This window comes from Propionivibrio soli (assembly GCF_025770765.1).
Lineage (GTDB): Bacteria > Pseudomonadota > Gammaproteobacteria > Burkholderiales > Rhodocyclaceae > Propionivibrio > Propionivibrio soli.
In genome coordinates this window covers 56,324-113,994 of record NZ_JANZKY010000008.1, presented here as the reverse complement: position 1 = coordinate 113,994, position 57,671 = coordinate 56,324, and the positions used below count along the sequence as shown (strand labels likewise).

Sequence of the window (57,671 nt, the reverse complement as noted above, 5' to 3'; positions counted from 1 at the left end):
CGGGCCCGCCGATTTGACGAGTTGCCAAGCCAAGGCGTGTTCTCGGCCGCCGGAACCGATGACGAGTAGTTTCATAAGGGCTGTAACGCGGTAGTGAAAAACGGTTTGGGGGCGGTTGGGCGTATCGTGTTCATCGCTTGGCCGCCTCCCCGTCGCGGATCAATGGCGGAAATGGCGGGCACCGGTAAATACCATGGCGATCCCATGTTCGTCGGCGGCGGCGATAACTTCCTCGTCGCGCATCGAGCCGCCCGGTTGGATCACCGCCTTGGCGCCGGCCTCGGCGAGTACATCGAGACCGTCGCGGAACGGGAAGAAGGCGTCGGAGGCAACGACCGAACCGTTCAGGTCAAGCCCGGCCGCCTTGGCCTTGATGGTAGCGATCTTGGTCGAATCGACGCGGCTCATCTGGCCCGCACCGACACCGAGCGTCATCCCGCCGCCACAGAAAACGATGGCGTTGGATTTGACGAATTTGCCGACGCGCTCGGCAAAGAGCAGATCTTCGATCTGTGGCGCCGTCGGCTGGACCTTGGTGACCACCTTCAGATGACTGGCTTGTACGTTGAAGTTGTCGGGCGTCTGCACCAGCAGGCCGCCACCGACGCGTTTGAGCTCAAAGGTATTGAGCTGGCGGGCGAGAGGAACGACGAGCACGCGCAAGTTCTGCTTCGCGGCGAGCGCGGCTTTCGCCTCGCCGGTGTAGGACGGGGCGATCAACACCTCGACGAAGTGCTTGCGCTCATTCATGGCGTTGACCACATCGATACCGACTTCTCCGTTGAAGGCGATGATGCCGCCAAAGGCGGAGGTGGAGTCAGTTTTGAAAGCTTTTTCGTATGCGCCGAGCAACTTGGCGTCGATGGCTACGCCGCAGGGGTTGGCGTGCTTGATGATGACGCAGGCCGGCGTTTCGAAAGTCTTGACGCATTCCCACGCCGCGTCGGCGTCGGCAATGTTGTTGTACGAGAGCTCCTTCCCCTGCAACTGGGTGTAGGCGGCGATGCTTCCGGCGGCCGGATGGACGTCGCGGTAGAAGGCTGCGCTCTGATGTGAGTTTTCGCCGTAGCGAAGGATCTCGACGCGGTCGAAGGCCAGCTGCAACCGATCCGGGAAGACCGATGGGGCCGGTGCCGCCTCGGCCGGCTTCGCCTCCACGCCGGCGTCAAGGCCTGTCAGCCAGTTGGCGATCATGCTGTCGTAGCGGGCCGTGTGCGTGAACGCCTTCTTGGCCAGATTGAAGCGGCTCGCCAAGGTCAGAGCACCGTCGTTGGCCTTCATTTCGTCGAGCAACGCTGCGTAGTCCTCGGGGTCTGTGACGACGGCAACGCCGGCGTAGTTTTTCGCCGAGGAGCGGACCATTGCCGGGCCGCCGATGTCGATGTTTTCAATTGCATCTTCCAGCGCCACCCCTGGCTTGGCGATCGTCGCGGCAAACGGGTAGAGGTTGACGCAAACGAGATCGATCGTCGGGATACCGTGTTTTTCGATTGTTGCCATGTGTTCGGGCACGTCGCGCCGAGCCAGGATGCCGCCGTGGACCTTCGGATGCAGCGTCTTGACGCGACCGTCGAGCATTTCCGGGAAGCCCGTGTAGTCGCCGATCTCGGTCACGGCGAGACCGGCCTCGCGTAGCAGTTTCGCTGTACCGCCGGTGGACAGCAACTTGACGCCAAGGGCAGCGAGGCCTTGGGCGAAGTCAAGCGCACCGCGTTTGTCGGAAAGGCTGATCAGGGCTTGGCGGATTTTCATGGATGCTCTTTTGTAGGAGGAGTTCGGAAATCAGACGAGCTTGTAGTCGACAAGTTTCTTGCGCAACGTGTTGCGGTTGATGCCGAGGATCTCGGCCGCTTGCGTCTGGTTGCCGCCGGTCCGGTTGAGTACCACCTCAAGCATTGGGCGCTCGACACTCTTCAACACCATGTCATAGACGCCTCCCGGGACTTCGCCATCCAGATCTTCGAAATAAGTCTCCAGGGCACCCGCGATGCAGGCGGAAATGTCGTTCGCGCGTTTCATGCGGCGAGTTCCTCGCTTTCGTTATCGTCGCCCGGCGCTATATAGCACAGCCTTTCGCCGTGCCCGGCGAGACCGTGAAAAAACTGGTTTACGGCACGGCGCTGTTGTTCCACGTCGGGGAGCTGATTCATGCTGTGGCGGAACGCGGCAGATCCGGCCAAGCCGCGCGTGTACCAGGAGATATGTTTGCGCGCGACCCGGACCCCCGCGTCGACGCCATAGAATTCATACAGGTCTTCGAGGTGGGCGAGCAGCACTTCGTGGATCTCGCTCACTCGCGGCGGCATCAGGTGCGTGCCGGTTTTCAGGTAATGCTCGATCTCACGGAACAACCACGGCCGCCCTTGCGCGGCGCGACCGATCATCAGCGCATCGGCACCGGTAACGTCGAGTACGTGCTTGGCCTTCTCCGGAGAGTCGATGTCGCCGTTGGCGATTAGCGGAATGCGGGCGGCGGCTTTTACCGCAGCAATCGTGTCGTATTCCGCCTCGCCGGTGTACCCGCAAGCCCGCGTGCGGCCGTGCATGGCCAGCGCGCGGATTCCCGACTGCTCGGCGATCCTGAGAATCGAGAGCGCATTACGCGAGTTCTTGTCCCAGCCCGTACGGATCTTGAGCGTCACCGGCGTGTCCGGAACGGCACGTACGACGGCTTCGAGAATGCGTCCGACCAAGGGCTCGTCGCGTAATAACGCCGACCCGGCCATCACGTTGCAGATCTTCTTGGCCGGGCAGCCCATGTTGATGTCGATGATCTGCGCTCCGCGCTCTACATTGTGCCGAGCGGCATCAGCCATCATCTGCGGTTGGGCGCCGGCAATCTGCACTGAAATGGGCTCGACCTCACCGTCGTGATTGGCGCGCCGCTGCGTCTTGGCGCTGCCGTAAAGCAACGAGTTCGATGTGACCATTTCGGACACGGCCAAGCCCGCGCCCATCTTTTTGCAGAGCTGGCGGAAAGGCCGATCCGTCACCCCGGCCATCGGCGCGACAAACAGATTGTTCCTGAGCGTAAAGCCGACGAATTCCATGCGGTGACAACAACGAAGTGTTTACGGCGGAAGGGCGAATTTTACCGCGATTTGCCGCCTACAAAATAGTCAATCCCGCATGGGGAGAGTATCGGCAGAACGGACGCGACGGCCGGTTGGCCGCCGCTCTACGACAGATTCAGCGGGCGTTTCCCGGTTCAGGCAGGACGATATTGACTTCGAGGACTTCGTAGTTGCCTTGCTTTTCCAGAGAGACCTTGATGTCGTCGGGAGCCACGGCCACGTACTTCGAGATGACCGCGATCAGTTCCTTCTGCAGCGCCGGCAGAAAGTCCGCCTTGCCACCGCCGTTGCGTTCGTGCGCGATGATGAGCTGCAAGCGCTCCTTGGCCACCGACGCGGTCTTGGGTTTGTTGCCGAAAATCAGAGAGAGCAGGGACATTATTTACCCCCGAACAGTCGCTTGAGCAATCCCGGCTTTTCGTAATCGACGAAGCGCAGCGGTTTTTCGGTACCGAGGAAACGCTCGACCACGTCCATGTACGCTTCGGCAACGTCGCTGCCTTCGATATGGATGGCCGGCGTGCCCTGGTTCGATGACTGCAGGACTGACTCGGATTCCGGGATCACGCCGATGATCGGTACGCGCAGAATTTCGTGGATGTCCTTGTAGGACAGCATTTCGCCTTCGTCGACGCGCTTCGGCGAGTAACGGGTGATGAGCAGGTGCTCTTTCACCGGCACACCGCCGGCGATCGCGCGCCGCGACTTCGCCTGGATGATGCCCAGGATGCGGTCCGAGTCGCGTACGGACGACACCTCCGGATTGGTGACGATCAGCGCTTCGTCGGCGAAGGTCAGTGCCATGACGGCACCGCGTTCGATACCGGCCGGCGAATCGCAGACGATGTAGTCGAAGCCCATGTGTTCGAGCTCTTTGAGAACCTTTTCGACACCTTCCTCAGTGAGCGCATCCTTGTCCCGTGTTTGGGATGCGGGCAACACATAAAGGTTGTCTTTTTGGCAGTGTTTGTCTTTGATCAGCGCCTGGCTGAGCGTGGCTTCGCCGTGGATGACGTTGACGAAGTCGTAGACCACTCGCCGTTCGCAACCCATGATCAGATCGAGATTGCGCAGACCGATATCGAAATCGATGACCGCGGTCTTGAAGCCGCGCAGGGCGAGACCGGAAGAAAAGCTGGCGCTGGTGGTGGTCTTGCCGACTCCTCCCTTGCCCGATGTAACGACGACGATCCGTGTCAAGGCTCTTTCTCCCTGGAAAAAGATAGCAATTTTACCTGTTGCCGCGTTTTACCGCGGAGTTGGCTGCACGCGCGGGCCGCTTGCCCGGCTCAAGTGGTCGCCAAAGGGTCCAGCGTTAGCCGTGTTGCACCTTCGGCGTCATTTCCGACAAGGCGGACTTGGACCGGATGCCCGGCCAGTTCATTCGGCACGCCGCCCTCGAAGGTGCGATAGACCCCGGCGATCGAAACCAGTTCGGCTTCGAAACGTGTGGTGAAGATTCGTGCGTCGGTCGCGCCCTTCGCGCCGGCCAGGGCGCGACCGCGCAGCGGCGCGTACACGTGGATGCTTCCGTCGGCGATAACCTCGGCTCCAGCGTTAACGGCCGCAAGGACGACCAAATCTCCTCCACGGGCATAAGCTTGCTGGCCGGAACGCAGGGGTCGGTCGATGACGAGCGTCGGCGCGTTGACTGGCGTTGGAGGCGGAGGCGGGGCGACCGGCACCGAACTGATTGTTTCGGTTGCGCGCTCCCGCGCGGCGGTCACCGACTTCGTCTCCTCGGCCGGGGCGGAGGGCGCCTCACCACGCACGGCGCGCTTGAAGGCCGCGAACGTCGGCAGTCCTGCGTGCGCCGCGGAGTCCCTCAGGGCTTCACTGCCGCCGCGCACGCCAATCACGTTAAGCCCGTGTCGTCGGAGTTCGGAACGCAGAGCCGTCCAGTCAACTGGACCCGCCGACTCGGCCTCTTCCGCCCGGTCGAGTTCGATGACGGCAGCGTCACCCTCGAAAAACCCCTCGTCGCCAAACAATTCCTTGGCGGCTCCGGCGAGGGCCACCGTTTGCAAGGTACGTAAGGTGACGCTGACGACGGGAAGCGTCGTTCCCTTGAATTCGATAAGTGGTGTTTTCTTGATCGTACGGGCCATGGCGGTTACGAGCACACGAAAGGCTTCGCTGCGGGGCTCAGAGTCTAGCCCACATCGGGTGAGAACGCCTAGGGGCGGGCGCTGCCAACTTATCGTCTTGTTGCCGCTATCCCTATATCCAGGCGCGGGCACCCCAGATCATGCGACGGGCGACAAAGTGCCGTAACGGTGGCGCAAGGTCGAGGGCCAGCAACCCTATGCCGCGCGCGTAGCGTAACGGCGAGATGTCGTTCGAGAAGAGGCGGACGATACCGTCGGTGAAACCTGCGCCGCCATAACGATCGACCCGGCGTCGCGCCGCATACGCGGCAAGTGTTTCGGGAGCGCCTGAATCGGTACGACGATGCAACTCCTCTGCCAGTTCCCAGGCGTCGCGCAACCCTAGGTTGAAACCCTGGCCGGTAACCGGGTGCAGCGTCTGCGCGGCGTTCCCGATCCATACCTGGCGCGGTCGTACAAGCGGGGTGCGCACCCGGAGGGCCAAGGGATAGCTGGCTCGCGGCCCCGTCGAGACGAAGCGCATACGCGCGCCGAAACGTTCGCGCAGAAGGTCGAGGAAAGCCTCGTCGTTAAGCATCGCCAACTCCTCGGCTTTGGCCTGCGGGGCTGTCAGGACCACGGCATAGTTGCGGCCGTTGGGCAACAGGGCGAGCGGACCGTCCGGCGTGAACCGTTCCCAGGCTCGATGGCCATGGGTGGGCTCGGTGGTTACGTCGGTGATCAGGGCGCGTTGTCCGTAGTCACGAACCTTTACGTCGGGAGACTGTGTGCCGCTTCCTTCCGCGTGCACGACGAGGCGCGCAACAATGCGCAGGCGACGACCGTGACGATCTATGTTTGCGTGGATTTCGTCCCCTTCGATCGCTAGGTCGGCGACCTCACAGTGGTCGATCAACGTGTTCTGCGCAATGCCGACATCCAGGGACGCGGCAAGATCGCTGTAACGCATGACGTAGCCCAGCGCCGGGAGCTCGTAGTCGCTTGCGTTGATGTGCGTGCGCCCGAAGCCGCCTGCCTGTGAGACGTGAATTTCCCGAATCGGCGTGGCGGCAGAGTTGTCCCACGCATGCAGGCGTTCGAGCACTTGTCGGCTGCCGTGCGAGAGGGCGAGGGTGCGCGGGTCCGAAACCCAGGCGCCACGGGGTTTCCGGTCTACGATGAGGACACGCTTGCCGCTTTCCGATAGGGCGTGCAGGAGCGTCATGCCGACGGGGCCGGCGCCGACGATAAGGATGTCGGTATGCAGATCGCCGTACGGGAGTGCGGAATCGGAACCGTTGTCACTCATCGCGCATTACGTCCTCGATTTCGGCGACGGTCTTCGGCGCCGTCGTATAGACCTCTCGTCCGCTTTCGGTCACCAGCACGTCGTCTTCAATGCGCACGCCAATTCCATGCAAGTGTTCGGGAACGTCGGGGCCGGGGCGGATGTATATCCCAGGTTCGACGGTCAGCGTCATGCCGGGAACGAGCGTTACCCATTCGTCTCCCGATTTGTATTCGCCGGCGTCGTGTACGTCGAGACCCAGCCAATGCCCGGTTCGGTGCATATAGAAGCGCTTGTAGCCTTCGTTTTCGATCAATCCGTCGAGGTTGCCCTCGAGCAACTTCAGGTCGAGCATCCCCCGCGCCAAAACGCGCAAGGCGGCCTCGTGGTAAGCAATGAACGACGCACCAGGTTTGATGGCGTCAATCGCCGCTTGCTGGGCGGCAAGCACAATCTCGTAAACGTCGCGCTGCACGGCGCCGAATTTTCCGTTCACCGGAAATGTTCGGGTTATGTCTGAAGCATATCCGCCGACCTCGCAACCAGCGTCGATGAGCACCAGCGAGTTTGCCGCCAGCAGCTTGTCGTTTTCAACGTAGTGCAAGACGCAGGCATTACGCCCCCCGGCCACAATCGGTGCATAGGCATGACCGTCAGCGCCGCGCTTACGGAATTCGTAGGACAGTTCTGCCTCGAGTTCATACTCGGCCATGTCGGGGCGACAGGCGCGCATGGCGCGTGCGTGGCCCGCCGAGGCGATCGCGGCCGCATGGCGCATGATGCCGATTTCGCGGGCATCCTTGACGAGCCGCATGCGATCGAGTTCTTGGTGCAGGTCGCGGATTTCGGTGGGCGCCCGTTTCCCCGCGCGAACCTGTGCGCGAACCTCGTTGAGGCCGTCGACGATCTTCGCGTCCCAGGCGGCGTCGTGGCCCAAGGTATGCCACAGCGAGCCACGGTTCGCGAGAAGATCAGGGAATCTTTTTTCGAATTCCGCGAACGGGTAGGCCTCATCGAAGCCGCAAGCCTCGCGCGCCGCTTCCGGGCCATAGCGAAAACCGTCCCAGACCTCGCGTTCCTCGTTCTTTTCGCGGCAGAAGAGGATCGACTTTGGTTCTTGGCCGCCGATGAACACAGCGACCGCTTCCGGTTCTGGAAAACCCGAGAGGTACCAGAAATAGCTGTCGAAGCGATAGGGATGGTGGGAATCGCGGTTCCGTATATGCTCGGGAGCGGTCGGTACGACCGCGATGCCGTCGCCAATGCGGCGCAGCAACGCCTGGCGACGGCTTGAGTAAGGTTCGTGCTTCATGTGCTTGTTCTCATAGTTTGTCGCAGAGTCCGGTCGAGCTCCGCGAGACGTTCGGGGGTTCCAACGTCGACCCATCGACCGTCATGGCGTTCCCCAGTGATTTCGCGGCGGGCGATAGCGTCATCGAGCAGGGGGCGAAGCTTGAGAACGGCGCCGCTTGGAACACTGGCAAAGAACCGCGGCGAGAAAACGCCCGTGCCCGCGTAGGTGAGCGTGGGTGGGGGGCCATCCTGTGCATAGCGCACTGTCTGTCCATCAAGGCAGAAATCTCCACCGGCGTGTTGCGGCGGGTTGTCCACGAAGACCAAATGGGCGTAGCGCGGACGCAGTGTGTGGGCGCGCCTAAAATCCCAGTCGCACCAGACGTCGCCGTTCACAACGAGAAAAGGCTCGTCGTCGAGCAAGGGCAGCGCTTTGGCGATGCCACCCGCGGTCTCGAGGGCCCCTGGCGGTTCGGCGGAGTAGCGGATCGCGAGGCCGAACTGGCGGCCGTCACCCAGCGCAGCCTCGATCTGCTCGCCTAAGTGCGCGTGGTTCATTACTACGTCGCGAAAACCGGTAGCCGCGAGGCGTTCGAGATGCCAGACAATCAGCGGTTTTCCGCCAGCGGAAAGGAGCGGTTTGGGCGTGTGGTCCGTGAGCGGCCGCATGCGTTCGCCGCGGCCGGCAGCGAGGATCATGGCTTTCATATCGGCGGCGTTCTCGTTGTCTCGATAGCAAAGCTAGAAAGTGTATGTGACCGCGGTGGCGTTGCCTTCGAGTTGATCGAGCAGCCTCGCGAGCGGCCGGAGTTCGAGATAGCGTTCGCAGGTTCGGCGCAGATAAGCCATTACCCGCGGCATGTCTCGCAGGTAGCCGTCCTTTCCGTCACGGTGGAACAGCCGGGCGAAAATGCCGAGCACTTTGATCTGGCGCTGTGCCCCCATCCATTCGTAGTCGCGGTAAAAGTCGTCGAAGTTGTCGCGGACGGGCAGCCCCTGCTGGCGCGCCATTTCCCAGTACCGGATCACGAAATCGAGCTCCTGCTCTTCCTCCCATGTGATGTAGGCATCGCGATAAAGTGAAACGAGATCGTAGGTAATCGGGCCGTAGACGGCATCCTGGAAGTCGATGATCCCAGGATTCCCCGGATAGCCTCCGTCCCGCAGCATCAAGTTGCGCGAATGGTAGTCACGATGCACGTACACCTTGGGTTGAGCGAGATTATTGGCGAGAATCTTTTCGAACGTCTCGCGCAAGTCGTGGCTCTGCTTTTCGTTCAGGGAGGTGTCGAGATGCCTGGCCACGTACCAGTCGGGAAAGAGAGCGAGTTCGCGTTCGAGTAATGCACGGTCGTAGTCCGGGAGGATGCCCGGCTGACTAGCGCGCTGGATTGCAACCAGCGCTGCATTCGCGTCGCGATACAGGGAGGGCGCGGTCGTTTCGTCGAGGACGTTCAGATAGGTGGTATTGCCAAGATCGGAAAGAAGCAGAAAGCCGTGATCGAGGTTCTCGGCATAGACCTCTGGAACGTGTACGCCGGCTTCTCGAAACAGGCCGGCTACCTTGAGGAACGGGCGACAATCCTCGTGTGTCGGCGGTGCGTCCATGACAATGCGGGTTTCGCCGTCCGGCATGCGAATTCGGAAATAGCGGCGGAAACTCGCATCTGCTGACGCGGGCTCGATCGCGAAATCGTGTTGAGGATGTGTGCGCGAGAAAAGGTCATGAAGCCAGTCGCGCAGCAGGACAGTACGCGGCATGCCGCTTCTCCCGGAGCTATGGTGCTAAAATGCAGCGATTTTATCATTGGCCCAGATAGCTGCCGCGCCGCCGAAATACGTCAATTCGCTGCGCCCAATTTGTGATTGTTCTCGGATGAATTCGTCTTTCCGGCGCACACGAGTGGCGCTGCTCCTCTGCTATGGTTTTGCGAGCGCCGTTGGCGGTGCGTTCGCAGGGAAGGCTTTCGCCCAAGCCCCCGAGCCGCTACGCGTGGACCCGGTGCTGCTTGGCTTGCCTCCGCTGCCTGCTCCAGAAGCATCGTCCCCGAGCAAGGACGTACGGAAGGAACCGGCCGGAACAGCGTCGTCGCCCAGTTCCGAGGATAGAGCTAAATCTCGCGTCGACGCCAAACCGGGGATGTCTGCGGAGCCGGTGGCTGAAAAGCCTAAAGCTGACATCAATCCGGTGGAGTCCGCGGAGGTCGAGGCGCGGCCTCTCGAAACGGCCAAGCCGGCGAATACGCCCGCAACCGCGCCCGCCAAAAGCGAGCCCATACCGCAAGTCGCAGGCTCGTCCAATGCTGTACGCGCCGGGGCGGAAAGTGTGCCCCAAGGGGCCGCAGCAGCGCCGATACAATCTCAATCCTCACCTAACGCGACGGCGGCGGCCTCGACAAGTACCGAGCCGCGTTCGGTGCCGCCGGTGCCCGCAACTGCGGCGGCCAAGGCGCCCGCTTCTCAGGCAGCCAGTGCGCGTTCCACCCCCGCAGCCGTGCCTGGGCCGAAAGCGACTTCGGTTACTTCGCTGGAGCCGCTGAAAGTCGACCCGGCGCTCCTCGGTTTGCCTCCGGTGACTACGACTGCCTCCGCGCCGTCGTCTAGTTCGGTGGCTTCGTCCTCCCTGCCCGGGGGCGAACGCGACCGGCAACGGAGACCGTACGGTGCGGCAGGCAGCGAGGCAGCGGATCAGCTGGCTTCGTCCTCGGACACGCGCCCGCCTACTGTCGCGGCCACCGGGCCCCGGGATGAGGAAGAAGTGCCGGACGATCTTCCTGCCCTCGCCTTGCGGCCGTCGGCCAAGATGGAGACGCTCGGCAGGAAGAGCGATGAGTCCCGGCCGGTGTTCCTCAGCGCTCAGCGCATGGGCGGTACGGTGGACCGCGAATTCGTGGCCGAAGGCGACGCCGAGGTACGCAAGATCGGCACCGTCGTCAAAGCGGACCGCATGACCTACTGGCCGATCGACAACGAGGTTGAAGGCGAAGGCAATGTTCGTCTGGAGCAGGGGGAAGACCTTGTCACCGGTCCTAAGATGCGCCTCAAGATCGAGGATCAGGTCGGCTTTTTCGATCAGCCGGTTTATACCTTCAAACGCCAACCGGATGCGGAAAAGCTCGCAGCCGAAAAACGAGGGTTCCGGCCGCGGACAACCGACGATCTCGATGGCGACTGGTTGAACTCGGGTTTCGAAACGCCACAGGCTCAACGGTTCTCGAACTCGATCAAGATGGCCAGGTCGACCACCGAAGCCTTTGGACAGGCGGATCGGATCAACTTCGAAGGTGAAAACCAGGTCCGGCTGACGAACGCGACCTACACTACGTGTTCGCCAGACAACATGGATTGGTACGCCAAAACATCCGATCTGAAACTGGACTACGACCGCGAGGTGGGTGAAGGCAAGGACGGGACGATCTACTTCAAGGATGTCCCGATTTTATACTCCCCGTGGCTCTCGTTCTCACTGAATAACAAGAGAAAGTCCGGATTGCTGTCGCCAAGCATCGGAACGAGTACCGACAACGGAATCGAATACTCTCAGCCGTACTACTGGAATATCGCACCGAACATGGATGCGACGATCGCTCCGCGTCTGATGACCAAGCGCGGCGTGCAATTGAACAATGAGTTTCGATATCTCAATACCGCTTATGGGGGCACCTACCAGGGCGAAGCGCATATCGAGTATCTGCCGAACGACCATAACAAGAACGGGGATAACCGTTACGGGCTTTCGTTGCGGCACACACAATCCACTGCCAGTGGATTTTCGAGCCAGATCAACTACAGCAAGGTCTCGGACGACGACTACTATACGGATCTCTCCAGCGATATCGCGGCGACGTCCTCGACGCAGCTTCTCCAACAGGCGGTTCTCTCGTACGGTGGCGGCGGCTGGTGGTCGACGACGGTTAACCTGCAGCAGTACCAGACGCTGCAGCCGGATGCGAAGAACCCGGTGCGCGAGCAGTACCGTCTCCTGCCGCAGATCACGTTGACGGCTCGCAAGCCCGACTGGAACCTGCTGGACGCGAGCTTCCTCGGCCAATACACCAATTTCACCCGGCGCGACCAAGTCATGAGCGGCGTGACGATCGACGGAGACAGCGGTCGGCGGCTGGTGGCTTATCCGCAACTCGCGGTGCCCTATGTGACGCCCGGGTGGTATGTCACGCCAAAGGTGGGCCTCAATGTCCGCCACTATGCGCTGTCCGGCCAAGCCGCGGGGACCCCCAACTCGATCAGCGTGACGTTGCCGGTGTTCAGCGTCGACTCCGGGATGACTTTCGAGCGAACCAGCAATTGGTTTGGCCGGGACTACACGCAAACATTGGAACCTCGTCTCTACTACCTGAACATCCCGTACAAAAACCAGGACGACATACCGCTCTTCGACACGGGGCTTGCGGATTTCAACTTTGCTCAGATCTTCTCTGAGAATCAATTCTCGAGTTGGGACCGGCTAAACAACGCCAATCAGCTGACGGCTGCGGTGACGAGCCGCTTGCTCGAGCCGGACAGCGGCAACGAGGTCGCCCGTGCTATGGTTGGTCAACGCTATTACTTCACGCGCAACAAGGTTGGGCTGACGACCACCACAACGACAGACGATAACGAGAAGTGGGACCGCTCCGACTTCCTGGCAGCGTTCAGTGGCCAGATACTGCCCAAGGTATATGCCGATGCCGCTTGGCAATACAACCTCGAGAATCGGCAAGCCAAGCGGTATTCGACCGGCATTCGCTATCAGCCCGCTCCCGGCAAGGTGCTGAATGCCGCCTATCGTTACAACCGCGATGCCAGCGCGCCGATCGATCAGGTCGACTTCTCCGGGCAGTGGCCCATCACCGGGCGTTGGCATTTCGTCGGCCGTTTCAACTATTCCTTCGGCGACGACTCATCCGCCTCGACCACGTCGACGGGATCCAAGGACGGACGGCTGATCGAATCGATCGCGGGGCTCGAGTACAACGGTGGTTGTTGGGTCGTGCGTGGCGTCTTCCGGCGACAGGCGCTGACACAAGACAACACGTCGACGTCGTTCTACGTCCAGCTTGAACTGAACGACTTCTCGCGTATCGGATCCGATCCGCTCAAGCTGCTCAAGCGCAATATTCAAGGTTACAGCCTGATCAACCAACCGGGTACGGATTCGGGTTTTGACGAATAGAAGGTTCCCCATGATGTCTCTATTTCGTGCCGCGATTCTTTGTCTCTGCTTCGTGACCACCGCTTCTGCGCAGTCGGCGCAACGTCCGTCGGAACCGATTTCGGCCGACCGCATCGTCGCTGTCGTCAACGACGAAGTAATCACGCTGAATGAGCTGCGCGCCCGTCTCGACGTTGCCGTCTCGCAATTGCGGCGGCAGGGAACGCCCTTGCCAGCCCGCGATGTGCTCGAAAAGCAGATGCTTGAGCGCCTGGTGACGGATAAGGTGCAGCTGCAATTCGCGCGCGAGATCGGATTGCGAGTGGATGACGCTCAGCTCGAACAAGCCCTGCAGCGGATCGCTTCGAGTAACAAGATGTCGATGATGGAGTTCCGGCAAGCTTTGCAGAAGGACGGTATCGAATACGCGAAATTCCGCGAGGACATCCGCGAGGAAATGACGATTGCGCGCGTCCGTGAGCGCGAGGTTGAAAGCAAAATTGTGATTTCCGAGGGCGAGATCGACAATTATCTTAATGGCCAGTCAGGCAAGGACAATGCGGCCGAAGAGTATGGTCTGGCGCATATCTTGTTACGTGCTCCCGAGTCGGCGAGTCCGGAACAAATACAGCAACTCAAAGCTAAAGCAGACCAGATTCTGGAGAGGATCGGTCGCGGCGAGGATTTCGCCCAGTTAGCGGCGGCCTACTCAGATGCCCCGGATGGTTTGCAGGGCGGCAACATGGGCGTGAGGTCGCTCGAACGTTTTCCGGCGATTTTCGCGGAGGCGGTGACGAAACTGAAGGTGGGCGACGTAACGCCACTGCTGCGTAGCCCTAACGGCTTTCATATCGTCAAGGTGCTATCGAAGAGCGGAGGGGCTTCATTGCCTCCCGTCCAACAAACGCACGTGCGGCACATCCTTGTGCGGGTTAATGAGCTCGTTTCGGAAGCCGATGCGCGTCACAAGCTGGAAGGGCTGGCCGAACGTCTGAGGCATGGCGCCAACTTCGCGGAACTTGCCCGCACGTTTTCTCAGGACGGATCGGCGACGAAGGGCGGCGATCTGGGATGGATCTATCCGGGCGACACGGTGCCCGAATTCGAGCGCGTGATGAACCGCCTGCAGCCTGGCGAAATCAGCGAGCCGGTACAGTCCCCATTCGGATTCCATTTGATTGAGGTGCTTGAGCGCCGTGTGCAGGACGTGTCGTCCGACCGGCAGCGACAGGCGGCGCGGCAGGCGTTGCGCGAGCGCAAGCTGGATGAAGCGTACCAGGACTGGTTGCGTCAAGCGCGTGATCGTGCGTACGTCGAACTGAGGCTCGACGAAGGTTGAGCCGCATGGGGAAGGTTCAAGTCATCGCCGTGACGTCGGGCGAACCGGCGGGTGTGGGGCCGGAGCTCTGCCTACGGCTTGCCGAACGCAACGTGATGGCTTCCGGAGTACGGTTGATTTTGCTTGGCGACCACCAGTTGCTTGCAGAGCGCCTGGCTCAAACGGGAGCAAGGCTTCGACTGCGCGAATGGGACCCACGGACACCTTCGGAAGCGAGCGCGCTGGAGGTGTTGCACATGCCATTGGCCCGACCTTCCCAGGCGGGAACACTCGACCCGGCGAATTCCCCCTACGTGCTGGGGTTGCTCGACCGTGCGCTGGAGGGCTGTGTCAGCGGCGAGTTCGCGGCGATGGTTACCGCACCGGTCCACAAGGGCGTGATCAACGACGCTGGCATTCCCTTCACTGGACACACCGAGTATCTCGCAGAAAAGACGAATACCGCCCAAGTGGTCATGATGTTGGCGGGCGGCGGCCTGCGCGTGGCGCTCGCAACAACGCATCTCGCGCTGCGGGACGTACCGGACGCTATCACCCCGCAATCGCTTGAGTGCGTTATACGCGTCCTGTATGCGGAGATGGGTCGAAAGTGCGGCATTGCCCAACCACGAATTCTGGTGGCCGGACTGAATCCCCATGCGGGCGAGGGCGGTTATCTCGGGCGTGAGGAAATTGAAGTGATTGGCCCAGTGCTTGAGCGTTTGCGTCAGGAAGGCATGCAACTCCTTGGACCTTTGCCGGCCGACACGATGTTTACACCGTCCATGTTGGCCAAGGGTGACTGCGTGCTCGCGATGTATCACGATCAGGGTCTGACGGCACTGAAATATGCCAGTTTCGGCAATGGCATCAACGTCACGCTCGGCTTGCCGATCATCCGCACGTCGGTGGACCACGGTACGGCGCTCGAATTGGCGGGAACCGGCAAGGCCGATCCGGGGAGCCTGTTCGTCGCTGTCGACCAAGCAATTGAAATGGCGGCGCGTGCCGGTGCGACAGCGCAGCGTGCCTGAGCTCTGCGAGTTACTGGTGAAGAAGGCAATGTTGCGTTTGCTGATACCGCTTACGCAGGTTATGGCGACGATCTTGCGTCTTGTTTGCCAGCTCCAACGCGGGGAAATCTCAAGACCATGAAGCACATCGCGCGCAAGCGTTTTGGTCAGAATTTCCTGATCGATACAGGCATTGTCGGCGATATCGTCAACGCCGTGGCTCCTGCGCGAACCGATTGCGTGGTCGAGATCGGGCCCGGCTTGGGCGCGCTCACCGATCCGCTGTTGAAGCGTGTGGATCATCTCCATGTCGTCGAGATCGATCGTGATATCGTGGCGCGTCTGCGTCAGCGCTATTCACCGGATCGGCTCACGATCCACGAGGGCGATGCGCTGATGTTCGACTTCGGGGCGCTCGCAGGCATTGGCGAGCGCCTTCGCATCGTGGGCAATTTGCCTTACAACATCTCGACGCCGTTACTCTTCCATCTGCGCGATTTTGCCGACCGGGTGTTCGACATGCACTTCATGTTGCAAAAGGAAGTGGTTGAACGCCTGACGGCGGAGCCCGGCACAGGCGATTTCGGTCGTCTGTCGGTGATGCTCCAATATCGGTATGTCATCGACTGGCTGCTCGACGTGCCGCCCGAGAGTTTCGATCCGGCGCCGAAGGTCGATTCAGCGGTCGTGCGGTTGATTCCAAAACTTGCTTCGGATCTGACAGCGAAGGATGAAAAATGTCTGTCCGATCTCGTTGCGGCGGCTTTCTCGCAGAGGCGAAAGATGCTGCGGAACACGCTGAAAGGTGTTGTTGACGAAGAGATATTCGTGCGGCTGGGGATAACCCCGACGGCGCGAGCGGAGGAACTCTCGGTCGACGACTATGTGCGCTTGTCAAATGCGTTGGGGCGATAGTCCGCCGGGCGCTGAAGCGTCACCTCGTAACCGATCGAGATAAGGCTCTGCCTCCTAAGCTTCTACGATCTGTTCGATACCCTTGAGTTCTTGAAGGAGAAAACGAATGAGTACTACGGCCGCGGCCGACCTGGAAAAACCCGTCTGGTTCATCACCGGATGCTCGACCGGGTTCGGCCGCGAATTGGCGCAATACCTGCTGGTGCGCGGTTATCCGACGGTAGTGACGGCACGTAACCCCGAGCAGGTCAAGGACCTTACCGCGAAGGGAAACGCGCTCGTGCTCAAACTCGATGTGACGCGCCAGGAGCAGGTCGACGCGGCGGTGAAGGCAACGCATGATCGCTTCGGCCGCATCGACGTGCTGATGAACAACGCTGGCCTCGGCTACTTCGGTGCCGTGGAGGAGAGCGAAGAGAATCAGGTGCGCTGGATGTTCGACGTCAACGTTTTCGGCCTCGGCCGTATGGTCACCGCCGTGCTGCCGGGAATGCGGGAGCGGCGCAGCGGCACGATCATCAACGTTTCGTCGATCGCGGGACTGCGTTCGTTTCCTGCGCTCGGCTATTACAACGCGACGAAGTTTGCCGTCGAAGGGCTTTCGGAAGCCTTGTGGCAGGAAGTGGAACCACTCGGTATCCGCGTCATGGTCGTCGAACCGAGCGGCTTTCGCACCGATTGGGCGGGACGTTCCGCCAACGAGAGCCCGATGCGGATAGCGGACTACGAGGCGACAGCGGGCACCAAGCGCGACCAGTTGCGCGAGTTTTCGGGAAAGCAGGCCGGCGACCCGGCGCGCGCGGTGAAAGCGATTGTCGAAGCCGTGGACTCGGGGAATCCGCCGCATCACCTCTTGCTTGGAAATTCGGCTTACGATCTCGCGATGAAAAAGCTCGACGAGTTGCGCACCGAATTCGCCGCAGGGGAAGCCGTTGCGCGCGGAGCTGACTTCCCCAAGGAGTAAGCGCCGAAACGACTATTCCAGCCGGTTTTTCCCCCGGGGACGGTACGGAGTGCCGCCAGCTTGGCATTGTCTGGGTTCGGAGAGACGCGAGCAACGGGTGGAGGCGCCGGAATTCGGCAGAAGGCAGCCCGCTATCGGGGCTGGAGCAGCGGTTAGTCTGCTAATTCGACGACGACCGGCGCGTGATCCGAGGGGCGCTCGCGCTTGCGCATTTCGCGCACGATCTTCGATGTTCGGCACCGCGCGGCGAGCGGTGCCGAAAGCAGAATGTGGTCGATGCGCAGACCGCGGTTCTTCTGGAACCCCAGCATGCGGTAGTCCCACCAGGAGAAGCTGTTTTCGGGTTGCTCGAATAAGCGGAAGCTGTCGTGCAGACCGAGGGAGAGCAGGCGGCGAAAGGCGTCGCGTTCAGGTTCCGAACAGAGTACCTGTCCTGCCCAGGCAGCGGGGTCGTGCACGTCGCGATTTTCGGGGGCGATGTTGAAGTCGCCGGCGATTGCGAGCTGGGGATATTGAGTCAGCTCCTCACTCAGCCATTTCTCAAGTGCTTCTAGCCACCCGAGTTTGTAAGCGTATTTTTCGCTGCCGATGGCTTGCCCGTTTGGCACATAGGCGCTGATCACCCGGACATCGCCGACAGTCGCGGCGATCAACCGTTTCTGCGGATCGGGGTAATGCGGATTGGAGCACGCCACGTCACTCAGCCCGCGACGCGAAAGGAGCGCGACACCGTTGTACGTTTTTTGCCCTGAGCACGCGGTTTCGTAACCGGCGGCTTCGATTTCTTGGCGTGGAAAACCGTGATCCTCGAGTTTGGTTTCTTGCAGGCAGACGACGTCAGGCTGTTCAGTAGCAAGCCATTCCAACAAGTGGGGCAAGCGGATTTTCAGCGAATTGACGTTCCACGCCGCCAGTTTCATTTAGCAAACGCGCCGGACGGCTTGGCCCCGTAAGGTGCGGACTTCGGATAACCCGCTAAGTCGAGCAGGTTGTTCCAAGCACCCGCTTCGTACCCCTTGAAATTCTGTTGCCCGACGAAGAGGGTCGGTACCGAGACTTCACTGCCGAGCTTGGCCGAAAGCTCAGCGATTTCCTCGTCCTTGCTCAGCATCTTCTCCGAGAACGGGACGCCGCGGCCGTTCAGCAAGTCACGACCCTGCTTGCACGCTTCGATGCAATTCGCTGCCGTGTACAACACGACGGGATATTTTTCCGCCGCCTGCTTTACCGCGTAAGGGACCGGGGCTTCCTCGGCAGGCGCTTTGCCTTCCTTGGTCTGGATGACTTTCGCTCCCGGCGGAGGCGGCTGGTCGGAGAAAACGGTTTTTCCGGTCGCCTTGTCTATCCAGCGATAGGTGGTTTGAGCATCGGCCGGCAGGGCGAGCGTGACGGCAAGCGCGGAGAATACGGCAAGCGCGGACAAGCGGGCAGCGAGCATGGAACGATCCTTCCCCCGAAAACTGTTTAAGCAGGGATCATACCACTATGCCGAAGCAATGCATCGACCTGCGGATCGCGGCCGCGGAAGGCGCGGAAGTTCTCGATTGCCGCGCGTGCGCCGCCAGCCGCGATGATCTCATCGAGGAAGCGTTTGCCCACTACCGGGTCGAACGGGCTACCCGCTTCCTCGAAGGCCGCATAGCTGTCTGCTGAGAGCACCTCCGCCCATTTGTAGCTGTAGTATCCCGCGGCGTAGCCACCAGCAAAGATGTGCGAGAAGCTGTTCGGAAAGCGATTCCATTCCGGCGGGAAGACGACGGCCACCTCACGTCGCACTTCTGCGAGCAGATCAAGCACACCACGCGAGCCGGAGGGGTTGAAGTCGGCGCTATGCAAGAGAATATCGAAGAGAGCGAACTCGATCTGACGCAACGTCATCATGCCGCTTTGGAAATTCCGCGCGGCGAGCATCTTGTTAAAGAGTGGGTGCGGCAGAGGTTCGCCCGTGTCCACATGGCCCGACATCTGCTGTACCACCTCCCATTCCCAGCAGTAGTTCTCCATGAACTGCGATGGCAGCTCGACGGCGTCCCATTCGACACCGTGGATGCCTGACACGCCGAGTTCCTCGACCCGGGTCAGCAGATGATGCAGACCATGGCCGGTTTCATGGAACAGGGTTTCGACGTCGCCGTGCGAGAACGTGGCCGGGCGCGGCTGCCCGTTCTTTTCGCCGACAGGGCGAGGGAAGTTGCAGTTGAGGTAGGCCACCGGTGTCTGGATTCCTGCGGCTGTCTTCCGGCGCGTGATCGCCTCGTCCATCCACGCGCCTCCGCGCTTGGTTTCGCGTGCATAAGGATCGAGATAGAACTGGCCGACGAGTTGCCCGGCGGCGTTCTCGATGCGGAAGAAACGTACATCCTCGTGCCACACGGGCGCCGTATCCGGCTTGATGTGCAAACCATAGAGCGACTCGATGACGTGGAAGAGCCCGGCCAGGACTTTCGGCTCCGTGAAGTACTGCTTTACGTCCTGCTCCGAGAATGCATAGCGCGCTTGCCGCAGCTTCTCGGAAGCGTAGCTGTAGTCCCAGGCCTCAAGCTGCTCAAGCCCTAACTCGCTGCGTGCGAAGTCGCGCAGCTCGGCGACGTCTTTTTCGGCGAACGGTTTCGCCTTGGCAGCGAGGTCGCGCAGGAAACTCATTACTTGCGGTACAGACTCGGCCATCTTGGGCACCAGCGAGACTTCGGCATAGCTCGCGTAGCCCAGCATTTGGGCTTCTTCCCGACGCAGTTCGAGGATGCGTTTGATAATCGGTGTGTTGTCGAGTTTCTCGGGACCGAATTCCGACGCGCGCGTTGCCGATGCTCGGTACAGCGTTTTTCGCAGACGGCGGCTGTCGGCAAACTGCAACACTGGCCAGTAGGACGGCATGTGCAGCGTGAATTTCCAGCCTTCCTTGCCGTCTTTGGCCGCCGCTTCCCGCGCTGCTTCAACGACGTCCGGCGGCAAACCTGCAACTTCGGCTTCGCCGGTCACGTATTCGGCGAACGCGTTGGTCGCGTCAAGAACGTTCTCGGAGAATTTTGCCGCCAGCGAGGCGAGTTCTTCCTGGATCGCCTGAAAGCGGGGTTTCTGCTCTTCGGGCAACTCCGCGCCGGAGAGGCGAAAATCGCGCACCTCATTGTCGACGATCTTGCGCCGCGCGGAGGACAGATTCTCGTACTCGCCGCCTTCACGGATGGCTTTGTACTTCGCGAAAAGCTTGAGATTCTGACCGAGCTCCGCGTAAAAACGGCTCACTTCGGGCAGCATTTCGTTGTAGGCGTCGCGCCATTCGGGGATGTCGTTGACCGAGTGCAAATGGCCGACGATTCCCCAGGCCCTCGATAGTTCTTCGATCCCGTCGGTGAGCGGCGCCGCGAATCCGTCCCAGGTCGCAGGTGCGGGATCGTCGGCCAGACGGTCGACCAAGGTCCGGCTGGCGGTGAGCAGGTGGGTGATCGACGGGCGGACATGCGATGGTTGGATGGCGTCGAAGCGCGGCAGACCGGAGAAATCGAGGAGTGGGTTATTGTCGGTGGTCATGGTCAGTCCGGAAGCAAAGCGGGCGGCCGCAGCCGCCCGTGAGCAGAAGTCAGTGGCTACAAATCAATCGACCAGCTTGCGGCCGGTAAGTTGCTCGTAGGCTTCGATGTATTTCGCGCTGGTGCGCGCGACGACGTCGGCCGGGAGCGAAGGGCCGGGGGCCTTTTTGTTCCAGTCAAGCGTTTCCAAATGGTCGCGCACGTATTGTTTGTCGTATGAGGGCGGGTTGTTCCCGACCACGTACGATTCCGCCGGCCAGAAGCGCGACGAATCCGGTGTCAGCGCCTCGTCGATCAAGTGCAGGGTACCCGATGTGTCAACACCGAATTCGAACTTGGTGTCCGCGATGATGATGCCGCGCGTCAGCGCGTAGTCGGCGGCGGTGGAGTACAACGCAATTGCCGCGTTGCGCGCCTCGGTGGCGATCTGCGCGCCGTTCTTCCCGGTGCCCTTGAGGACTTCGGAGAGGGCGGCGCCACAGTTGATCTGTGCCTGTTCGAAGGAAATGTTCTCGTCGTGCTCGCCCTGCTCGGCTTTCGTAGCCGGCGTGAAAATCGGCACGGGGAGCTTGGCCGCCAACTTGAGGCCGGCTGGCAGCTTGATTCCGCACACGGCGCCTGTCTGCTGGTAGTCCTTCCAGCCGGATCCGATCAGGTAACCGCGCACGACGGCTTCGATGGGCAACGGCTTCAGGCGCTTGACAACCAGGCCTCGTCCCCGTACCTGATCGCGTTCATTAGGGGCGACGACGCTTTCAGGGTCGATGCCGGTCAGTTGATTGGGCAGGATATGAGCCAGCTTGTCGAACCAGAAGTTGGCAAGTTGGGTCAGGACGATTCCCTTCGCCGGAATCGGGTTCGGCAGGACGACGTCGAAGGCCGACAGGCGGTCGCTGGTGACGATCAGAAGCTTGTCGTCGCCGACGGCGTAAATGTCTCGCACCTTGCCGCGGCCGAGCAGCGGCAGGCTTTTGATGGATGATTCGTAAAGGGCTGTGGTCATAGCGTGTCCGGATTGACGAAGTGGAGGGGAGGGGTGAAATTATAGGTCAGCGGTTCGGCGCTTTCAGTGTTTTCCGTCGGCTTCAGCCGCCAGCGATTGGCGCATGCGCTTGATGCCGAAGAAGGTGAAGACGGCAATAACGGGAATTGACACCGCTGTCGCGATCTCAGGTGAAAGTGCCGGGAAAAGGTACTTAGCACCTTTGCTCAGGTACTGGACAAGTTGCGAACCATAGTAAGTAATTGCAGCGATGGACAGGCCTTCGACCGTTTCTTGCAAGCGAAGTTGTACCCTCGCGCGATTATTCATCTGCGCCAACAACTCCTGGTTCTGCCGTTCGAGCTCGATATCGACACGGGTGCGCAGCAACTGGCTGTTCCGCGCCACCCGGCTCGATAAATCGGCCTGTCGGCTGGCCATTGCGGCACACGTGCTCATCGCCGGCAGGAAGCGGCGTTGCATGAATTCGTTGAGCGTCGGATAACCGGGAACCCGTATCTCTCGCAGTTCGTCGATACGCTGCAGCACGAGGTCGCGATAGGCGCAGGAGGCGCCAAAGCGAAACGTCGTGCGCGCCACCGAATGCTCCACCTCGGTCGCGATCTTGGAGAGATCGTCCAGTACGGAACGCTCGTCCTCGGGAGAGTTCGCCTTGCTGATGTGTTCCATCAGTTCGGCGAGACGGCTTTCTGCACTGCTCAGCCAAGCGCCCACCTCTGTGGCGACCGGCAGGCCGAGCAGCGCCATCATGCGGTAGGTCTCGATTTCGATCAGACGTTGCACGGCGCGGCCCGGTTGTCGGCCCTGCATGGTTTCATCGAGCAGCAGAAAACGCGAGAACCCATTGTCAAACATGAAATCGGTGAACGCCCAGCCGGCGCCGTCGGCGATGCGGGATGCCACCATCTGACGTTCGGATGTTGGAGAGAGCCCGGCCAGGACAGACTCCGGCGAAACCTCGCGCGCCGACCGCAATTCGACGTGCGTGGCGGCGATCAGCTTTCCGGGAATGGATGAGAGCCAACCCGGGAATACAGCATCCATGGCGGTTGCGTTCAGGGCCAGCGTTTCGCCGGCGACCAGTGGGCGATAGAAGGTGTAGCTCGAATACTCGGCATGGGCGACCCAGCGCAGCTGGTAGCTTCCCACGTCGAACATGAGGTGCTTCGCGGAGTTTTCGACAAAGCGGCATGCACTCGTTTGGCACAGCCGCATGACGTTTTCGCGCTCGTCTACGGTGGGGATACCGTCATGCAGGAAAGCGAGGTGTGAAATCAGTGCCGGACTCGAAATGGGGACCGGCGAGCGGGCGTGGAACTCCTGGTTCAAATAGTCGCGTAGCGGGTGCTCCTGCACGTCGATGAGGCTGAATCGGGAATCCATGACAGTCCAAAAAAGAAAAACCGCGGCGTCCTCTGCCAGGCCGCCGCGGGTCGTAAAGGCGATGCGTAGACCAGCTTAGCGTACGGTCTGGTTCAATTCGCCCTTGGCGTACCGTTCGGCCATCTTGTCCAGCGGAATCGGCTTGATCTTGCTCGCCTGTCCGGCAGCACCGAACGCTTCGAGGCGGGCCACGACGACTTTGCGTGCCGCTTCGCGCGCCGGCTTGAGGTAGTCGCGCGGGTCGAACTTGCCCGGGTTTTCGACGAAGTAGCGACGGATGGCGCCGGTCATCGCCAGGCGGATGTCGGTGTCGATGTTAACCTTGCGCACGCCATGCTTGATGCCGGTCACGATTTCTTCGACGGGAACGCCGTAGGTTTCCTTCATGTCGCCGCCGAACTCGCGGATCTCCGCCAGGAGTTCTTGCGGCACCGACGACGAGCCGTGCATCACCAGGTGGCAGTTCGGGATGCGGGCGTGAATTTCCTTGATGCGGTCGATGGCCAGAATGTCGCCGGTGGGCTTCTTGGAGAACTTGTAGGCACCATGCGAAGTGCCGATGGCGATGGCGAGCGCGTCACACTGTGTTTTCTTGACGAAGTCGGCGGCCTGCTCGACGTCGGTGAGCAGTTGCTCACGCGTCATCGTGCCTTCGGCGCCGTGGCCGTCTTCCTTGTCGCCCTTCATGGTTTCCAGCGAACCGAGCACGCCAAGTTCTGCCTCGACCGATACGCCAATCGCGTGGGAGAACTCGACGACCTTTTGCGTCGTGGCGACGTTGTATTCATAGGAGGCTACGGACTTGCCGTCGGCCTGCAGCGATCCGTCCATCATCACCGAGGTGAAGCCGGACCGAATTGCAGCCATGCACACCGCCGGCGATTGTCCGTGGTCCTGGTGCATGACGATCGGGATGTTCGGATAGGCTTCGAGCGCGGCGAGAATCTGATGGCGCAGGAAGGGTTCGCCGGCGTATTTGCGGGCACCGGCGGAGGCTTGCATGATCACGGGAGCGTCGAGCTGGTTGGCCGCGTCGACGATGGCCCACACCTGCTCCATGTTGTTGACGTTAAAGGCCGGCAGGCCGTAGCCGTTTTCCGCGGCATGGTCGAGAAGTTGACGAAGTGATACGAGTGGCATGGCATTCTCCGTTTACGTTAAGTGAATCGGTCGCGAGCCGGAGAAACCGGCTCTCTGCCGGGGCTTTCCCTACGCTCGCCGCTGGCAGCCGGCGAGCCGGGATCCCTCAGTGCGTGGGCCGGGCCTGATCGCCGACCCGGACGATGGTCAATGTGTTGGTACCTCCGGTTAACCCCATCTGGTCGCCATAGGTGAGGACGATGAGGTCGCCTTTCTTGACGACACCGGCTTCGATGAGCCGCTGTTCAGCCTCGTAGCGCATGACGTCGCGGTCCTGATCCTGCGTGGTCATCAACAGCGGGAAAACCTCGCGATACAACGTCATTTTTGTCAGGGTGTCGGCTTCTGGAGTCAGGGCGAAAATCGGGATGCCGCAGTTCAGCCGGCTCATCCAGAGCGCGGTCGAGCCCGATGTCGTGAGCGCGGCGACGGCTTTGACATTCAGATGGTAGGCGGCGAACAACGCGGACATGGCGATTGATTGGTCGATCCGAGTAAAAATGCGATCGAGAAACTCGCGGTCGAGTTTGATCAGTATCGATTTTTCGGCGGCCAGACAGATTCTTGCCATCGATTCCACCGTCTGCACCGGATAGTGCCCCGCCGCCGTTTCGGCGGAAAGCATGACGGCATCGGTTCCGTCGAGCACCGCATTCGCGACGTCGGAGACTTCGGCGCGCGTCGGTGTCGGCGACAGAATCATCGACTCCATCATTTGCGTGGCGGTAATCGCAACCTTGTTCTTTTCGCGCGCCATGCGGATCATGCGCTTCTGCAGCGCGGGCACCGCCGCGTCGCCGACTTCGACGGCGAGGTCACCGCGGGCGACCATCAGGCCGTCGGATGCATCAAGAATTTCTTCCAGAGCGGCCACTGCTTCGACGCGCTCAATTTTAGCGATCGTCAGCGCGTGGCCGCCGCAGGCCAGCATCAACTGGCGCGCCATATACATGTCCGATGCGCTCTTGGGGAACGACACCGCGAGAAAGTCGGCACCGATCTGCGCCGCCGTCTTGATATCGTCCATGTCCTTGGCGGTCAGTGCGGGGGCCGACAAACCTCCTCCCTGGCGGTTGATGCCTTTGTTGTTCGAGAGATCGCCGCCGTGCCGGACGACTGTATGAATTTCGGGGCCGACTACCCGCTCGACTTCGAGGACGATTCGCCCGTCATCAAGCAAGAGAATATTCCCTGAAGTGACGTCGCCCGGAAGATCCTTATAGTCCAGGCCGACCCGCTCCTGGTTTCCCAACTCGCATTTGGCATCGAGAATGAAGCGGTCATTCGCTTGCAACGTGATCTTGCCATCCGCGAACTTGCCGACACGGATCTTTGGTCCTTGCAAGTCGGCGAGAATGCCAATCGGCTTTCCAACGCGTGCCGCGATTTCCCTTATGCTCCCTGCAAGAGCGATATGGTCTTCCGCCTTGCCGTGCGAAAAATTGAGACGAACGACGTCGACACCCGCACGAATCAGGGTTTCGAGGATGAGAGGGTCGCGGGAGGCAGGGCCGAGCGTGGCAACGATCTTGGTGTGGCGCGTCATGGACTTCCTTCTGGTCGGGGCGATACGTTACAGATGTGCATGGATCGGCGCTGCACGCGCCGAGCGCACTATTTTACCGTACACGCATGTCCTTACGCGGAGTGTGGGCTCTCGGTAGCGGCGACGTGCGAGGTCCCGGGGAAAGGGGCGTCGGTGTTCAGATGTTCGCCGAACGCCACCATTGGTTATTCTTCTCACGCAGTTCGTGGTGAGGCGGCATGGGGTAGAAACCGAGCTGCGAGCCGTTGCCAACGTAGAACCCGTTCTTGACCATGCGATACGGAAACTCTAGCGAGTGCACTCGATGCACCATCTTGCTGTCCTTGGTGCTCGGCGCATCGCCGGTACGCGGCTTCAGTACCATCAATGCTTCACGCAAGTGATGGATGAACGGATAAGGTAGATCGTTCGCCTGACCATTTTCCGGATCGCGGGAGAGCTCTCCCAGGTCGAGCTCTACAAAGAATAAGCCGGGAAAGCGGATGAACTTTGTCGGTTTCAGCGTCACGCTTTCATAGAAAGCGACCGGCTCCAGGTTGCTGACGACAAGGCTGTTTACCGGTGCCAAATCCTGATAGAGGTGGAGTCCCGATTCGACCACCGGAGGAAGCTCGCCACGATCGAGTCCGAGCGTATGTCCGTATGCTGTTGTCAAATAAAGCTTCCCGAGTGCGCTGATTGGCAGATGTTCGAGCACACGGTAAACGGCGACATAAACGGAATGCTTTGGGGTGCCGTCCGGCGTAGGGACGCATCTCGATATCGCGGTGTCGATCTCGAAGTAGTCGCTCCGGAAACTCGGATCGACCTCGAAAAAGAGGCACTGGCCTTTGGATTTGTAGCCGCTTCCCGTCGCGTAATACTGTCCGAATTTTTCGGGGGGCAGATTGGAGGCGATGAGTGCTTCCGGGATCAGCGAGAAATACAGATGTGTTTCCATAACGTCACTTCCTTTTCCAATGAAGGAGTCGAAGGGCTGCACCTATAAAGCGCTGTTCTTCCTGGAATGGTTATCGAAACTTATTTTGCTTGGAAGGTGTTTGTCCTTTGCTCGGCATTCGTCTTTCGTCGGTGCCTTGTGCTTCTGCTTGCCTCGAGTCGGAGGAGCGACGTGTTATATTACACCGCCCATGCAACTGACTACGATGGTGGCCGGCAGAATAAGTTCGCGCGGTTTTGCGGCCGCAGACCGCACTAACGATTCGGGAAATCGCTAGTCCTTCCGGGCCAAAAAAAACGGGAGTGGCAATTGCACTCCCGCACGGTCGGCTAATTGTCAGGTCGTACGTAGATATTTACTGCGACCCGGTTGGCGCCTTATTTCAGTACGGCGACATAGACTGCCGCGATGATCGCCGTCGTAATGACGCCGCTGATATTGGCGCCCAGCGCCTGAGGAAGAATAATTGCAGATGGATTTGCATCCATGGCGATTTTCTGCACAACCTTGGCGGTTGTCGGAACGCAGCTGACTCCCGCGACACCGATCATCGGGTTGAACTTTCCTCCGGTGGCGAAGTACAGCAAGTAGCCGCCGAGGATGCCGCCAAGCGCTGAAATTATCAGAGCCAGGATTCCGAGCAAAAGAAGCTTCAGAACCGTCGGGTCGAGCAACGTATTCGCTTCGCACAGTACGCCCAACGTCAGGCCCAGGAAGAATGTGGCGCCGTAGAGAAAGGTCTCTCCGATGAGGTTGCTAAACGACTCGAGGCCGCTTTCGCGTACAGCCACTCCCACAAAGAGCGAGAAGAACAGCGGTGCTGCGACTGGGAAGAGCAGGCATAACAACGTACAGGCAACCACGGAAAAAACGAGCTTCTGCGAGCGACTGATGTTCGGGCCGCGATCGTCCGCCATGTTGATGCCGCGGAGCTTCTTGGGGATCAGCCACTTGATCAGATACGGGTATCCACCATAGGTGAGTCCGAGATACAGGTACCCGACGACGGTGATCGGCACGAACAGGTGCTTCGCGAGAACCAGCGAGGTGAAGAGCACCATGGGGCCGTCGGCGCCCCCAATCGTGGCGACTGACGCTGCTTCTTGAGGCGTCAGTCCAAGCCCGACCGCGATCGGGAAGACCACGATCGTCCCAAGCTCCGCGAACAACGCAATGATCATGCTTTGAAACGGCCTAGCCATGATGTACCCGACATCGAGAAGAACGCCGATACCCATGAACACCAAGCAGGCGATCAACCCGTTACTGAATGTCAGCGTATAAATCGGCTGCAGCCAGTTGATCTGCATGATGTTGACGAGGTCCGACGGATCGGACATCAACGGATCGACAAACAACGTTCCCATCTTCCCGGCTTCGAGGAACATCACGCCGGCGTTGATCGAAGACATGCCGAGGCCCATCGGAATCATCAGCAATGGTTCCAGAACATTCCGCGAGCCAAGGTAGATCAGGACGAAACCGAGAAGCATCAGGAAGATGCGCCCGATCATGATTTTTGGTTCAGAGGCCGCCAAGGTGGCGATCCCCTGAAAGAGGTCAAGAAAACTGAGGGTTTCCATGCGATTCCAGCCTTGTCTGAGGAGAGCACGCTCTCCCGAAAGTGATCAATTGGTTTGGTGTGGAGCCCGCGGAAACCTCAAGAAATGGTCAGCAACGGTTGCCCGGCGGTGACCGCATCCCCCACGGCGACCAGAATGCGGGAGACCTTGCCCGAAGCTGTCGCGATGACGGGAACCTTCATTTTCATCGCCTCGAGTTCGAGGATTTTCTCCCCTTCGTTAACGCTTTGGCCTTCTTTGACGAAAATGCCGGCGACCACGCCGCCCATCTGGGCACAGTGGTCGCCCGATCCGGCTTGGGCAACAGCAGGGGCGGCGGGCTTCGGGGCGCTGGCGACCTGGGATGTCGCGCTGCTGACAGGCGTGCCGATATAGTTCGGCATGAGCGACGCGCCGGAGGTGAGCTCCTGCACGGCCACATCGTATTCCTTGCCATTGACGGTGATCTTGAAAAGTCTTTGCATGATGAAACTCCGTAATTAGTGTTTTAGTGTTTTGGCTGGTGAGAGTGGAGAGCGCTTCGGCCTTCACGGGTCCAGGAGCGGCTGCTCTCAGCAATGGTGAGAATGCGATGCGGACCGGTAATGGTCGCGATGGCTGCCGTTATCACCGATACAACCTCGTCCGGGATGTCGGGTGCGCTTTCCGGTTTGGGCGCGGAAGGCGCAGGCGTCGCGGCCTTTTTCGTGCCCTGTTCAACGCGTCCAGTGACGTTGACCAGCACTTTGATGAGGACGGCAACGAACAACGAAATCGCGATGGCGATACCGTATATCTGCAGCGCCTTGATGGCGGCTAGGCTGAACATGTCGATCTCCCGTTATAGCGGCATGTTGCCGTGCTTCTTGCTCGGTCGAAGTTCTCGTTTGCTGAGCAACTTGCGCAGAGCGAGCGAGACGGTCGAGCGGGTTTCGCTCGGCTCGATGACATCGCTGATATAGAAGTTCGCTGCGGCCTCATAGGGAGACGCGAATTCGTCCCGATACTTCTGGGTGAATTCCTTGGCGGTCGCTGCGCGGTCTTCTGCCTTCTCCAGTTCCTTTCGGTAGAGAATATTGACGGCCGCTTCGGCACCCATCACAGCAATTTCTGCCGTTGGCCAGGCGAAAACCATATCCGCTCCGAGCTCCTGGCTGCACATCGCCAAGTACGAGCCACCATAGGATTTACGCAGAATGACGGTGATCTTCGGGCTGGTACACGAGGCGAACGCGTGCAGCATTTTTGCTCCGTGGCGAATGATGCCGCCGCGTTCCTGCTCGATTCCCGGGAGGAATCCCGGTACATCCACCAGCGTGACCAACGGGATGTTGAAGACGTTACATGTACGGATGAAACGCGCCACCTTGTCCGAGGCGTCGATGTCCAGCGCGCCGGCCATGTGCATCGGCTGGTTGGCCACGATGCCAACGACCACGCCCGACATCCGCGCAAAGCCGACGATGACGTTGCGGGCGAAGTTGCCGTGGACTTCCAGAATTTCTCCGTTATCGACCAAGCGGCGGATGACCGCCATCATGTCGAGAGGCTCCGAAGGTGTTGCGGGAATTAATCCGTCCATATCCGGATCGGGTTGATTGTCGATCGGCATGGCGAGGTTGTGGGGTGGATCTTCCGTATTGTTCGGCGGCAGGTAGCCAAGGAGGTTCTTCGCGATGGCAATCGCGTGCTGGTCGTCTTCCGCGAGGAAGTGGGCATTTCCGCTGACGGACGCATGCATCTCGGCGCCGCCGATTTCCGCCATCGTCGTGGTCCGACCTGTCACGGCCTTAATGACTTCTGGCCCGGTAAGGAACATGTGGGCGTTCTTGCGCGTCATGATGACGAAATCCATCAAAGCCGGCGAGTAGGCGGCGCCACCTGCGCAGGGGCCGAGGATGATCGCGATCTGCGGCACAACACCGGAAAGAAGCACATTGGCATAAAAGACATCGCCATACCCGGAGAGAGCATCAACGCCTTCCTGAATACGGGCACCGCCAGAGTCCTTGAATGCGATGACAGGGATACCGGTCTTGATCGCGTAGCGCATGATCCGGGTGATCTTGCGTGCCTGCATCTTGCCCAGCGTCCCGGCGAGGACGCTGTAATCCTGGCAGAAGGCAGCCACCTGCGTGCTGCCGACATATCCAGAGCCGGTGATGACACCGTCGGCCGGCAGCTCGCGGCCTTCCATTCCAAAATGCACGGCGTGGTGCGTGGCATGCAGGCCGATTTCCTGGAACGTTCCTTCGTCGAAAAGAACGTTGATGCGTTCCCTGGCCGAAAGTCGCCCTTTGGCATGCATGGCCTCGAGTTTCTCGGGAGAGACGTGGTTGATGATCTTGTCGCGTTTTTGGCGCAACGTTTCGAGTAATTCAGGTTTGATCGCCATAATCCGTCGTTCAAATAGTTATGAGCCAAAAAAATACGGCACCGGTATCGTGTCGATAGCGGTGCCGTATTTGATTAGCAGAGCTGGGGCACGATTAAATCGTTGCCACCGAGGAGAAAAACAAAAGCTGGGTTTCAGTCCTTGGAGCGCGACTCGAGAATGTCGACCGCAGGTAGTCGCTTGCCTTCGAGAAACTCAAGGAAGGCGCCGCCAGCTGTCGAGATGTAACCGACCTTGTCCTGAATCTTGAAGACATTGATCGCCGAGACGGTATCCCCACCACCAGCGAGCGTAAAGGCTTTCGATTCGGCAACCGCCTTGGCAAGCTCCTTCGTGCCATTGGCGAAAGCATCCATCTCGAATACGCCGACCGGGCCATTCCAGACCACGGTACCGGCCTTGGTGATGATGTCAGCCAGAGCCTTCGCCGACTGCGGGCCGATGTCAAGGATCATGTCATCGTCAGCCACGTCGTCGACACTCTTCACCGTCGCTTGCGCCGTAGCGGAAAACTCCTTGGCACAGACCACGTCGGTCGGCAGCGGAACCTTGACCTTGGCCATCACCGCCTTGGCCTGATCGACCAGGTCTTTTTCGGCCAGCGACTTGCCGATCTTCTTCCCGGAAGCCAGCAGGAAGGTGTTAGCGATGCCGCCGCCGACGACCAACTGGTCAACCTTGGCGGACAGGCTTTCGAGGACCGTCAGCTTGGTCGACACTTTCGAACCGCCGACGATGGCGACCATCGGCCGCGCCGGTTGCGCCAGCGCTTTGGTCAGTGCTTCCAGTTCCGAAGCCACGCAGGGGCCGGCGCACGCGATCTTGGCGTACTTGCCCATGCCATAGGTGGTCGCCTCAGCGCGGTGCGCCGTACCGAAGGCGTCCATCACCCACACGTCGCACAGGGCAGCCATCTTTTGCGACAGCTCATCATTGCACTTCTTTTCACCCTTGTTGCAGCGCGCATTTTCGAGCATGACGACTTCGCCCGGCTTCACTTGGAAACCGCCGTCAACCCAGTTCTGCACCAGGCGGACTTCCTTGCCGAGCAGTTCGGACATGCGCTTGGCAACGGGGGCGAGTGAATCTTCGGGCTTGAATTCACCCTCGGTCGGCCGGCCGAGGTGCGAGGTCACCATCACGGCGGCCCCCTTCGACAATGCGTATTTGACACCCGGGAGGGCGGCGCGGATGCGCGTATCGTCGGTGATCGCAAGGTTATCGTCCTGAGGGACGTTGAGGTCGGCGCGGATGAACACCCGCTTGCCTGCGACATCAAGGTCTGTAAGGCGTTTGAAGGTCATGGCGTTACTCACTCATTCCTGAAATTGAAGACAAAAAAAGGGCACTTCGTAGTGCCCTTTTGTCCGGTGTTACTTGGAGGCCATCACGCGAACCATCTCGAGAACCTTGTTCGAGTAGCCCCATTCGTTGTCGTACCACGAAACCAGCTTGACGAAGGTCGGGTCAAGCGCGATTCCGGCTTCGGCGTCGAACACGGAAGTGCAGGCTTCGCCGCGGAAGTCGGTCGAGACAACCTTTTCTGCGGTGTAACCGAGGACGCCCTTCATCGGGCCTTCCGAAGCGGCCTTGATAGCGGCGCAGATTTCTTCGTATGTAGCGGCCTTGTTCAGTTCGACGGTCAAGTCAACGACCGAGACGTCGGAGGTCGGGACGCGGAAGGCCATGCCGGTGAGCTTCTTGTTGAGTTCCGGGATGACCTTGCCGACAGCCTTGGCGGCGCCGGTCGACGACGGGATGATGTTTTCCAGGATGCCGCGGCCACCACGCCAGTCTTTGTTCGACGGCGCGTCGACGGTCTTCTGCGTGTTCGTGGCGGCATGCACCGTGGTCATCAGGCCGCGCTTGATGCCGAACGTGTCGTTGATGACTTTCGCCAGCGGGGCGAGGCAGTTCGTCGTGCAGGATGCGTTCGAGATGATCTTCTCACCGGCGTAGGCGGTGTGGTTTACGCCGTACACGAACATCGGGGTGTCGTCCTTCGACGGCGCACTCTGGATGACTTTCTTGGCGCCAGCGGCGATGTGCTTCTCGCAGGTTTCCTTGGTCAGGAACAGACCGGTCGACTCGACAACGATATCGGCGCCGACTTCGTTCCACTTCAGTTCAGCCGGATCCTTGACTGCGGTCAGGCGGATCTTCTTGCCGTTGACGACCAGCATGTTGCCTTCGACCGAAACCTGGCCTTTGAAACGGCCATGCACGGAGTCGAACTTGAGCATGTAGGCAACGTAGTCAGGTTCGAGCAGATCGTTGATGCCAACAATCTCGATGTCGTTGAAATTCTGCACGGCAGCGCGGAAGACCATCCGTCCGATACGGCCAAAACCATTGATACCTACTTTGATTGTCATGATTTACTTTCCTCGTCAAAAAAACCTGAAAAAGCTGCAAGCCGAGCGCACTTCGGGGGAGGCCGATTTGCATCGGTCATAATTTCTCTCGGAAGAAAACCGAAAAGTACGACGCTCGAATAACTGATCGGGCGAATATTCAGCGCTAACCGCAACGGCGGCGCCGACGTTGACCGGCCCGTCCAGCCCTGCTAATGCCAGCCTGTAATTATGCGCCAATTTGGCACCGTTTTCCAGCCTGAACGCGAGGCTTGCCATCTCGCTCGTGTACCTCCCGAATGCTAGAGATCACGGGGGTTTGCCTTGTTCTTTTCCTGTGTTAGCGTTTAGCCAAAGACCGTGAAGTGGCGCCATCCGAAATCTTTCGTCAGTGCCGGGCGGTGCTTTTGTTGGAATTGTCTTTTTGCGATCCGAAATTCGTTTTCACGATAAGGAAATGACAGTTCGGTGTCGCAGGTTTCCAAGCAGTTCGAATAGAATGGACTCTGGGAGGCACGAAGACACAACTCCTCGCGAGAAGGAGCGTCTGCCGTCGGTCGCATGCAGGACGGCGGTTTAGGAAGAAACACAACAAGAGGTGCTACCGAATGAACCGAATCAACTCAGCGGCATGGGCGGCTTTAGAAGCCCATCGCTCCGAAATTGCCTCCACCCAGCTCCGCGAACTGTTCGCCAAGGATCCGGCGCGTGCAGATTCCTTGGCGCTGGCGTTCGAGGGAATCCACTTCGATTTCTCCAAGCAACGCGTAATCCCAAAGACGATCGGCTTGCTCGCGGATCTGGCGCGTGAGGCCGGTCTGGCAGAATGGACCGGCCGGATGTTCGGCGGTGAACGTATCAACGCTAGCGAGGAGCGTTCGGTATTGCACGTGGCGCTGCGCCAGGCGACGGGGCCTTTTCCAAGCAATGATTTCGACGTCATGCCGGAGGTGCTTGAAACGAGGCGGCGGATGGCAGAGTTCGCCGAGCGGTTGCGTTCCGGCCAATGCCTGGGGCATAAGGGGGCGCCAATCCGCAATGTCGTGAACATCGGTATCGGCGGCTCTGACCTCGGTCCGAAAATGCTCTGCCATGCTTTGCGCTCGATTGCCCACCCGACGCTCGGAGTACATTTCGTTTCCAACCTTGACTCTGCGCAGCTGGCCCCGCTGCTGCAGACGCTCGACCCCCGGACAACCTTGTTCATCGTTGTCAGCAAGACGTTCACGACGCAAGAGACGATGTTCAACGCGCTGAGTGCCCGCGCGTGGTTGGCAGCCAATTTGGGCGACGAACTCGATACGGCCAACCATTTTGTCGCCGTGACAGCCAAGCCAGAACGCGCGGTCAGTTTTGGCATCGGGGCCGGCTCGGTTTTCCCGATCTGGGACTGGGTTGGCGGGCGGTATTCATTATGGTCGGCCGTCGGGCTGGCGCTGATGATTGCGATCGGGCCGCATGCCTTCGGCGAGCTTTTAGCCGGCGCGCAGCGCATGGACGAACACTTCCGATCGGCGCCGTTCGAAAAGAACTTGCCGGTCGTTATGGCAATGCTCGGCATCTGGAACACCAATTTCCTAGGAGCGGCGACAAACGCCGTACTGCCGTACAACGAGTCCCTGCAATACCTGCCGTCGTATTTGCAGCAACTCGAAATGGAAAGCAACGGCAAGTCGGTGGGGCGCGATGGGTTGCCGCTTTCGGTGCAGGCCTGTCCCGTCGTTTGGGGCGAACTCGGAAACAATGGGCAGCATGCGTTCTTCCAGTTGCTGCATCAAGGCGGGCGGCTGGTGCCGTGCGACTTCATCGCGGCGGCTCGGTCCGACTTTCCATTAGGCGATCACCAGGCGGCACTGCTTGCCAATTGTTTTGCGCAAAGCGCGGCGCTTGCATTCGGGAAGACGGCCGACGAAGCTCGCCAGCAGATGATCGAGGAAGGCTTGGCTGCAGCAAAGATCGATGAACTCCTACCTCACAAAGTGTTTGCTGGCAATCAGCCGTCGTCGACGCTGATGTTGGCGCGGCTGGATGCGCAAACGCTTGGCGCGTTGATTGCCCTGTATGAGCACAAGGTATTTGTACAGGGCGTCGTCTGGGGCATCAACTCGTTTGACCAATGGGGCGTCGAACTGGGGAAAGCCGTCGCCAACCGGATACTCCCGGCGATCAAGGACGCGTCTCTGGCCAAGAACTTCGATGCTTCGACACAGCGGCTGATCGCTTTCGTCCGCGAGCATATGGTTTAAGTTACGGCTGCTCCTTTTTCCGCTGGACAAATTGGAGTAAGTGCGATGAACGTGATTACGAAAGCGACCAAGCCTTTTGCCGGGCAGAAGCCGGGAACGTCTGGGTTGCGCAAGAAGGTCAAGGTGTTCAGCCAGGAAGGGTACCTGGAGAATTTCGTTCAATCGATCTTCGATAACCTGTCCGGGCACCAAGGCAAGATACTGGTTCTCGGCGGCGATGGACGCTTTTATAACGACGTCGCGATTCAGACGATTCTGCGTATGGCGGCAGCGACCGGATTCGGCAGAATCATGGTCGGGCGAGGCGGCATCCTCTCCACTCCCGCGGCGAGCGCGGTGATCCGTAAGCACGGCGCGTTCGGTGGCATCATTCTTTCGGCGAGCCACAATCCGGGCGGCCCGGAGGCAGACTTCGGCATCAAGTACAACCTGTCGAATGGCGGCCCGGCGAATGAAACCTTCACCGACGCTGTATATAAGCGCACGCAGGAAATCTCCTCATATCGGTTCGTCGATTCGCCGGACGTCGACCTTGGCCGGCTTGGTGATACTCAGGTCGGCGATACGGTCGTATCGGTGATCGACCCGGTTGCCGACTACGCCGGCCTGCTCGAGTCGTTGTTCGACTTCAACCGGATCGCCGACCTGCTTGGTCGTCCTGAATTCCATATTCGCTTCGACGCCATGCATGCGGTTACGGGGCCCTACGCGCACGAGATTCTCGAGAAGCGGCTGGGTGCGAAGGCAGGGAGCGTGGTGAACGGGAAGCCGTTGCCCGATTTCGGCGGCGGGCATCCGGATCCCAATCCCGTGTATGCGGCCGATCTCGTTGCGGCGATGGCGGACCCGAATCTGGGTCTGTCGTTTGGCGCCGCGTCGGACGGAGACGGTGACCGTAACATGATCGTCGGTCGCAATTTCATTGTCAGCCCGAGCGACAGTCTTGCCGTCATTGCGGCCAACCACAAGCTGATTCCAGCATATTCGGGTGGGCTGGCCGGTGTTGCGCGCTCGATGCCCACGAGTTGCGCCGTCGACCGGGTGGCGGCCGCGTTTGGTATTCCTTGCTATGAAACGCCGACCGGCTGGAAGTATTTCGGTAGTCTGCTCGACGCCGGCAAGGCGACGCTGTGCGGCGAAGAGAGTGCGGGCACCGGCTCGAATCACGTACGCGAGAAGGATGGTCTTTGGGCGGTCCTGTACTGGCTCAACATCTTGGCCGCGCGCAATGAGCCGGTTGCCGACATCGTCCGAGGGCATTGGCGGCAGTTCGGACGCAATGTCTATTCCCGCCACGATTACGAAGGTGTCGAGTCAGCCAAGGCAGAAACTTTGTTCGCTGAATTGCGGAACAAATTGCCCGCGTTGGCGGGATCGGTGATCGACGGACTGAGCATCAAGGCCGCCGATGACTTCAGCTACACCGATCCGGTGGATGGCTCGCGCAGCGAGAGGCAGGGCGTCAGGCTGATGCTTGACGATGGGTCGCGAGCCGTCTTCCGACTGTCCGGAACGGGTACTGAGGGCGCTACGCTTCGCCTCTATCTCGAGCGTTACGTCGCTGACCCCACGCGGCATGAAATTCCGACTCAGGAAGCGCTGGCTCCGCTCGCTGTGCTGGCCGACAAGGTCGCCCGCATTGCGGAGTTAACAGGGAGGAAAAGCCCGGACGTGATCAGCTGAGCGCCATTTTCGAGTCAGCTGCCACTGAAGGGTCGTCAGGCTTTTTATAGGAGCGTCAAGATGATAGAAAGGCGAACTTTTCAGTTGCCCGGCAGGGCGGTGGCGCTAGTGCTCGCGGGCGGTCGGGGAAGCAGGCTCTATGAGTTGACTGACCGACGGGCGAAACCGGCCGTCTATTTCGGCGGCAAGTTCCGGATCATCGACTTCGCGATGTCGAACTGCGTCAACTCTGGCATCCGTCGGATCGGCGTGGTGACTCAGTACAAGTCGCACAGCCTGCTGCGACACCTCCAGCGCGGATGGGGCTTCCTCCGTGGTGAGGCTAACGAGTTCGTCGACTTGATGCCTGCTCAACAACGAGTGGATGAGGAGTCCTGGTATCGCGGAACGGCCGACGCCGTATATCAAAACATCGACATCATCGAGAACTACCGGCCGGCGCCTGAGTATGTCGTAATTCTCGCCGGTGACCATGTGTACAAAATGAACTACGCGGCGATGCTCGTCGACCATGTCGAGAGCGGGGCAGAATGCTCCGTCGCGTGTATCGAAGTGCCACGCAAGGAGGCGACGGGCTTCGGCGTCATGGCTGTCGACCCGAGCACCGGGCGGATCACTGACTTCGTCGAGAAACCTGCTGAGCCGCCTACTGTTGCCGGGAAACCGGATCGATCGCTATGCAGTATGGGCATCTATATTTTCAATGCGGGTTATCTGTACAGCGAACTCTTGCGGGATATCGCCGATCCGACATCGAGCCACGATTTCGGCAAGGACATCATCCCCCGGGCTGTTCGCAACGGTTGCGCCATGGCGCATTCCTTTGATCGGAGCTGCGTCCACGCGCCGGAAGAGGGCGCGAACAAGGAAGACTACTGGCGCGACGTCGGGACCGTGGACGCCTACTGGGAAGCCAACGTCGACCTGACGGCGACTGATCCCGCATTGAATTTGTACGACCGTTCGTGGCCGATCTGGACTTACCAGTCGCAATTGCCGCCGGCGAAGTTCGTGCACAACCAGATCGACCGCCACGGTATCGCGATCGAGTCGACCGTTTCCGGTGGCTGCATCATTTCGGGTGAAATGAATCGGTCTCTCCTTTTCTCGGCGTGCCGCGTACACTCCTATGCCAAGGTGAATTGGTCGGTCCTGCTTCCCGACGTCGAAATCGGGCGCGGCGCAAGATTGAGCCGATGCATCGTCGATCATGCCGTCAAGATTCCCCCGGGAATGGTGATCGGCGAGGATCCTGTTGAAGATGCGCGCCGCTTTCGGAGAACGGAGAACGGCATTACCCTCGTCACACAACAAATGCTCGACCGGCTTTCATAGGGGCACGAGCGAACAACAACTTTGCGATGCGCTTACTACACGTTGCTTCAGAAATTTATCCTCTGGTAAAAACGGGCGGCCTGGCCGACGTCGTCGGCTCGCTGCCCGCTGCTCTCGTCAAGCGGGGGCTTGATACCCGCCTATTGTTGCCGGGCTTGCCCGGTATCCTTGATGGCATGGTGGGCCTAAAGCCCGTCATCCGAATCGGGCCCGCCTTTGGGGCTGCAGTGGTCACGCTGTCGATTGGACGTCTGCCCGACAGCGGTTTGTCGGCGTACGTGATCGATGCGCCGTTTCTCTATCGGCGGGGGGGCAACCCCTACGTCGGGCCGGACGGTAACGACTGGAGTGACAACCATCGGCGCTTTGCGCTGCTTGGCTGGATCGCGGCGCATATCGCATCCGGAGAGTTGGACCCCGATTGGCGCCCCGACGTCGTGCATGCGCACGATTGGCATGCTGGACTGGTGCCGGTGTATATGGCTCAGGATCCAAGCCTGCGCACACCCACCGTCTTTACGATCCACAACCTTGCCTTCCGCGGTATCTTCCCGATGGATCACCATACGGATCTCGGGTTGCCGGCGCGTCGACTGACGCCGCACGGCATCGAATTCCACGGCAAAATATCCTTCATGAAGGCGGGGCTCGTTTTTTCAACCCGCATCACGACGGTCAGTCCGACCTATGCACGGGAAATCTGCACTCCGGAATTCGGCTGTGGCCTCGAAGGGGTTCTACGTGATCGCGGAACCGCACTGTCGGGGATACTGAACGGGGTTGATTATGATGTGTGGAATCCTCGTGACCCGGCGATCGCCAAACCCTACAGCGCCGATGATATCGAAGGAAAAAGAGCGTGCCGGGCGGCATTGCAGGCTGAACTGGGGCTTGCGAAGCAGGACGACGCACCTCTTTTCGCGGTGGTCAGCCGGCTGACATCGCAGAAAGGGATGGACCTATTGCTGGCGGCGTTGCCCGACCTCCTCAAGGAAGGGGCGCAACTGGCCGTGCTCGGGTCGGGTGATGGCGATCTCGAAGCCGGGTTCCGGTACGCGGCTTCTGTCAATCCGGAACGGGTGGCGGTGCACATTGGTTATGACGAAGAAATGTCGCATCGCTTCATGGCTGGAGCGGACGTACTGCTTGTTCCTTCCCGGTTTGAACCGTGTGGGCTGACGCAGCTCTATGCTTTGCGTTACGGTACCTTGCCGCTGGTACGCCGCGTTGGCGGCTTGGCGGACACAGTGGTGGACGCGACGCCCGACAATATTCAGTCGGATCGTGCCACGGGCTTTGTCTTCGACGATGCATCCCGGTATGCGATGGGGGCCCGCCTACGCGACGCGTGCGCCCTTTATCAGCATGGCGAGACGTGGGCGCGGATTCAGCGCCGCGGCATGGCTCAGGATTTCTCCTGGGACGATTCCGCCGCCCATTACGAAAACCTGTACCGAAGTCTTTAGGCCGTCGCGAGACGATCGGCCGGGTACTCTCGCGCACAGGAGTCACAATCAATGCTCGGACAAGAAGCATGGCGCACGCACGCTCTGGTCCGGGCATTGTTGCGTCATCCGATTTCCAACGACGCACAAAAGCGCGAAACAGGGAAACGAAACAACTGCGCCAGTGAATATTTACGGCGTGGGAAAAAAGCCCCTTGAATGAGAACGGAAGACGGGCGTCTTGGCCGTTCAACGGGTAATGTCCGGATAACGCCCGCAGGCAGCCAGCGAGAGCGATGCGGCTGCCTCGCGGTCGCGCTTATCTGCTGCCGCCGTTGAGCAGAGCGTCGATGTCGCTTTCGGCTTCGATCCAGTCGCGCAACGGATCACTCTTGAACTGGTTCGCCTCGGCCCTGTAATAGGCGGCCTCGGCGATCATGCGGTAGCGCTGTTCGTCGGTAACGACCATTTTCTTCTGCGCAACGGACTTCGCGGCCGGCTTGGCCGCTTTGGGTGCGGCAGCCTTCTTGACAGCGCTCGACGCGGTGGCAGCGGCTTTCTTCGTTTCCGCCTTTGCCGTTACGGGAGGCTTTGCGGCGGTTTTTTTGGGAGCGGATTTTGGGGCGGCTGCGCCGGCAGTCGCGGCTTTCGCTGCCGCTTTTTTCGGAGCTGCTTTGGTGGTTTTTTCGGCCATGATTTCTTCCTTCAAGAGGTGGAAATGCTGGTTTTAGATTGGCCCCAGCGAATGAATTGTACTACACGAGCATGTTTTCAATTTCTATCGATATCCAGGCAAATCATTGGGTTGAAGCAGGCGTTGCCTTCTTGTCCTCCGGGACGCGGCCGTGCAGGACAGCGAGTTCTGCAAGGCGCTCGGCGTGCCAGGGTTCGACTTGGCGCCAATGGAAGCGCCATTCCCAAGAGCCCTCGCCTTGCCCGGGCTTATTCATTCGTGCATCGGAATCGAGGCCGAGAACGTCCTGCATCGGGACGATGCACCGATCAGCGACCGAAACGGACGCCGCTCTGATCAAATCCCAGTTTATGCTGTCGGCATGGATGCCCAAGTAGCGCCGAACGTAGTTGTGCGCGTGCGACGTCAATGACCGCCACCACCCGCACGTCGTGTCGTTGTCATGCGTGCCCGTGTAGACCACGGTGTCGCTCTCGAAGTTGTGCGGCAAGTACCAATTGTCCGATTTACCGTCGAAGGCAAACTGCAGGATGCGCATACCTGGCAGGCCGACAGTTTTACGTAGCGCGGTCACCTTCGCCGTAATGACGCCCAGGTCTTCGGCGATGATGCGCGGTGAGTCGTCACCTAGGGCCGCATCGCGCTGATAATCGAGCGACTGACGTAAAGCGTCGAAGAGCGCCGTTCCGGGGCCCGGGCGCCACCGACCATTGACGGCGGTTTTTTCGCCGGCCGGGATTTCCCAGTACGACTCGAACCCGCGGAAGTGGTCGATGCGCACGACATCGCAGAGAGCGAGCGTATTCCGCACACGCTCGATCCACCAGCGATAGTGTTCCTTGGCATGGGCCGTCCAGTTGTAGAGCGGATTGCCCCAATGCTGGCCGGTGGCGCTAAAGTAATCGGGCGGGACTCCCGCGACGGAACGAGGCCGCCCGCTGGCGTCGAGGTCGAACAGGTTCTGGTGCGACCACACATCGGCGCTATGTGCCGAAACGAAAATCGGCATGTCGCCGACGATTTCGATGCGCCGCTCGTTGGCGTATTTTTTCAGGCGCGCCCATTGGTCGTGAAAGCGCCATTGGCAGAATTTCCAGAAGTTGCATTCGTCCGCCAGAGCGAGGGCCGCTTCGCGTAAAGCCTTTGCTTTGCGTTGCACAAGCGGTGCCGGCCAATCCTGCCAGACCGCCCCGTCGGCTCCGTGCCCCTTGTCGAGCGCCATGAACAACGCGTAGTCATCGAGCCAATCCGCGGCCCCCGCGCAGAACTCGGTATACGACTCACGCGTATCTGACGAGGCGTCGGCAAAGAAACGCTCCGCCGCCAGACGGAGGCGCGCCATACGGAAGCGTTGCACCGCGGGGTAGTTGACGCGGCTTTCCTCGAAGAAAGGATCCGGTTCGATATCCCCATCGGTGAGCCAGCCCGCGTCGCGCAATTGCGCGAGGTCGATCAGCAGTTCATTGCCGGCGAATGCCGAAGGGCTCATGTACGGCGAGTTGCCCGGACCGATGCCACCCAGCGGGAGGATTTGCCACAGGCTTTGCTTCCCTACGGCCAGCCAGTCGACGAAGTGATAGGCGGATGGACCGAGGTCGCCCGATCCGTGCGGCCCGGGGAGCGAAGTGGGATGCAGGAGAACTCCACTGCGTCTGCGAGAAAGCATTGTCTAGTCCTGTGAAAGTATCGTTACGCTGCGGCCTGCCGCCAGATATTCGCCTTGTTCCGGCATCGGTGCGAAGGGATTGGCCGCGGCGCTGTCGCAAACCCGTTGCCACACTCCCGGAGGAAGCTTGACCGTCAGCGGTTCGGCATCGCGGTTCATCAGCACGAAGAGCGTTTCACCACGGTGATTCTCCGAAGGCGCCAGCACAAAGCCTAGGGCGCCACGCGGCGCAGAACGCCAATCGTCAGCATCCATCTCATGTCCTTCCGGGTGCCACCAGACAACGTCACGCTGCCCCGAACTGTCGGCTTGACCAGTCAGCCACACCGATCGCCTCAGCTGGGGAAACCGCCGGCGCAGCGCGATCAGCTGTGCCGTGTAGCTGACTAGCGCGGCATCGGAGTGTTCCCAGTCGGTCCATGTCAGGCTGTTGTCCTGGCAATAGGCGTTGTTGTTACCGAGTTGCGTGCGGCCCAACTCGTCGCCCGCCTGCAACATCGGTATGCCTTGCGACAGGAACAAGGTGGCCAGCAAAGCCCGCTGCAGGCGGCGCCGGCGCTCGAGAACAAGCGGATTGGCACTCTCGCCTTCTTCACCGCAGTTCCACGACAGGTTGTGGCCGTGTCCGTCGCGGTTGTTTTCACCGTTCAGTTCGTTGTGCTTGCGCTGGTAACTGACGAGGTCCCGCAACGTGAAGCCATCGTGTGCGGTGATGAAATTGACGCTCGCCTGGGGCGCTCGGCCGTCACGCCGAAAAATCTCGCTCGATCCGGCAAGACTATGTGCGAGCCGCCCGATGCCGACCTCGTTGGTGAGCCAGAAGGCGCGGATATCGTCACGGAAGCGGTCGTTCCACTCGCCCCACCCTGGCGGGAACCGCCCAAGACGATAACCGTCAGGGCCGAGATCCCAGGGTTCGGCGATCAGCTTGACCCTGGACAGTACCGGATCTTGCGTGACCGCGGCGAGGAAGGCGCTGTCGCGCGTGAGCGCGGCAGCGAGATCGAAGCGGAACCCATCCACGTGCATTTCTTCAACCCAATAGCGAAGCGAATCCATCACGAGTTGCAGAACGCGCGGGTGTGCGAGGTTGAGGGTGTTGCCGCAGCCGCTGAAGTTCTCGTAAAGGTGAGGCTTGCCGGGCAACAGCCGGTAATAACTGGCGTTGTCGATGCCCCGGAACGAGATCGTTGGGCCCTCTTCGTCCGTCTCCGCCGTGTGGTTGAATACCACGTCGAGAATTACCTCTATGCCTTCTGAATGAAGCGTGCGCACCATGCGGCGAAATTCGGTGATCGCCGATTCGCCATCCTGCCGGGCGGCATAGCGCGGTTCCGGGGCGAAGAAACCCAGCGAGTTGTATCCCCAGTAGTTTGTCCGGCTGCTGCGGACGAGGCGCTCCTCGTCGAGGAAGTGGTGCACGGGGAGCAGGTTTACGGCGGTGACGCCCAATCGTTTGAGATGGGCGAGCATGGCTGGACAAGCGAGGCCCGCGTATGTTCCGCGCAGCGCTTCGGGGACGCCCGGGTGCAGACGCGTGGCACCTTTCACATGCACTTCATAGAGAACCGAATCGGCCAACGCCGTCTGCGGCGCTACGTCGCCGTCCCAGTCGAACGCGTTGTCAGCGATACGTCCGGTCAGTACTGAATCTTCCGGCTGTCCACCGTAAGCAAAGGTACCTACGATCTCGCGCGCGTACGGGTCAAGGAGCCATCGGTGTGAATTGAAACGGTGGCCGGGGGCATCGGGACCGAAAACCCGGTAGGCATAGCGCAAGCCGGGGCCAGCGTGTTCCACATAACCGTGCCACACCTGATCGGTGCACTTCGCCATCGGTACCGTGAGGCTCGGCTCTCGGGCGTTCCCTTCGAAGAGGCAAAGGACCACGCGCTCGGCGTGCGCCGAGAACAGCGCGAAATTGACCCCGTGACCGTCCCAGTGGGCGCCGAGGGGCCAAGGTCGCCCTTCGGTCAACCGGTAATCGCTATTCAGTTCAGTGTTCCCATTCAAAGTACAGGGCAGCGAGTGGCGGCAGCGTCAGCGAAACCGACCATTCGCGGCCATGTGCGGGGATTTGTTCGGCGGCCACATAGCCGAAGGCGTTGCCGACGTTGCTGCCCCCATAATATTCGGAGTCTGTATTGATACGCTCGCGATACGCACCCGGTCCCGGGACGCCGATCCGATAGCCGTGTCGTACCACCGGGGTGAAGTTGCAGACGCATACGACGGCGCGCGACCGGTCCTTGCCGTGGCGCAGGAAGGCGATGACCGAGTTGTCCGAGTCGTTGGCGGAAATCCACTCGAAGCCGGCCGGTTCGAAATCGATCTCATACAGAGCCGGCGTCTGGCGGTAGAACTTGTTGAGGTCCCGGATCAGGTTACGTACGCCTTCGTGCTGCGGGAAGTCACGCAGACTCCAGTCGAGCGAGCCGGCGTCATTCCACTCGTTCCATTGGCCGAACTCGCCCCCCATGAACAGCAATTTCTTCCCGGGATGTGCCCACATGAACCCGTAGAGCGTGCGCAGGTTGGCGAATTTCTGCCAGTAATCGCCCGACATCTTGCTCAGTAGCGATCCCTTGCCGTGGACGACTTCGTCGTGCGAGAGCGGAAGCACGAAGTTTTCGGTAAAGGCGTAGAGCAGGCCGAAGGTCAACTGGTTGTGGTGATACCGGCGGTGCACCGGGTCGTGGGTCATGTAGTCGAGCACGTCATGCATCCAGCCCATGTTCCATTTGTAATGGAAACCGAGGCCACCCATCGACGGCGGACGGCTTACCGAGGGCCAGGCCGTGGATTCTTCGGCATACGTCGCGGTACCTGGACACTCTTGGCCGAGCACCTCGTTCATGCGACGCAGGAAGTGCACTGCTTCGAGGTTTTCGCGGCCGCCGTAGATATTCGGGATCCACTCGCCTTCGGCGCGGCTGTAGTCGCGGTACAGCATCGAGGCCACTGCGTCGACGCGCAGCCCGTCGATGCCGTAGTGTTCGATCCAGAAGAGCGCATTGCCGACGAGGTAGTTGAAGACCTCCCGCCGCCCAAAGTTGTAGATCAGCGTGCCCCAGTCCTGGTGCATTCCCTCGCGCGGGTCGGCATGCTCGTAAAGCGGCCGACCGTCGAAGCGGGCGAGGCCGTGCTCATCCGAGGGGAAGTGCGCTGGGACCCAGTCGATGATGAGCTCGATTCCGGCAGCGTGGCAGGCGGCAACGAAGTTGCAGAACCCCTGCGGCGTGCCGAAGCGAGCGGTCGGCGAGTACAGCCCGAGCGGTTGGTATCCCCACGAACCGTCGAAGGGATGCTCCGAAATCGGCAACAGTTCGATATGCGTAAAACCGAGTTCGCTGACGTAGGGAATCAACGTTTCGGAAATACGTTGCCAATCGGGGAAGCCCCCGTCATCTGCGCGCCGCCAGGAACCGAGATGCACCTCGTAGATGGCGATGGGTTTGTCGAAACGGCTGCCCGCAGCGATCGTCGTTCTCGATGCGGCCTGCGGCAGGCGAGTTACGATCGACGCCGTCGAGGGCCTCAGTTCGGCGGCGAAGCCGTACGGGTCCGCCTTCAGCGGGAGAACATGGCCGTTGGCGCGGATTTCGTATTTGTAGCGAGCACCTTCTTCGACCCCCGGCAGAAAGATCTCCCACACGCCGCATTCGCGCCGTAGCCGCATCGGATGTCGGCGGCCGTCCCATGAGTTGAAGTCGCCGACGACACTGACCCGCTGCGCATCCGGCGCCCACACCGCAAATGCTGTGCCCATCACCCCGTCGATTTCGCGCACATGAGCGCCCAGGCGCTCGAACGGCCGCAAGTGCGAACCTTCGGCGAGCAACCAGACGTCAAGTTCCCCGAGCACGGTTGAGAACCGGTACGGGTCCTCCATCTCTTGAACGCCGCCTGGCCAAACGACACGCAGACGGTAGTTGAACGGCTTTTCGCGCCCGAGGAGCGAGCCTTCGAAAAATCCTGAAAACTCTCCCAGCACATCGATCTTGCGCTGCTGGAGTTCCAAAACCGGTTGCCCGGTTTCTGCGTCAATGACCGAAACCGAGCGGGCTCCGGTTTGGAGTGTGCGAACCCAAAGCCGTCCTTTGGTATCGAGATGCATCCCGAGTACGGAGAACGGATCCCCGTGTTCGGCGCGGCAAAGTGCGATGACTTCGGATTTGCTGAGCATGTCAGACCTTTTTGAGTAATGACCCCATGTTCCAGGTGTCGACGGCATAGTCGCGGATCGTTCGGTCGGACGAGAACGATCCCATGCCGGCGACGTTAAGAATTGCCTTCCGGTGCCACTCGTCCGGCGCCGCGTAGAGTTGATCCACGCGTCGCTGTGTCGCAATGTAATCCGCGTAATCGGCCAGTAGCAAATAATGATCCCCATAGTTCACGAGGGCATTGAATACGTCGTGATAACGTTTGCGGTCGTTCGGGGAGAAGAAGCCGCCATCGATCTTGTTCAGTACCTCGTTGAGCGCCGGATTGTTGAGATAGATGGAACGCGGGTCGTACCCGGAGGCGCGCAGGGCCTCCACTTGGGGCGTCGTGTTGCCGAAGATGAAAATGTTCTCGGCTCCGACGTTGTCGCGGATCTCGATGTTGGCGCCGTCTTCGGTCCCGATCGTCAGCGCCCCGTTCATCGACAGCTTCATGTTGCCGGTTCCCGAGGCTTCCGTTCCCGCCGTCGAAATCTGCTCCGAAAGATTCGCGGCCGGCATGATGAGTTCGGCGACCGAAACGCCGTAATTGGGGATGAATACAACGCGCAGCTTGTCTTTGGTTCGCGGATCGTTATTGACGACGTTGGCGACGTCATGGATCAGACGGATCACCTGCTTGGCCATGTAGTACGAGGAGGCTGCCTTGCCGGCGAAGATCACAGAGCGCGGCGCCAACCCCTCGTCCTGCCCGTGGATGATCGCGTTGTAGCGGGTGATGACGTGCAGCACGTTCAGCAACTGCCGCTTGTACTCGTGAATGCGCTTTACCTGCACGTCGAACAGGCTGCTTGGATCGAGCACGATGCCGGTCTCACGCTTGACGTATTCGGCCAGTCGCGCCTTGTTTTCGTGTTTGACCGAGGCAAAAGCGTCACGAAACTCCTTGTCGTCAGCCGCCGAACGCAAATACTGCAGCCGCTCGAGATCGAGCTGCCACTCAGCACCCAGGCGGTTGTCGAGCAACGCCGCCAGACCGCGGTTCGCTTGTGCGATCCAACGTCGAGGCGTGACACCGTTGGTCTTGTTGTGGAAGCGTTCCGGATAGAGCTTGGCGAAGTCCGCGAAAATCGTCTTCACCATCAGGTCCGAATGCAACTGCGATACCCCGTTGACGCGGTGACTGCCGACGATGCTGAGGTGGGCCATGCGCACCCGCTTGTTGTCCTCGCGGCCGTCTCCGTCATCGATCAGCGAAACGCGCCGAACGAGATCGATGTCTCCGGGGAAGCGCTGCTGTACTTCGTTGAGGAACTCCTGGTTGATGCGGAAGATGATCCGCATGTGCCGTGGCAGCAGGTAATGCATCAGTCCTACCGACCAGGTTTCCAGCGCTTCAGGCATCAGCGTGTGGTTGGTGTAGGAAAAGATGCGCTTGCATTGCGACCAGGCGTCGTTCCACGGCATTCCGTAGTCATCGCAAAGGAGGCGCATCAATTCCGCCACGGCGATTGCAGGGTGCGTATCGTTGAGGTGGATCGCGATCTGGTCGGCGAGATTCTTCAGGTGGCCGTGTTCTTCCAGATGATGGAAGAGAATGTCCTGTAGTGACGCGGCGACGAAGAAATACTCCTGGCGCAGGCGCAGTTCGCGACCCGCCGGCGTGCTGTCGTTGGGGTATAGCACCCAGGAGATGTTCTCGAACCGGTTCTTGAATTCGGCGGCGCGCGCGTAGTCACCGGAGTTGAACGCGTTCAGGTCAATCTGCGCCGGGGCACCGGCTTTCCAAAGACGCAGCGTGCTGACGCGGTCGGTGCCGTGACCCGGGATCACGTAGTCGTAGGCGCGCGCTTCCACCGCCTCGGCGGCGTTCCATTCCGCCCACTCACCGTGGTGCTCGGCCGTGCCGCCAAAGCGGACGGTGAAACTGGTGCCCGGGCGCGGAAACTCCCACGGCGTGCCGTCGACGAGCCAGGAGTCGGGGTGTTCGACCTGGGCGCCATTGACGATGGACTGTGCAAACATGCCATATTCATAGCGCATGCCGTAGCCCCAAGAGGGCAGTTCGAGCGTGGCCATCGAATCGAGGAAGCAGGCGGCGAGGCGGCCAAGACCGCCGTTCCCCAAGGCGGCATCGGGCTCGCATTCGATAACGTCGGTGAGCGACGGACCGCCGGCAGTCGTGAAAGCAGCGTCCGCTTTGTCGCGCAGGCCGAGGGCGGAGAGCGCATTGTTCAGTGCGCGGCCGACCAGGAATTCCATCGACATGTAGTAGATGCGCCGGGCTTTTTTCTTGCGGTCATCGACCTGCGTCTGTACCCAGCGCCTGGCCAGATGCTCACGTGCTACGAGGGCAAGCGCCTTGTAAAGCTCCTTGGTGTTTGCCGTGATCGGCTCGGCGGCGACTTCGTCGAGGAGTTTGCTATCGATTTCGGCATGGAATGCAGTGCCGTCGACCTTGGTTATTGTGGGGTCAGACATCAGGCGGATACTCCAGAAATTTGATACGGGCGCGATTGTACTGCCCGCCCGGAATAACGTCTGCGGGTCGGTACAGCACTAGCATTACACAAGTTGATGGGCCCGCCAAGTATGCGCCGGGCCGTGAAACCCACGTCCCTGCGAGGCAGTGCGACGGCGGTGCATTCTTTCGCTGTCATGCACGAAATGACAGTCGCCAGCGTCATGGGGAATCCGGGACAGCACCCCTGTGGCGACCTGCGCTTCTCATCCATTGCGAAGATGGTCAACCGGGCTTTCCGCTCCCTGGGAACAAGATGGCGCCACGGCACGGAGATCAAGGTGTCCCAATTCACGAATTGCGCCCGTATTCCTAACGTTAGCTTTTGGTAGCAAGCAGCAAGTGACAATACGGGCATCACGGACGCGGTGTATAGTCAGAGCGTCGGTTACTGGAAAAAGTTCGCGTTCTTCGGGAGGGGCGATGCGGGAGCTTTCTGGAGCCTGGGTGCGCCATTCGGGCGACGTTTGGGGCGGCTTTGCCGCCATGTTGGTTGCTCTGCCGGCGTCGGTCGCCTTTGGGGTTACGGTTTATGGCGCAGTCGGCCCGGACTATGCGCCTTTCGGAGCGCTGGCGGGTGCGTTGGGAGCAATGGCGCTCGGACTGATCGCACCGACCCTCGGCGGAACCGACCGCCTGATCACCGCGCCATGCGCGCCGGCCGCCGCCGTACTAACGGCGTTTGCCATCGAGCTTGCCCACGAAGGGGTTTCTCCACCGAGCATTGTGCTCATGATGACGGTTCTCGGAATCCTGACTGGCATAGTTCAGGTGCTCATCGGTTTCCTTGGCATCGGGCGTTTGATCAAGTACGTACCCTACCCGGTGGTCAGCGGCTACATGAGCGGCGTTGGCCTCATCATCATCGGCAGCCAGATTCCCAGATTTGCCGGGGCTCCGGCCGGAACCGGGTGGTTTCACACCTTGACCACTCCGCAGCACTGGGATTGGCGCGGCCTTGTCATCGGCGCCGTGACGGTTGCCGCCACATTCGCTTCCAGCCGCGCCGTGACTCGTATACCGGCGACGATCGCGGGCATTGCCGCCGGCTTGCTAACTTATGTGGTGATTGCGTTTACCGACCCCTCGTTGCTGCAGTTGGAAGGCAATCCCCTCGTGATCGGTCCCCTCGGGACGACAGGGAAAGGCTACATGGCGTTGATTACCGATCGCTGGAACGAGATTGGCGAACTGCGGATTGCACAAATTGGTGCGCTGGTCGGTAGCGCATTGACCCTGGCCGCTTTGCTTTCCATCGATACGTTGAAAACCTGTGTCGTTCTCGACCAAATGACCCGTACGCAGCACGACTCCGACCGGGAAGTCGTTGCTCAAGGCGTGGCCAATATTGCGTCGTCGGCGATCGGCGGTATGCCGGGAGCCGGCACGATGGCGGCGAGCATGGTGAACCTCACGAGCGGCGCGCAGACGCGCATATCGGGCATGGTCGAAGGTGTGCTGTGCGTGCTTGCCGCCCTTCTGCTTGGGCTGTTCGTTGCTTGGATTCCCATCGCGACATTGAGTGGCGTACTCATTGTCGTCGGCATACGGATGATCGATACCGACCCGCTACGTTTCCTGGAGTCGCGTTCAACCGTCGTCGATTTTTCCGTCGTTCTCGCCGTTGTCGGGGTTGCACTCACCGTCGGACTAATGGCGGCTTCGGCGGCCGGCGTCGTGCTGGCGATCATGCTCTTCCTGCGCGAACAGGTCGGGGGGACGGTATTGCGCCGCAAGAGCTTTGTCGGAGAACGGTCGTCGACGTGGTATCGCCCGGAAAACGAAATGCGCATTCTTGAAGCGCGGGGGCATACGGCCGTCATTTTCGAACTACAAGGCAGTCTGTTCTTCGGAACGGCGCAACAACTTTATCGTACGCTCGAGCCGGAACTGTCGACGACGCGTTACCTGATCCTTGATCTGCTGCGTGTGCAATCCGCCGACCTTACCGCGGTACATGCCTTGTGCCTTGCGCGCGACGTTCTTGCCGAGCGCCAGGTTCCCTTGCTGCTGTGCAACGTCCGCGAGCGTTTGCCCAACGGACGCGACCTGCGCGAATTCCTTGAACTCGCCGGACTCAAGTCCGACGACAGGTCGGTCTACTATCTGCCCACGTTGGAAGCGGCGATCGAGTGGGTCGAGGAACGGTTGCTTGGAGATATCCCTCGCGCCCAGGATGCCGACCTTCCGCCACTCGAATTGGGCGAGATCGAGTTGTTCAAGGGAGCCAAACCGGACACGCTTGTCGATCTCGAGGCCTGCGTGGATAAACAATCCTGGAAAGCCGGCGAAACGATCTTTTCCCGCGGCGATCCCAGCAATAGCTTGTTCCTGATCAGGAAGGGCGAAGTGAAAGTCATGGGGTGCGTAGGGCGCGGTGGCAGTCCGAAACATATCGCCACGTATGGGCGTGGCGATTTCGTGGGCGGGCTCGGTTTTCTCGATCATCGTCCGCGCAGCAACGACGCGATTGCCGTCCGCGATTGCGACATGTATGTACTTACGCCCGAGAAGTTCGACGAGTTGGCCGAGGGACACAAGCGAATTGCTTTTGTGTTGGTAACCAAGCTGGCTCGCATGCTGGCCATTCGGCTTCGGCATACGAACGACGAACTGACATTGCTGCAGGACCACTGAGCCTTGCCGCTATTTCCCGGGCTAGGCTCCGCTCAGTGCCACGATGTGGTTAGGCGGCTCGCCACTTGATCGAGCAGCCCATGCTCGACGTTTGTTCCGCAGGGCCGTGGTCCGTCGCCGCGACGAGCCGCATCGCTTCCAGGAGCTCGCGCCGGGCATCAGGTGCGGCCGGTGCCCGGCCGCTCGCATCGAGCCGGCCTCGGTACTGCAATTCCAGGTCGCGATTGAAGCCGAAGAAATCCGGCGTGCACACAGCGCCGTAAGCCTTGGCAATCGCCTGCGTCTCGTCGAGCAGGTAGGGGAAAGGGAAGTTGAGCTTTTCGGCGAGCAACTTCATGTTGGCCGGGGAGTCTTCCGGATAATCGGCCGGGTCGTTGCTCATGATTGCCGCGACGCCAATGCCCAGCGCCTGCAACTCGCGCGCGTCGCGGCAAATCCGGTCAATCACGGCTTTGACATACGGGCAGTGGTTGCAGATGAACATGACCAGCAACCCTTTCGGCCCAAGAAGGATGTCACGCGTATGACGCTTGCCTTGGGTGTCAGGTAGGTCGAAGTCCGGGGCTTTCCAGCCGAAATCGCAAATGGGCGGAATCGTGAGTGCCATTGTGATAACTCCCTTGAAGGCGCCGGTCGGCGCGTTGGGTTGAACTTATAATACCACCATGAGTGCACCACGCTTTCACTGCCCTTTTCCGCTCTCCGTCGGCGGGCAATTCGACCTTTCGCCCCAAGCCGCCCGTCATGCGAGCCGTGTGTTGCGGCTGCGCGTCGGCGATTCCGTCGTGCTTTTTGACGGGAGAGGTGGGGAGTATTCCGCGCGCATTTCTTCTGTCATGAAGGATTCGGTTGCGGTCGAACCGCAAGAGTGGCGGGACTGCGAGTGCGAGTCTCCGATCCGGGTAACACTCGTGCAGGCGCTGCAGGCCGGGGAAAAGATGGACTTCACGATTCAGAAAGCCGTGGAGCTGGGCGTTTCGCGCATTGTTCCGGTGGTCTCGCGTCGCGGGGTCATGCGTCTGGAGGGCGAGCGCGCGGTACGGCGGGTAGAACACTGGCGAGGCGTCGTCGTCGCGGCCTGCGAACAGAGCGGACGTAACCGTGTGCCGGAACTGACCGAGCTTGTGCCGCTCGAGCGTTGGCTAGCGGACCGCAGTCTGTCGGAAAACGAAGGCTGCGTCCCTCTCATGCTGGCACCGGAAGCGACGACGACGCTCGATCGCTTGTCCGTGCCGCACGAGAATGCTCCAGTGGAATTGCTGATCGGTACCGAAGGAGGCTTCGCTCCGGAAGAGATGGCGATGGCCGAACGGGCCGGCTATGTGGCGATACGTCTCGGCCCGCGTGTGTTACGCACCGAAACGGCGGGACTCGCGGCGCTAGCGGCGATCCAGTGCCTGTGGGGGGACTTCAGGGGAGGGTAGGCGATGTTCGAATCGGCAGAGCTGGGCCATACGATCGACAAGGCAACATTTCGCGAACAGGAGCCCGTATTGCGTTCGGCCTTGCTCGATGCGCAGTTCGATTTGCGCGAGAGCGCCAAGTTTCCCGTCATCATCCTGATCAGCGGTGTCGATGGAGCGGGCAAGAGCGAGACGATCAACGTGCTCTACGAGTGGATGGACCCACGTTATCTATCGACGTTGGCTTTCTCTTTGCCGACCGACGAGGAACGGGAACGCCCATATATGTGGCGGTACTGGCGGGCACTGCCCGCGAAAGGCCGGATGGGGATCTTCGCCGGCTCGTGGTATTCGATTCCGATCGCCGAGCGCATTGAGGGAGCCTTGTCGAAAGGCGACCTCGACCAGCGCATGGATCAGATCAACCGCTTCGAGGCGATGTTGGTGAACGAGGGTGCGCTCGTCCTCAAGTTCTGGTTCCACCTGTCGAAGGAAGGCCAGCGTCAACGGCTGAAAGCACTCGAGAAAGACCCGCGCACGGCGTGGCGCGTCACCAAGGAGAGTTGGGCGCGGCTGAAGACGCATGGGAAGCTGCAGGAAGCGGCCGGGCATGTCCTGCGCATGACGAATACACCCTGGGCGCCGTGGATCGTGGTCGAAGGGACGGACGACCGCTACCGTTCGCTGACGGTCGGCAAGGTCATTCTCGATGCCTTGCAGAAACGCCTCGCCGACCAGCGCGATCAGAACTATCCGGTGGCACCGCCTTTGCCGCCGAAGATCGATAGCCTCGATGTGCTGACGAGTCTCGATCTGTCGCAACGCCTGGACAAGAAGGTGTACGAGACACAACTCGCCAAATGGCAAGGCAAGTTGGCCGAACTCGTACGCAATCTGGGGCCGCACAAGCGCTCGCTGATCCTTGCTTTCGAAGGATCGGACGCAGCGGGGAAGGGTGGCAGCATCCGGCGTGTGACGGCGGCCATTGATGCACGCCAGTGTCAGATCATTCCGATAGCCGCGCCGACCGAGGAGGAGCGCGCTCAGCCTTACCTTTGGCGTTTTTGGCGGCACATTCCGCGCGTCGGTCGAGTGGCGATCTTCGATCGCAGCTGGTATGGGCGCGTTCTCGTCGAGCGGGTGGAGGGGTACTGCTCGGAGGCCGACTGGTTGCGGGCCTACGCCGAAATCAATGACTTTGAGCACGAGTTGCACGAAGACGGCGCGATCATCATCAAGTTCTGGCTGCAAATCAGCGACGCCGAACAACTCAAACGTTTCAAGGAACGTGAGAAAATCGATTTCAAACGCTTCAAGATCACCGACGAGGATTGGCGCAATCGGGAGAAAAGCGCGCTCTATCACGCCGCGGTGTGCGATATGGTTGACCGGACGAGTACGAGCACGGTCCCGTGGACCCTGGTCGAAGCGAATGACAAATGCTTCGCCCGGGTGAAGATACTGCGTACCATCTGCGAGCGTCTGGAGAGTGTGTTGAATACTGGCAAATCCCTCGAGAAAGGGAAGGGAAAATAAAGTCATGTCCGAAGAGTTGAGCCCATCGCAGTTTGTCTCCCTGTTCCGGTCGGTCGCCCCCTACGTCAATCTGTTTCGCGGTAAGACGTTCGTCATCGCCTTCGGCGGCAAGGCGATTTCCGGCCCGTTCGCCCGTAGCCTCGCCTACGACGCCAATCTGCTTGCCGCCCTTGGCGTGCGGCTGGTTCTCGTGCACGGCGCGCGTCCGCAGATCGAGGAAGAGTTGCGCGAAAAGGGTATCGAGTCGTTGACGCACAACGGCTACCGAGTGACCGACGCGGCGACGCTCGACTGCGTCATCGATGCCGTAGGCAGCGTTTATCTCGAGATCGATGCGCTGTTGTCGCAGGGACTTCCCGATACGCCAATGGCCAACAGTACGATCCGCGTGATCGCCGGCAACTTCATCACGGCCAAGCCGCTCGGTGTGCTCGGCGGTGTCGACATGCAGTACGCCGGTACCGTGCGCAAGATCGACGCCGAAGGCATCCGCGCGCAGCTGAACATCGGCAACATCGTGATCCTTTCCTGCCTCGGCGCCAGCCCGACCGGCGAGATTTTTAACTTGGCGATGGAAGACGTGGCGGAAGCAGCGGCGACGGCGATTACCGCTGACAAGCTCATCTTCCTCACCGACAGTCAGGGCGTTACGGACATCGATGGCAAGCTGCTCGACGAGATGACGACCGACACGGCCGAGCGCCTGATCACGATCGGCGACTGGCTGTCGCCCGACATGAAGCGCTATCTGCCGCGCGCCGTGCGCGCCAGTCGCGGTGGCGTGGGGCGGGTGCACCTGATCGGTTACAAGGAAGAAGGCACCTTACTGCGCGAACTCTTTTCGCGCGACGGCGTCGGAACCATCATCACGCGGGAATCGCTGGAAATCCTGCGCGATGCGAAGCCGGACGATATCAGCGGCCTAGTGGCGCTGATTCAGCCGCTGGAGGAAGACGGTACGCTGGTGCGCCGGTCGAGGGAACTGCTGGAACGCGAGATCACGCGCTTCTCGGTGATCGAACACGACGGACTCATCGTGGGCTGCGCGGCGCTCTACCCGTACGGGGACGACCAGGCCGAACTTGCTTGTGTCGCGGTTCACCCACATTACCGGCGTTGGGGCTACGGCGAGCAACTGCTCAAGCGCATCGAGACGCGGGCGCGTGCGGTTGGCATCAAGCGCCTGTTCGTGCTCACTACGGTGACCTCGCACTGGTTCAAGGAGCGAGGGTTCGTTGCCCAAACGGTCGAGGATCTTCCGGCAGAAAAACGGCTGGTCTATAACCTGCAGCGCCGATCGAAGGTGTTTGCGAAAGCGCTGTGAAATGGCGTCGAAGCGAATTGCAGGCAGGTATAATTTTTAGCCTTTCTCGAACTCGGTTTCCGCTTAACGGAGTGATTACATGGCAAGAATGATCAACTGCATCAAACTCGGTCGTGAGGCCGAAGGACTGGACGTGCCGCCTTATCCCGGCGAACTCGGCAAACGCGTCTACGAAAATGTCTCGAAAGAGGCGTGGCAGCAATGGATCCGCATGCAGACGATGATCATCAACGAGAATCGGCTGAATCTCGCTGATGCGGCGCACCGCAAGTATCTGGCCGAGCAGATGGAGAACCACTTCTTCGGTGGTGGCGCAGAACAGGTGCCCGGCTATCAGCCACCGCGCCCTTAGCCCCAAGCCCCGGTACGTCCCGGCGAGATCCGGAGACAGCCCGAGGAGATGCGACGAAACGAAACGGCCCGCCAAGCGGGCCGTTTCGTTTCGTTCGGTTACCCGGGCATCCTTCGATACGCCCAGTCCTGCCCGAGAAAACCCCCGACCGTTACCCGTTATCCGCGATCTGAGCTTCGATTTCAGCGGTGGTGGCGTGCCGCACGTTGAGCCCCTTGACCATATAAACCACGTACTCGGCAATATTCGTCGCGTGGTCCCCGATCCGCTCGATCGCCTTGGTAATCGACAGGATGTCCAGCGAGCGCGTGATCGTGCGTGGGTCTTCCATCATATAGGTGATGAGTTGGCGCGTGATCGCCTGGTACTCGGCATTCACCACTTCGTCGAGCCGCATCGCCTCGGTCCCCAGGCTGACGTCGAGTCGGGCGAAGCCGTCGAGCGAGAGCCTCAGCATCTTGAGTGCCGTATCCGCCATGTGATGCAACTCGACGTTTGGGGTCAAGGCGGCCGACTGGCTGGTGAGGGCGATGCCGAGGCGGGCGATCTTGCGTGCTTTGTCGCCAACCCGTTCCAGATCGGAAATTGCTTTGAGCACGGAAACGATCATGCGCAGGTCGATGGCCGTCGGTTGGCGTTTGGCGATCACCTGGTTACAGAGCGCATCGATTTCGACTTCCATCTGATTGACGCGCTCGTCATCGCGGATCACGGCTTCGAGCAAGGGCTGATTCCCGCTGTAGAGGCCTTCGACGGCTTTGCGCACTTGCTGTTCGGCCATTCCTCCCATTTCAAGCACGCGGGTGCGCAGGCTTTCGAGTTCGAGGTCGAAATTCTTGGAGGTATGGTCGTGCATGGTTCGTACTCCGAGGCAATGCGGGAAGTCTACCGATCGTAGCCCACCGGTGTTGCAGTTATGTTTCAGGAAGCTTTCACGGTACGTACGCCATTCGGCGTCCCGAGCAGGCAAACATTCGCTGGGCGGAGGGCGAAAAGACCGTTCGTCACGACGCCCGCGATCTGATTGATGCGTGTTTCGAGGTCTTCCGGGTCGGTGATGCGCAATCCTTTGACGTCAAGGATCAGGTTGCCGTTGTCGGTCACGAAGTTCGGGCGTTGCACTGGCGTGCCGCCCAGTTTGACGAGTTCGCGACTGACGTGGGCGGCGGCCATCGGAATGACCTCCACCGGAAGCGGGAACGCGCCGAGAACGTCCACGAATTTCGACGCGTCGGCGATGCACACAAAGCTCTGTGCGACCGCCGCGACAATTTTTTCGCGCGTCAATGCCCCGCCGCCGCCCTTGATCATGTGCATGTGCGGGGTAATTTCGTCGGCGCCGTCGATATAAACCGGAATGTCACTCACCTCGTTGAGGTCGAAGACCCTGATCCCATGGCCTTCGAGTCGCTGCCGGGTGTCTTCGGAACTGGCGACCGCCCCGGCGATGCGATCCTTGATTCCGGCGAGCGATTCGATGAACTTGCGCGCGGTCGATCCGGTGCCGACGCCGACAATCCGTCCTTCGACAACATAGTCGAGTGCCGCGCGCGCCACGGCTTCCTTGAGTTCGTCCTGAGTCATGAGAATAGTCTTGTTGTGCGGATGAAGGGGTAGAGCCGCATTCTATCGAATTGGGCCGAGGAAGCGCAGTCAGCCCCGCTCCACCGCCCATTTATCGAGGATGTAACGGAAGTGACGTCTGGGTG

Annotated in this window: 47 protein-coding genes (1 of these 47 cut by a window edge); 14 read left to right on the top strand and 33 right to left on the bottom strand. The window is 60.3% G+C overall.

All coding sequences use genetic code 11. The features are described 5' to 3' along the window. The 11 genes from purD to NZ453_RS11035 form a co-directional block, all read right to left on the bottom strand. A protein-coding gene (purD, locus tag NZ453_RS11085; RefSeq protein WP_263770640.1) for a phosphoribosylamine--glycine ligase crosses the window boundary here: on the bottom strand, nt 1–75 show its 5' portion. Its footprint begins 1,194 nt before the window's first position; the window shows 75 of its 1,269 coding nt (coding positions 1–75); it begins with the start codon at nt 73–75; its stop codon lies off the left edge, out of view. A gap of 84 nt (nt 76–159) precedes the next feature. After that, nucleotides 160–1,752 (bottom strand): bifunctional phosphoribosylaminoimidazolecarboxamide formyltransferase/IMP cyclohydrolase, encoded by a 1,593-nt coding sequence (gene purH, locus NZ453_RS11080; RefSeq protein WP_263770639.1) that lies wholly within the window; start codon nt 1,750–1,752, stop codon nt 160–162. A 30-nt stretch (nt 1,753–1,782) separates the two neighbouring features. Next, on the bottom strand, nt 1,783–2,019 hold the full coding sequence (locus NZ453_RS11075) for a helix-turn-helix domain-containing protein (protein ID WP_263770638.1): 237 nt from the start codon (nt 2,017–2,019) through the stop codon (nt 1,783–1,785). Then, nucleotides 2,016–3,050: a tRNA dihydrouridine synthase DusB gene (gene dusB / locus NZ453_RS11070; RefSeq protein WP_263770637.1), complete on the bottom strand. Its 1,035-nt coding sequence runs from the start codon at nt 3,048–3,050 to the stop codon at nt 2,016–2,018. The genes NZ453_RS11075 and dusB overlap by 4 nt, the downstream gene beginning before the upstream one ends. Nucleotides 3,051–3,189: 139 nt before the next feature. After that, complete coding sequence (gene minE / locus NZ453_RS11065; protein ID WP_263770636.1) at nt 3,190–3,453, bottom strand: cell division topological specificity factor MinE; 264 nt, start codon at nt 3,451–3,453, stop codon at nt 3,190–3,192. After that, entirely contained in the window at nt 3,453–4,274 is an 822-nt protein-coding gene (minD, locus tag NZ453_RS11060) for a septum site-determining protein MinD (protein WP_263770635.1), read from the bottom strand. The genes minE and minD overlap by 1 nt, the downstream gene beginning before the upstream one ends. 89 nt (nt 4,275–4,363) lie before the next feature. Further along, on the bottom strand, nt 4,364–5,182 hold the full coding sequence (gene minC, locus NZ453_RS11055; RefSeq protein WP_263770634.1) for a septum site-determining protein MinC: 819 nt from the start codon (nt 5,180–5,182) through the stop codon (nt 4,364–4,366). 112 nt (nt 5,183–5,294) lie between these two features. After that, the gene (locus NZ453_RS11050) at nt 5,295–6,470 is read right to left on the bottom strand and encodes an FAD-dependent monooxygenase (protein ID WP_263770633.1); all 1,176 of its coding nucleotides are present in this window, start codon (nt 6,468–6,470) and stop codon (nt 5,295–5,297) included. Beyond that, entirely contained in the window at nt 6,463–7,761 is a 1,299-nt protein-coding gene (locus NZ453_RS11045; protein ID WP_263770632.1) for an aminopeptidase P N-terminal domain-containing protein, read from the bottom strand. Before NZ453_RS11045 ends, NZ453_RS11050 begins: the two co-directional genes overlap by 8 nt. After that, the gene (gene murU, locus NZ453_RS11040) at nt 7,758–8,450 is read right to left on the bottom strand and encodes an N-acetylmuramate alpha-1-phosphate uridylyltransferase MurU (protein ID WP_263770631.1); all 693 of its coding nucleotides are present in this window, start codon (nt 8,448–8,450) and stop codon (nt 7,758–7,760) included. Before murU ends, NZ453_RS11045 begins: the two co-directional genes overlap by 4 nt. Nucleotides 8,451–8,483: 33 nt before the next feature. Next, nucleotides 8,484–9,503, bottom strand: a complete 1,020-nt coding sequence (locus NZ453_RS11035) for an aminoglycoside phosphotransferase family protein (RefSeq protein WP_263770630.1) — start codon at nt 9,501–9,503, stop codon at nt 8,484–8,486. 664 nt (nt 9,504–10,167) lie between these two features. Here NZ453_RS11035 and NZ453_RS11030 point away from each other — a divergent pair. The 5 genes from NZ453_RS11030 (at nt 10,168) to NZ453_RS11010 (ending at nt 17,104) form a co-directional block, all read left to right on the top strand. Then, on the top strand, nt 10,168–12,915 hold the full coding sequence (locus NZ453_RS11030; protein ID WP_263770629.1) for an LPS-assembly protein LptD: 2,748 nt from the start codon (nt 10,168–10,170) through the stop codon (nt 12,913–12,915). A gap of 10 nt (nt 12,916–12,925) precedes the next feature. Next, on the top strand, nt 12,926–14,233 hold the full coding sequence (locus tag NZ453_RS11025; RefSeq protein ID WP_263770628.1) for a peptidylprolyl isomerase: 1,308 nt from the start codon (nt 12,926–12,928) through the stop codon (nt 14,231–14,233). Between the two features lie 5 nt (nt 14,234–14,238). Then, the gene (gene pdxA, locus NZ453_RS11020; RefSeq protein ID WP_263770627.1) at nt 14,239–15,246 is read left to right on the top strand and encodes a 4-hydroxythreonine-4-phosphate dehydrogenase PdxA; all 1,008 of its coding nucleotides are present in this window, start codon (nt 14,239–14,241) and stop codon (nt 15,244–15,246) included. 117 nt (nt 15,247–15,363) lie between these two features. Continuing rightward, nucleotides 15,364–16,140 carry a 16S rRNA (adenine(1518)-N(6)/adenine(1519)-N(6))-dimethyltransferase RsmA gene (gene rsmA, locus NZ453_RS11015; RefSeq protein ID WP_263770625.1) on the top strand — a complete coding sequence of 259 codons (777 nt, stop codon included), beginning with the start codon at nt 15,364–15,366 and terminating at the stop codon, nt 16,138–16,140. Nucleotides 16,141–16,246: 106 nt separating this feature from the next. Further along, nucleotides 16,247–17,104: an oxidoreductase gene (locus NZ453_RS11010; RefSeq protein ID WP_263770624.1), complete on the top strand. Its 858-nt coding sequence runs from the start codon at nt 16,247–16,249 to the stop codon at nt 17,102–17,104. Between the two features lie 152 nt (nt 17,105–17,256). Here the strand turns inward: NZ453_RS11010 and NZ453_RS11005 are convergent, their stop codons facing one another. The 14 genes from NZ453_RS11005 to gap all read right to left on the bottom strand — a co-directional run bounded on the left by NZ453_RS11005 (nt 17,257) and on the right by gap (nt 32,975). Beyond that, nucleotides 17,257–18,024: an exodeoxyribonuclease III gene (locus tag NZ453_RS11005; RefSeq protein WP_263770622.1), complete on the bottom strand. Its 768-nt coding sequence runs from the start codon at nt 18,022–18,024 to the stop codon at nt 17,257–17,259. Further along, on the bottom strand, nt 18,021–18,542 hold the full coding sequence (locus tag NZ453_RS11000) for a glutaredoxin family protein (RefSeq protein ID WP_263770621.1): 522 nt from the start codon (nt 18,540–18,542) through the stop codon (nt 18,021–18,023). Before NZ453_RS11000 ends, NZ453_RS11005 begins: the two co-directional genes overlap by 4 nt. Nucleotides 18,543–18,568: 26 nt before the next feature. Next, nucleotides 18,569–20,632: a M3 family metallopeptidase gene (locus tag NZ453_RS10995; RefSeq protein ID WP_263770620.1), complete on the bottom strand. Its 2,064-nt coding sequence runs from the start codon at nt 20,630–20,632 to the stop codon at nt 18,569–18,571. A gap of 63 nt (nt 20,633–20,695) precedes the next feature. Next, nucleotides 20,696–21,634, bottom strand: coding sequence for a phosphoribosylaminoimidazolesuccinocarboxamide synthase (locus tag NZ453_RS10990; RefSeq protein WP_263770618.1), 939 nt, complete (start codon nt 21,632–21,634; stop codon nt 20,696–20,698). 63 nt (nt 21,635–21,697) lie between these two features. Further along, a complete protein-coding gene (locus NZ453_RS10985; protein WP_263770617.1) occupies nt 21,698–23,017 on the bottom strand; it encodes a DUF3422 family protein in 1,320 nt (439 codons plus the stop codon). A 75-nt stretch (nt 23,018–23,092) separates the two neighbouring features. Beyond that, the gene (gene fba / locus NZ453_RS10980; RefSeq protein WP_263770615.1) at nt 23,093–24,157 is read right to left on the bottom strand and encodes a class II fructose-bisphosphate aldolase; all 1,065 of its coding nucleotides are present in this window, start codon (nt 24,155–24,157) and stop codon (nt 23,093–23,095) included. A gap of 106 nt (nt 24,158–24,263) precedes the next feature. Beyond that, nucleotides 24,264–25,703 (bottom strand): pyruvate kinase, encoded by a 1,440-nt coding sequence (gene pyk / locus NZ453_RS10975; RefSeq protein ID WP_263770614.1) that lies wholly within the window; start codon nt 25,701–25,703, stop codon nt 24,264–24,266. Between the two features lie 157 nt (nt 25,704–25,860). Then, the gene (locus NZ453_RS10970) at nt 25,861–26,643 is read right to left on the bottom strand and encodes a hypothetical protein (RefSeq protein ID WP_263770613.1); all 783 of its coding nucleotides are present in this window, start codon (nt 26,641–26,643) and stop codon (nt 25,861–25,863) included. A gap of 377 nt (nt 26,644–27,020) precedes the next feature. Further along, on the bottom strand, nt 27,021–28,226 hold the full coding sequence (locus NZ453_RS10965; RefSeq protein ID WP_263770612.1) for a sodium ion-translocating decarboxylase subunit beta: 1,206 nt from the start codon (nt 28,224–28,226) through the stop codon (nt 27,021–27,023). 77 nt (nt 28,227–28,303) lie between these two features. Next, nucleotides 28,304–28,690 (bottom strand): biotin/lipoyl-containing protein, encoded by a 387-nt coding sequence (locus NZ453_RS10960; RefSeq protein ID WP_263770611.1) that lies wholly within the window; start codon nt 28,688–28,690, stop codon nt 28,304–28,306. 23 nt (nt 28,691–28,713) lie between these two features. Beyond that, complete coding sequence (locus tag NZ453_RS10955; RefSeq protein ID WP_263770610.1) at nt 28,714–29,034, bottom strand: OadG family protein; 321 nt, start codon at nt 29,032–29,034, stop codon at nt 28,714–28,716. A gap of 12 nt (nt 29,035–29,046) precedes the next feature. Then, on the bottom strand, nt 29,047–30,600 hold the full coding sequence (locus tag NZ453_RS10950) for an acyl-CoA carboxylase subunit beta (RefSeq protein WP_263770609.1): 1,554 nt from the start codon (nt 30,598–30,600) through the stop codon (nt 29,047–29,049). A 134-nt stretch (nt 30,601–30,734) separates the two neighbouring features. Continuing rightward, nucleotides 30,735–31,904, bottom strand: coding sequence for a phosphoglycerate kinase (locus NZ453_RS10945; protein WP_263770608.1), 1,170 nt, complete (start codon nt 31,902–31,904; stop codon nt 30,735–30,737). A gap of 69 nt (nt 31,905–31,973) precedes the next feature. Continuing rightward, on the bottom strand, nt 31,974–32,975 hold the full coding sequence (gene gap / locus NZ453_RS10940) for a type I glyceraldehyde-3-phosphate dehydrogenase (protein WP_263770607.1): 1,002 nt from the start codon (nt 32,973–32,975) through the stop codon (nt 31,974–31,976). Nucleotides 32,976–33,562: 587 nt separating this feature from the next. Here gap and pgi point away from each other — a divergent pair. The 4 genes from pgi to glgA are packed head-to-tail and all read left to right on the top strand — an operon-like array spanning nt 33,563 to nt 39,684. Further along, nucleotides 33,563–35,200: a glucose-6-phosphate isomerase gene (gene pgi / locus NZ453_RS10935; RefSeq protein ID WP_263770606.1), complete on the top strand. Its 1,638-nt coding sequence runs from the start codon at nt 33,563–33,565 to the stop codon at nt 35,198–35,200. Between the two features lie 45 nt (nt 35,201–35,245). Then, the gene (locus NZ453_RS10930) at nt 35,246–36,883 is read left to right on the top strand and encodes an alpha-D-glucose phosphate-specific phosphoglucomutase (RefSeq protein ID WP_263770605.1); all 1,638 of its coding nucleotides are present in this window, start codon (nt 35,246–35,248) and stop codon (nt 36,881–36,883) included. Between the two features lie 60 nt (nt 36,884–36,943). Then, nucleotides 36,944–38,218 (top strand): glucose-1-phosphate adenylyltransferase, encoded by a 1,275-nt coding sequence (glgC, locus tag NZ453_RS10925; RefSeq protein WP_263770604.1) that lies wholly within the window; start codon nt 36,944–36,946, stop codon nt 38,216–38,218. Nucleotides 38,219–38,244: 26 nt separating this feature from the next. Next, nucleotides 38,245–39,684, top strand: coding sequence for a glycogen synthase GlgA (gene glgA / locus NZ453_RS10920; RefSeq protein ID WP_263770603.1), 1,440 nt, complete (start codon nt 38,245–38,247; stop codon nt 39,682–39,684). 298 nt (nt 39,685–39,982) lie between these two features. Here the strand turns inward: glgA and NZ453_RS10915 are convergent, their stop codons facing one another. The 5 genes from NZ453_RS10915 to NZ453_RS10895 form a co-directional block, all read right to left on the bottom strand. Next, nucleotides 39,983–40,357, bottom strand: a complete 375-nt coding sequence (locus NZ453_RS10915) for a DUF2934 domain-containing protein (RefSeq protein WP_263770602.1) — start codon at nt 40,355–40,357, stop codon at nt 39,983–39,985. A 103-nt stretch (nt 40,358–40,460) separates the two neighbouring features. Continuing rightward, a complete protein-coding gene (gene malQ / locus NZ453_RS10910; protein WP_263770601.1) occupies nt 40,461–42,023 on the bottom strand; it encodes a 4-alpha-glucanotransferase in 1,563 nt (520 codons plus the stop codon). Between the two features lie 3 nt (nt 42,024–42,026). Then, nucleotides 42,027–44,036, bottom strand: a complete 2,010-nt coding sequence (glgX, locus tag NZ453_RS10905; protein ID WP_263770600.1) for a glycogen debranching protein GlgX — start codon at nt 44,034–44,036, stop codon at nt 42,027–42,029. After that, nucleotides 44,020–46,209: a 1,4-alpha-glucan branching protein GlgB gene (gene glgB / locus NZ453_RS10900; RefSeq protein ID WP_263770599.1), complete on the bottom strand. Its 2,190-nt coding sequence runs from the start codon at nt 46,207–46,209 to the stop codon at nt 44,020–44,022. Before glgB ends, glgX begins: the two co-directional genes overlap by 17 nt. Nucleotide 46,210: 1 nt before the next feature. Further along, nucleotides 46,211–48,670 (bottom strand): glycogen/starch/alpha-glucan phosphorylase, encoded by a 2,460-nt coding sequence (locus NZ453_RS10895; RefSeq protein ID WP_263770598.1) that lies wholly within the window; start codon nt 48,668–48,670, stop codon nt 46,211–46,213. A gap of 463 nt (nt 48,671–49,133) precedes the next feature. Here NZ453_RS10895 and NZ453_RS10890 point away from each other — a divergent pair, with 463 nt between their 5' ends. Then, nucleotides 49,134–51,347 (top strand): SulP family inorganic anion transporter, encoded by a 2,214-nt coding sequence (locus tag NZ453_RS10890; RefSeq protein WP_263770597.1) that lies wholly within the window; start codon nt 49,134–49,136, stop codon nt 51,345–51,347. Nucleotides 51,348–51,396: 49 nt separating this feature from the next. Here NZ453_RS10890 and NZ453_RS10885 read toward each other — a convergent pair whose 3' ends face one another. Further along, nucleotides 51,397–51,954, bottom strand: a complete 558-nt coding sequence (locus tag NZ453_RS10885; protein ID WP_263770596.1) for a thioredoxin family protein — start codon at nt 51,952–51,954, stop codon at nt 51,397–51,399. A gap of 58 nt (nt 51,955–52,012) precedes the next feature. Between NZ453_RS10885 and NZ453_RS10880 the strand changes: the two genes are divergently transcribed. The 4 genes from NZ453_RS10880 to NZ453_RS10865 all read left to right on the top strand — a co-directional run bounded on the left by NZ453_RS10880 (nt 52,013) and on the right by NZ453_RS10865 (nt 55,962). Continuing rightward, entirely contained in the window at nt 52,013–52,771 is a 759-nt protein-coding gene (locus tag NZ453_RS10880) for a 16S rRNA (uracil(1498)-N(3))-methyltransferase (RefSeq protein ID WP_263770595.1), read from the top strand. A gap of 3 nt (nt 52,772–52,774) precedes the next feature. Next, on the top strand, nt 52,775–54,286 hold the full coding sequence (gene pap / locus NZ453_RS10875) for a polyphosphate:AMP phosphotransferase (protein WP_263770593.1): 1,512 nt from the start codon (nt 52,775–52,777) through the stop codon (nt 54,284–54,286). 4 nt (nt 54,287–54,290) lie between these two features. Beyond that, the gene (gene argA / locus NZ453_RS10870) at nt 54,291–55,610 is read left to right on the top strand and encodes an amino-acid N-acetyltransferase (RefSeq protein WP_263770592.1); all 1,320 of its coding nucleotides are present in this window, start codon (nt 54,291–54,293) and stop codon (nt 55,608–55,610) included. A gap of 79 nt (nt 55,611–55,689) precedes the next feature. Next, complete coding sequence (locus NZ453_RS10865; RefSeq protein WP_263770591.1) at nt 55,690–55,962, top strand: oxidative damage protection protein; 273 nt, start codon at nt 55,690–55,692, stop codon at nt 55,960–55,962. Nucleotides 55,963–56,113: 151 nt separating this feature from the next. Here NZ453_RS10865 and phoU read toward each other — a convergent pair whose 3' ends face one another. Continuing rightward, nucleotides 56,114–56,818, bottom strand: coding sequence for a phosphate signaling complex protein PhoU (phoU, locus tag NZ453_RS10860; protein WP_263770590.1), 705 nt, complete (start codon nt 56,816–56,818; stop codon nt 56,114–56,116). A gap of 65 nt (nt 56,819–56,883) precedes the next feature. Beyond that, nucleotides 56,884–57,546, bottom strand: a complete 663-nt coding sequence (rpiA, locus tag NZ453_RS10855) for a ribose-5-phosphate isomerase RpiA (RefSeq protein ID WP_263770589.1) — start codon at nt 57,544–57,546, stop codon at nt 56,884–56,886. Between the last annotated feature and the right edge of the window lie 125 nt (nt 57,547–57,671).

What these genes read in the sequence shown, in the direction of transcription:
- purH (WP_263770639.1), bottom strand. Translation starts at nt 1,752, where the DNA reads ATGAAAATCCGCCAAGCCCTGATCAGCCTTTCCGACAAACGCGGTGCG.
- NZ453_RS11075 (WP_263770638.1), bottom strand. Translation starts at nt 2,019, where the DNA reads ATGAAACGCGCGAACGACATTTCCGCCTGCATCGCGGGTGCCCTGGAG.
- dusB (WP_263770637.1), bottom strand. Translation starts at nt 3,050, where the DNA reads ATGGAATTCGTCGGCTTTACGCTCAGGAACAATCTGTTTGTCGCGCCG.
- minE (WP_263770636.1), bottom strand. Translation starts at nt 3,453, where the DNA reads ATGTCCCTGCTCTCTCTGATTTTCGGCAACAAACCCAAGACCGCGTCG.
- minC (WP_263770634.1), bottom strand. Translation starts at nt 5,182, where the DNA reads ATGGCCCGTACGATCAAGAAAACACCACTTATCGAATTCAAGGGAACG.
- NZ453_RS11050 (WP_263770633.1), bottom strand. Translation starts at nt 6,470, where the DNA reads ATGAGTGACAACGGTTCCGATTCCGCACTCCCGTACGGCGATCTGCAT.
- NZ453_RS11045 (WP_263770632.1), bottom strand. Translation starts at nt 7,761, where the DNA reads ATGAAGCACGAACCTTACTCAAGCCGTCGCCAGGCGTTGCTGCGCCGC.
- murU (WP_263770631.1), bottom strand. Translation starts at nt 8,450, where the DNA reads ATGAAAGCCATGATCCTCGCTGCCGGCCGCGGCGAACGCATGCGGCCG.
- NZ453_RS11035 (WP_263770630.1), bottom strand. Translation starts at nt 9,503, where the DNA reads ATGCCGCGTACTGTCCTGCTGCGCGACTGGCTTCATGACCTTTTCTCG.
- NZ453_RS11025 (WP_263770628.1), top strand. Translation starts at nt 12,926, where the DNA reads ATGATGTCTCTATTTCGTGCCGCGATTCTTTGTCTCTGCTTCGTGACC.
- pdxA (WP_263770627.1), top strand. Translation starts at nt 14,239, where the DNA reads ATGGGGAAGGTTCAAGTCATCGCCGTGACGTCGGGCGAACCGGCGGGT.
- rsmA (WP_263770625.1), top strand. Translation starts at nt 15,364, where the DNA reads ATGAAGCACATCGCGCGCAAGCGTTTTGGTCAGAATTTCCTGATCGAT.
- NZ453_RS11010 (WP_263770624.1), top strand. Translation starts at nt 16,247, where the DNA reads ATGAGTACTACGGCCGCGGCCGACCTGGAAAAACCCGTCTGGTTCATC.
- NZ453_RS11005 (WP_263770622.1), bottom strand. Translation starts at nt 18,024, where the DNA reads ATGAAACTGGCGGCGTGGAACGTCAATTCGCTGAAAATCCGCTTGCCC.
- NZ453_RS11000 (WP_263770621.1), bottom strand. Translation starts at nt 18,542, where the DNA reads ATGCTCGCTGCCCGCTTGTCCGCGCTTGCCGTATTCTCCGCGCTTGCC.
- NZ453_RS10995 (WP_263770620.1), bottom strand. Translation starts at nt 20,632, where the DNA reads ATGACCACCGACAATAACCCACTCCTCGATTTCTCCGGTCTGCCGCGC.
- NZ453_RS10990 (WP_263770618.1), bottom strand. Translation starts at nt 21,634, where the DNA reads ATGACCACAGCCCTTTACGAATCATCCATCAAAAGCCTGCCGCTGCTC.
- NZ453_RS10985 (WP_263770617.1), bottom strand. Translation starts at nt 23,017, where the DNA reads ATGGATTCCCGATTCAGCCTCATCGACGTGCAGGAGCACCCGCTACGC.
- fba (WP_263770615.1), bottom strand. Translation starts at nt 24,157, where the DNA reads ATGCCACTCGTATCACTTCGTCAACTTCTCGACCATGCCGCGGAAAAC.
- pyk (WP_263770614.1), bottom strand. Translation starts at nt 25,703, where the DNA reads ATGACGCGCCACACCAAGATCGTTGCCACGCTCGGCCCTGCCTCCCGC.
- NZ453_RS10970 (WP_263770613.1), bottom strand. Translation starts at nt 26,643, where the DNA reads ATGGAAACACATCTGTATTTCTCGCTGATCCCGGAAGCACTCATCGCC.
- NZ453_RS10965 (WP_263770612.1), bottom strand. Translation starts at nt 28,226, where the DNA reads ATGGAAACCCTCAGTTTTCTTGACCTCTTTCAGGGGATCGCCACCTTG.
- NZ453_RS10960 (WP_263770611.1), bottom strand. Translation starts at nt 28,690, where the DNA reads ATGCAAAGACTTTTCAAGATCACCGTCAATGGCAAGGAATACGATGTG.
- NZ453_RS10955 (WP_263770610.1), bottom strand. Translation starts at nt 29,034, where the DNA reads ATGTTCAGCCTAGCCGCCATCAAGGCGCTGCAGATATACGGTATCGCC.
- NZ453_RS10950 (WP_263770609.1), bottom strand. Translation starts at nt 30,600, where the DNA reads ATGGCGATCAAACCTGAATTACTCGAAACGTTGCGCCAAAAACGCGAC.
- NZ453_RS10945 (WP_263770608.1), bottom strand. Translation starts at nt 31,904, where the DNA reads ATGACCTTCAAACGCCTTACAGACCTTGATGTCGCAGGCAAGCGGGTG.
- gap (WP_263770607.1), bottom strand. Translation starts at nt 32,975, where the DNA reads ATGACAATCAAAGTAGGTATCAATGGTTTTGGCCGTATCGGACGGATG.
- pgi (WP_263770606.1), top strand. Translation starts at nt 33,563, where the DNA reads ATGAACCGAATCAACTCAGCGGCATGGGCGGCTTTAGAAGCCCATCGC.
- NZ453_RS10930 (WP_263770605.1), top strand. Translation starts at nt 35,246, where the DNA reads ATGAACGTGATTACGAAAGCGACCAAGCCTTTTGCCGGGCAGAAGCCG.
- glgC (WP_263770604.1), top strand. Translation starts at nt 36,944, where the DNA reads ATGATAGAAAGGCGAACTTTTCAGTTGCCCGGCAGGGCGGTGGCGCTA.
- glgA (WP_263770603.1), top strand. Translation starts at nt 38,245, where the DNA reads ATGCGCTTACTACACGTTGCTTCAGAAATTTATCCTCTGGTAAAAACG.
- NZ453_RS10915 (WP_263770602.1), bottom strand. Translation starts at nt 40,357, where the DNA reads ATGGCCGAAAAAACCACCAAAGCAGCTCCGAAAAAAGCGGCAGCGAAA.
- malQ (WP_263770601.1), bottom strand. Translation starts at nt 42,023, where the DNA reads ATGCTTTCTCGCAGACGCAGTGGAGTTCTCCTGCATCCCACTTCGCTC.
- glgB (WP_263770599.1), bottom strand. Translation starts at nt 46,209, where the DNA reads ATGCTCAGCAAATCCGAAGTCATCGCACTTTGCCGCGCCGAACACGGG.
- NZ453_RS10895 (WP_263770598.1), bottom strand. Translation starts at nt 48,670, where the DNA reads ATGTCTGACCCCACAATAACCAAGGTCGACGGCACTGCATTCCATGCC.
- NZ453_RS10890 (WP_263770597.1), top strand. Translation starts at nt 49,134, where the DNA reads ATGCGGGAGCTTTCTGGAGCCTGGGTGCGCCATTCGGGCGACGTTTGG.
- NZ453_RS10885 (WP_263770596.1), bottom strand. Translation starts at nt 51,954, where the DNA reads ATGGCACTCACGATTCCGCCCATTTGCGATTTCGGCTGGAAAGCCCCG.
- NZ453_RS10880 (WP_263770595.1), top strand. Translation starts at nt 52,013, where the DNA reads ATGAGTGCACCACGCTTTCACTGCCCTTTTCCGCTCTCCGTCGGCGGG.
- pap (WP_263770593.1), top strand. Translation starts at nt 52,775, where the DNA reads ATGTTCGAATCGGCAGAGCTGGGCCATACGATCGACAAGGCAACATTT.
- argA (WP_263770592.1), top strand. Translation starts at nt 54,291, where the DNA reads ATGTCCGAAGAGTTGAGCCCATCGCAGTTTGTCTCCCTGTTCCGGTCG.
- NZ453_RS10865 (WP_263770591.1), top strand. Translation starts at nt 55,690, where the DNA reads ATGGCAAGAATGATCAACTGCATCAAACTCGGTCGTGAGGCCGAAGGA.
- phoU (WP_263770590.1), bottom strand. Translation starts at nt 56,818, where the DNA reads ATGCACGACCATACCTCCAAGAATTTCGACCTCGAACTCGAAAGCCTG.
- rpiA (WP_263770589.1), bottom strand. Translation starts at nt 57,546, where the DNA reads ATGACTCAGGACGAACTCAAGGAAGCCGTGGCGCGCGCGGCACTCGAC.